51 protein-coding genes (1 of these 51 running past the window's edge) are annotated in these 57,671 nt (G+C 39.3%); 31 read left to right on the top strand and 20 right to left on the bottom strand.

Features of this window, described 5'->3' with window-relative positions; all coding sequences use genetic code 11:
- From polA to GQR54_RS13400, 3 genes are all read left to right on the top strand, one after another.
- Positions 1-1,434, top strand: partial view of a DNA polymerase I gene (gene polA, locus GQR54_RS13410; protein WP_166378238.1) — the 3' portion only. It extends 1,302 nt beyond the left edge of the window; 1,434 of the gene's 2,736 nt are visible here — the last part of the coding sequence; the start codon falls outside the window, past its left edge; it ends in the stop codon at positions 1,432-1,434.
- A gap of 490 nt (positions 1,435-1,924) precedes the next feature.
- A complete protein-coding gene (locus GQR54_RS13405) occupies positions 1,925-2,512 on the top strand; it encodes a YceI family protein (RefSeq protein WP_007582084.1) in 588 nt (195 codons plus the stop codon).
- Entirely contained in the window at positions 2,509-3,027 is a 519-nt protein-coding gene (locus GQR54_RS13400) for a DUF1285 domain-containing protein (RefSeq protein ID WP_166378236.1), read from the top strand. Before GQR54_RS13405 ends, GQR54_RS13400 begins: the two co-directional genes overlap by 4 nt.
- Positions 3,028-3,036: 9 nt before the next feature.
- On the opposite strand, the gene yihA is transcribed toward GQR54_RS13400, so the two are convergent.
- Positions 3,037-3,705, bottom strand: a complete 669-nt coding sequence (gene yihA, locus GQR54_RS13395; RefSeq protein ID WP_166378234.1) for a ribosome biogenesis GTP-binding protein YihA/YsxC — start codon at positions 3,703-3,705, stop codon at positions 3,037-3,039.
- Between the two features lie 281 nt (positions 3,706-3,986).
- Here yihA and GQR54_RS13390 point away from each other — a divergent pair, with 281 nt between their 5' ends.
- From GQR54_RS13390 to GQR54_RS13380, 3 genes are all read left to right on the top strand, one after another.
- Positions 3,987-4,619 carry a c-type cytochrome gene (locus GQR54_RS13390; protein ID WP_007582080.1) on the top strand — a complete coding sequence of 211 codons (633 nt, stop codon included), beginning with the start codon at positions 3,987-3,989 and terminating at the stop codon, positions 4,617-4,619.
- Between the two features lie 751 nt (positions 4,620-5,370).
- On the top strand, positions 5,371-5,967 hold the full coding sequence (yihI, locus tag GQR54_RS13385) for a Der GTPase-activating protein YihI (RefSeq protein ID WP_007582074.1): 597 nt from the start codon (positions 5,371-5,373) through the stop codon (positions 5,965-5,967).
- Positions 5,968-5,979: 12 nt separating this feature from the next.
- Positions 5,980-6,495 (top strand): DUF2489 domain-containing protein, encoded by a 516-nt coding sequence (locus GQR54_RS13380; RefSeq protein WP_010553820.1) that lies wholly within the window; start codon positions 5,980-5,982, stop codon positions 6,493-6,495.
- 93 nt (positions 6,496-6,588) lie between these two features.
- Here the strand turns inward: GQR54_RS13380 and hemN are convergent, their stop codons facing one another.
- Complete coding sequence (hemN, locus tag GQR54_RS13375) at positions 6,589-7,962, bottom strand: oxygen-independent coproporphyrinogen III oxidase (protein ID WP_166378232.1); 1,374 nt, start codon at positions 7,960-7,962, stop codon at positions 6,589-6,591.
- 124 nt (positions 7,963-8,086) lie between these two features.
- A complete protein-coding gene (gene yjgA / locus GQR54_RS13370) occupies positions 8,087-8,620 on the bottom strand; it encodes a ribosome biogenesis factor YjgA (protein WP_007582068.1) in 534 nt (177 codons plus the stop codon).
- Between the two features lie 144 nt (positions 8,621-8,764).
- Here yjgA and pmbA point away from each other — a divergent pair, with 144 nt between their 5' ends.
- The 3 genes from pmbA (at position 8,765) to GQR54_RS13355 (ending at position 12,995) form a co-directional block, all read left to right on the top strand.
- A complete protein-coding gene (gene pmbA, locus GQR54_RS13365) occupies positions 8,765-10,114 on the top strand; it encodes a metalloprotease PmbA (RefSeq protein ID WP_007582066.1) in 1,350 nt (449 codons plus the stop codon).
- Between the two features lie 72 nt (positions 10,115-10,186).
- On the top strand, positions 10,187-10,666 hold the full coding sequence (locus GQR54_RS13360) for a DUF721 domain-containing protein (RefSeq protein WP_166378230.1): 480 nt from the start codon (positions 10,187-10,189) through the stop codon (positions 10,664-10,666).
- A 253-nt stretch (positions 10,667-10,919) separates the two neighbouring features.
- Positions 10,920-12,995: a M13 family metallopeptidase gene (locus tag GQR54_RS13355; RefSeq protein ID WP_166378228.1), complete on the top strand. Its 2,076-nt coding sequence runs from the start codon at positions 10,920-10,922 to the stop codon at positions 12,993-12,995.
- 36 nt (positions 12,996-13,031) lie between these two features.
- Here the strand turns inward: GQR54_RS13355 and GQR54_RS13350 are convergent, their stop codons facing one another.
- The 3 genes from GQR54_RS13350 to secA all read right to left on the bottom strand — a co-directional run bounded on the left by GQR54_RS13350 (position 13,032) and on the right by secA (position 17,336).
- The gene (locus tag GQR54_RS13350; protein ID WP_166378226.1) at positions 13,032-14,132 is read right to left on the bottom strand and encodes a phosphotransferase; all 1,101 of its coding nucleotides are present in this window, start codon (positions 14,130-14,132) and stop codon (positions 13,032-13,034) included.
- A 22-nt stretch (positions 14,133-14,154) separates the two neighbouring features.
- The gene (gene mutT / locus GQR54_RS13345) at positions 14,155-14,553 is read right to left on the bottom strand and encodes an 8-oxo-dGTP diphosphatase MutT (protein ID WP_007582062.1); all 399 of its coding nucleotides are present in this window, start codon (positions 14,551-14,553) and stop codon (positions 14,155-14,157) included.
- A 68-nt stretch (positions 14,554-14,621) separates the two neighbouring features.
- The gene (gene secA / locus GQR54_RS13340; RefSeq protein WP_007582061.1) at positions 14,622-17,336 is read right to left on the bottom strand and encodes a preprotein translocase subunit SecA; all 2,715 of its coding nucleotides are present in this window, start codon (positions 17,334-17,336) and stop codon (positions 14,622-14,624) included.
- A gap of 566 nt (positions 17,337-17,902) precedes the next feature.
- Between secA and GQR54_RS13335 the strand changes: the two genes are divergently transcribed.
- Positions 17,903-18,673, top strand: coding sequence for an NADP-binding protein (locus tag GQR54_RS13335; protein ID WP_166378224.1), 771 nt, complete (start codon positions 17,903-17,905; stop codon positions 18,671-18,673).
- Here GQR54_RS13335 and hutH read toward each other — a convergent pair.
- The 3 genes from hutH to hutC all read right to left on the bottom strand — a co-directional run bounded on the left by hutH (position 18,670) and on the right by hutC (position 22,655).
- A complete protein-coding gene (hutH, locus tag GQR54_RS13330; protein WP_166378222.1) occupies positions 18,670-20,205 on the bottom strand; it encodes a histidine ammonia-lyase in 1,536 nt (511 codons plus the stop codon). The genes GQR54_RS13335 and hutH overlap by 4 nt on opposite strands.
- A 2-nt stretch (positions 20,206-20,207) precedes the next feature.
- The gene (hutU, locus tag GQR54_RS13325) at positions 20,208-21,881 is read right to left on the bottom strand and encodes a urocanate hydratase (RefSeq protein ID WP_166378220.1); all 1,674 of its coding nucleotides are present in this window, start codon (positions 21,879-21,881) and stop codon (positions 20,208-20,210) included.
- Positions 21,882-21,947: 66 nt separating this feature from the next.
- Entirely contained in the window at positions 21,948-22,655 is a 708-nt protein-coding gene (gene hutC / locus GQR54_RS13320) for a histidine utilization repressor (protein ID WP_007582045.1), read from the bottom strand.
- A gap of 119 nt (positions 22,656-22,774) precedes the next feature.
- Between hutC and hutI the strand changes: the two genes are divergently transcribed.
- Both hutI and GQR54_RS13310 read left to right on the top strand, forming a co-directional pair.
- A complete protein-coding gene (gene hutI, locus GQR54_RS13315; protein ID WP_024594426.1) occupies positions 22,775-24,022 on the top strand; it encodes an imidazolonepropionase in 1,248 nt (415 codons plus the stop codon).
- A gap of 120 nt (positions 24,023-24,142) precedes the next feature.
- Positions 24,143-25,807: a GGDEF domain-containing phosphodiesterase gene (locus GQR54_RS13310; protein WP_166378262.1), complete on the top strand. Its 1,665-nt coding sequence runs from the start codon at positions 24,143-24,145 to the stop codon at positions 25,805-25,807.
- Here the strand turns inward: GQR54_RS13310 and GQR54_RS13305 are convergent.
- Positions 25,804-26,853, bottom strand: a complete 1,050-nt coding sequence (locus tag GQR54_RS13305) for a formimidoylglutamase (protein WP_166378218.1) — start codon at positions 26,851-26,853, stop codon at positions 25,804-25,806. The genes GQR54_RS13310 and GQR54_RS13305 overlap by 4 nt on opposite strands.
- Before the next feature lies 1 nt (position 26,854).
- Positions 26,855-27,352, bottom strand: coding sequence for a ribonuclease E activity regulator RraA (rraA, locus tag GQR54_RS13300; RefSeq protein ID WP_002959955.1), 498 nt, complete (start codon positions 27,350-27,352; stop codon positions 26,855-26,857).
- A gap of 205 nt (positions 27,353-27,557) precedes the next feature.
- On the opposite strand from rraA, the gene GQR54_RS13295 reads away from it, so the two are divergent.
- The 3 genes from GQR54_RS13295 to GQR54_RS13285 all read left to right on the top strand — a co-directional run bounded on the left by GQR54_RS13295 (position 27,558) and on the right by GQR54_RS13285 (position 31,140).
- The gene (locus tag GQR54_RS13295) at positions 27,558-28,097 is read left to right on the top strand and encodes a phosphatase PAP2 family protein (RefSeq protein WP_166378216.1); all 540 of its coding nucleotides are present in this window, start codon (positions 27,558-27,560) and stop codon (positions 28,095-28,097) included.
- A complete protein-coding gene (locus GQR54_RS13290; protein ID WP_166378214.1) occupies positions 28,094-29,125 on the top strand; it encodes an MJ1255/VC2487 family glycosyltransferase in 1,032 nt (343 codons plus the stop codon). Before GQR54_RS13295 ends, GQR54_RS13290 begins: the two co-directional genes overlap by 4 nt.
- Before the next feature lie 128 nt (positions 29,126-29,253).
- Positions 29,254-31,140 carry a HAMP domain-containing methyl-accepting chemotaxis protein gene (locus GQR54_RS13285; RefSeq protein WP_166378212.1) on the top strand — a complete coding sequence of 629 codons (1,887 nt, stop codon included), beginning with the start codon at positions 29,254-29,256 and terminating at the stop codon, positions 31,138-31,140.
- A 25-nt stretch (positions 31,141-31,165) separates the two neighbouring features.
- On the opposite strand, the gene GQR54_RS13280 is transcribed toward GQR54_RS13285, so the two are convergent.
- The 5 genes from GQR54_RS13280 to priA all read right to left on the bottom strand — a co-directional run bounded on the left by GQR54_RS13280 (position 31,166) and on the right by priA (position 36,272).
- The gene (locus GQR54_RS13280; protein WP_166378210.1) at positions 31,166-31,540 is read right to left on the bottom strand and encodes a gamma-butyrobetaine hydroxylase-like domain-containing protein; all 375 of its coding nucleotides are present in this window, start codon (positions 31,538-31,540) and stop codon (positions 31,166-31,168) included.
- A 59-nt stretch (positions 31,541-31,599) separates the two neighbouring features.
- Positions 31,600-32,928 (bottom strand): HslU--HslV peptidase ATPase subunit, encoded by a 1,329-nt coding sequence (hslU, locus tag GQR54_RS13275; RefSeq protein ID WP_166378208.1) that lies wholly within the window; start codon positions 32,926-32,928, stop codon positions 31,600-31,602.
- 11 nt (positions 32,929-32,939) lie between these two features.
- On the bottom strand, positions 32,940-33,458 hold the full coding sequence (gene hslV, locus GQR54_RS13270; RefSeq protein ID WP_002958366.1) for an ATP-dependent protease subunit HslV: 519 nt from the start codon (positions 33,456-33,458) through the stop codon (positions 32,940-32,942).
- A gap of 79 nt (positions 33,459-33,537) precedes the next feature.
- Positions 33,538-34,065 carry an SPOR domain-containing protein gene (locus GQR54_RS13265; protein WP_007582031.1) on the bottom strand — a complete coding sequence of 176 codons (528 nt, stop codon included), beginning with the start codon at positions 34,063-34,065 and terminating at the stop codon, positions 33,538-33,540.
- 20 nt (positions 34,066-34,085) lie between these two features.
- Entirely contained in the window at positions 34,086-36,272 is a 2,187-nt protein-coding gene (priA, locus tag GQR54_RS13260; RefSeq protein ID WP_166378206.1) for a primosomal protein N', read from the bottom strand.
- Positions 36,273-36,502: 230 nt separating this feature from the next.
- Between priA and rpmE the strand changes: the two genes are divergently transcribed.
- Complete coding sequence (rpmE, locus tag GQR54_RS13255; RefSeq protein ID WP_007582029.1) at positions 36,503-36,718, top strand: 50S ribosomal protein L31; 216 nt, start codon at positions 36,503-36,505, stop codon at positions 36,716-36,718.
- 687 nt (positions 36,719-37,405) lie between these two features.
- Positions 37,406-38,647 carry a malic enzyme-like NAD(P)-binding protein gene (locus GQR54_RS13250; RefSeq protein ID WP_007582028.1) on the top strand — a complete coding sequence of 414 codons (1,242 nt, stop codon included), beginning with the start codon at positions 37,406-37,408 and terminating at the stop codon, positions 38,645-38,647.
- Positions 38,648-38,729: 82 nt separating this feature from the next.
- On the opposite strand, the gene metJ is transcribed toward GQR54_RS13250, so the two are convergent.
- Positions 38,730-39,050, bottom strand: a complete 321-nt coding sequence (metJ, locus tag GQR54_RS13245; protein ID WP_007586263.1) for a met regulon transcriptional regulator MetJ — start codon at positions 39,048-39,050, stop codon at positions 38,730-38,732.
- A 289-nt stretch (positions 39,051-39,339) separates the two neighbouring features.
- On the opposite strand from metJ, the gene metB reads away from it, so the two are divergent.
- Positions 39,340-40,587 (top strand): cystathionine gamma-synthase, encoded by a 1,248-nt coding sequence (gene metB / locus GQR54_RS13240; RefSeq protein ID WP_166378204.1) that lies wholly within the window; start codon positions 39,340-39,342, stop codon positions 40,585-40,587.
- Positions 40,588-40,592: 5 nt separating this feature from the next.
- Entirely contained in the window at positions 40,593-42,938 is a 2,346-nt protein-coding gene (gene metL / locus GQR54_RS13235) for a bifunctional aspartate kinase/homoserine dehydrogenase II (protein ID WP_166378202.1), read from the top strand.
- 64 nt (positions 42,939-43,002) lie between these two features.
- Here metL and GQR54_RS13230 read toward each other — a convergent pair whose 3' ends face one another.
- On the bottom strand, positions 43,003-45,495 hold the full coding sequence (locus GQR54_RS13230; RefSeq protein ID WP_166378200.1) for a PBP1A family penicillin-binding protein: 2,493 nt from the start codon (positions 45,493-45,495) through the stop codon (positions 43,003-43,005).
- Between the two features lie 130 nt (positions 45,496-45,625).
- On the opposite strand from GQR54_RS13230, the gene GQR54_RS13225 reads away from it, so the two are divergent.
- From GQR54_RS13225 to GQR54_RS13185, 9 genes are all read left to right on the top strand, one after another.
- Positions 45,626-46,705 carry a pilus assembly protein PilM gene (locus GQR54_RS13225; RefSeq protein WP_166378198.1) on the top strand — a complete coding sequence of 360 codons (1,080 nt, stop codon included), beginning with the start codon at positions 45,626-45,628 and terminating at the stop codon, positions 46,703-46,705.
- The gene (locus tag GQR54_RS13220) at positions 46,693-47,265 is read left to right on the top strand and encodes a PilN domain-containing protein (protein WP_166378196.1); all 573 of its coding nucleotides are present in this window, start codon (positions 46,693-46,695) and stop codon (positions 47,263-47,265) included. The genes GQR54_RS13225 and GQR54_RS13220 overlap by 13 nt, the downstream gene beginning before the upstream one ends.
- Positions 47,255-47,860, top strand: a complete 606-nt coding sequence (locus GQR54_RS13215; RefSeq protein WP_166378194.1) for a type 4a pilus biogenesis protein PilO — start codon at positions 47,255-47,257, stop codon at positions 47,858-47,860. Before GQR54_RS13220 ends, GQR54_RS13215 begins: the two co-directional genes overlap by 11 nt.
- Complete coding sequence (locus GQR54_RS13210) at positions 47,857-48,396, top strand: pilus assembly protein PilP (protein ID WP_166378192.1); 540 nt, start codon at positions 47,857-47,859, stop codon at positions 48,394-48,396. The genes GQR54_RS13215 and GQR54_RS13210 overlap by 4 nt, the downstream gene beginning before the upstream one ends.
- Entirely contained in the window at positions 48,383-50,482 is a 2,100-nt protein-coding gene (locus GQR54_RS13205) for a type IV pilus secretin PilQ family protein (protein WP_166378190.1), read from the top strand. The genes GQR54_RS13210 and GQR54_RS13205 overlap by 14 nt, the downstream gene beginning before the upstream one ends.
- 184 nt (positions 50,483-50,666) lie before the next feature.
- On the top strand, positions 50,667-51,185 hold the full coding sequence (gene aroK, locus GQR54_RS13200) for a shikimate kinase AroK (RefSeq protein WP_004589350.1): 519 nt from the start codon (positions 50,667-50,669) through the stop codon (positions 51,183-51,185).
- Positions 51,186-51,212: 27 nt separating this feature from the next.
- Positions 51,213-52,283 (top strand): 3-dehydroquinate synthase, encoded by a 1,071-nt coding sequence (gene aroB, locus GQR54_RS13195; RefSeq protein ID WP_166378188.1) that lies wholly within the window; start codon positions 51,213-51,215, stop codon positions 52,281-52,283.
- The gene (locus tag GQR54_RS13190) at positions 52,284-53,636 is read left to right on the top strand and encodes an AAA family ATPase (RefSeq protein ID WP_166378186.1); all 1,353 of its coding nucleotides are present in this window, start codon (positions 52,284-52,286) and stop codon (positions 53,634-53,636) included.
- A 53-nt stretch (positions 53,637-53,689) separates the two neighbouring features.
- A complete protein-coding gene (locus GQR54_RS13185) occupies positions 53,690-54,547 on the top strand; it encodes a Dam family site-specific DNA-(adenine-N6)-methyltransferase (RefSeq protein ID WP_166378184.1) in 858 nt (285 codons plus the stop codon).
- Here GQR54_RS13185 and GQR54_RS13180 read toward each other — a convergent pair.
- The gene (locus GQR54_RS13180) at positions 54,504-54,689 is read right to left on the bottom strand and encodes a DUF2970 domain-containing protein (protein WP_081709141.1); all 186 of its coding nucleotides are present in this window, start codon (positions 54,687-54,689) and stop codon (positions 54,504-54,506) included. The two genes, GQR54_RS13185 and GQR54_RS13180, sit on opposite strands and share 44 nt — an antisense overlap.
- A gap of 3 nt (positions 54,690-54,692) precedes the next feature.
- A complete protein-coding gene (locus GQR54_RS13175; RefSeq protein ID WP_166378182.1) occupies positions 54,693-54,995 on the bottom strand; it encodes a hypothetical protein in 303 nt (100 codons plus the stop codon).
- Between the two features lie 161 nt (positions 54,996-55,156).
- Between GQR54_RS13175 and rpe the strand changes: the two genes are divergently transcribed.
- From rpe to trpS, 3 genes are read left to right on the top strand one after another with little or no spacing between them, the layout of a single operon-like run.
- The gene (rpe, locus tag GQR54_RS13170) at positions 55,157-55,840 is read left to right on the top strand and encodes a ribulose-phosphate 3-epimerase (protein WP_166378180.1); all 684 of its coding nucleotides are present in this window, start codon (positions 55,157-55,159) and stop codon (positions 55,838-55,840) included.
- Positions 55,840-56,505, top strand: coding sequence for a phosphoglycolate phosphatase (locus GQR54_RS13165; protein WP_166378178.1), 666 nt, complete (start codon positions 55,840-55,842; stop codon positions 56,503-56,505). Before rpe ends, GQR54_RS13165 begins: the two co-directional genes overlap by 1 nt.
- A 32-nt stretch (positions 56,506-56,537) precedes the next feature.
- Positions 56,538-57,542, top strand: a complete 1,005-nt coding sequence (gene trpS / locus GQR54_RS13160; protein ID WP_166378176.1) for a tryptophan--tRNA ligase — start codon at positions 56,538-56,540, stop codon at positions 57,540-57,542.
- Positions 57,543-57,671: the final 129 nt, after the last annotated feature.

Raw genomic sequence — 57,671 nt, 5'->3', positions numbered from 1 at the left:
GGCACGCGTCACGATATGGACTCGCTAGCACTTAAATACCTAGGTCATAAAAATATTAGCTTTGAAGATATTGCTGGCAAAGGTAAAAAGCAACTTACCTTTAACCAAATTGAACTTGAAAAAGCAGCACCTTACGCCGCTGAAGATGCCGATATTACTTTGCGTTTACACGAAGTGCTTTGGCCAAAAATAGCAGCTGATGAAAAACTAAAATCGGTATTTGAAGATATAGAAATGCCACTTATTAGTGTGATTTCTGATATTGAACGCACCGGTGTTGCGATAGATAGCAATATGCTTGGAGCGCATAGCATGCGTTTAGGCGAGCGTTTAATTGAGCTTGAAAAAGAAGCGTTTGAAATAGCAGGCGAACCATTTAACTTAAGTTCGCCAAAACAGCTACAAGTACTGTTGTTTGAAAAGCTTGGACTGCCTATTATTAAAAAAACGCCTAAAGGTGCACCTTCTACCGCAGAAGAAGTACTGCAAGAACTTGCTCATGATTATCCGCTACCTAAAGTAATTATAGAGCACCGAGGTTTATCAAAGCTTAAATCAACTTACACCGATAAATTACCATTAATGGTGAATGAGAAAACCCAGCGTGTACATACGTCTTATCATCAGGCAATTACAGCTACGGGGCGCTTGAGTTCAACTGATCCTAATTTACAAAATATTCCTATTCGTTCAGAAGAAGGACGTCGTATTCGTGAAGCGTTTATAGCCGCAGATGGTTATAAAATTGTTGCTGCCGATTACAGTCAAATTGAGCTGCGTATTATGGCGCATCTTTCACAAGACAAAGGTCTATTAAATGCATTTGCTAACGGCTTAGATGTACATAGTGCAACTGCCGCTGAAGTATTTGGTGTCGAGCTTGATGATGTAACTACCGATATGCGCCGTAAGGCGAAAGCAGTAAACTTTGGCTTAATTTACGGTATGTCGGCATTTGGTTTAGCACGTCAACTAGATGTGCCACGCCACGAAGCGCAGCATTACATAGATAAATACTTTGAGCGTTTTCCAGGTGTATTAGAGTACATGGAAACAACGCGCGAAAAAGCAGCTGAAAATGGCTACGTTGAAACAATATTTGGTCGTCGCCTACATTTACCAGAAATAAACGCACGTAATGGGGCGCGCAGAAAAGGAGCCGAACGTGCTGCTATAAACGCACCAATGCAAGGTACTGCCGCCGATATTATCAAAAAGGCAATGCTGAGCGTTAACCGCTGGGTACACGAACAAGCACCAAATACAATTAAGCTGCTTATGCAAGTGCACGATGAATTAGTATTTGAAATCAAAACAGACTGCGCACCACAGTACACAAAACACATCTGTGAACTGATGTCGCAAGCTGCTGCGCTAGATGTACCACTTATAGTTGAAGCTGATGAAGGTGACAACTGGGAACAAGCTCATTAATGCAATTTGAGCATTTTAATTAAAGCGCCTTTTGGCGCTTTTTTTATGTTTAATAAAAATGGCGAATAACAGCGATTCAATCAGGTATATGCAAGCTTTAGTTAAAATAAGGTTAATTTAAGCAACTATTTGTATTAAATAGTTATATGTTCGTCAATTCGAGCTGTTTTACAGGAATATGATTGTATTTTAATGCGTGCTTTTGTTAAAGTCCCGCCTGTCCTATCCTGTAGGACATCCTGTTGATGATGCATCTGAAAGGGTGCAACAAATTGATAGCTTCTCCCCAGTTTGCTATACCGGCCTACCAACTTGTTTGGTGGGCCGTTTTTTGTTTTACGCCTGAAAATCCTATCTAATTAATTCTTTATTGCGCTATACCAATTGTATTATTCATTCGTCATTTCGAGGTGGTTTGGGTACATCGCAGGTGATACCATCGAAGTGATATTATTTTTATTCTTTTCATTTTATTACTAAGGAGTGCGTTATGTTTAAAGCATTAGCTATTGCAGGTTTTTCTTTATCAAGTTTAGTTATTTCTAATGTTGCTCAGGCCAATTGGCAGCTAGTGAATGATAAAAGCCAACTAAGCTTTGTTTCAATTAAAAAAGATTCGATTGCTGAAGCTCACCATTTTACTAACCTTGAAGGTATGCTTTCTGATAAAGGCGAGTTTAGCGTTAATGTTGATTTAACATCAGCTGAAACTCTAATTCCTATTCGTAATGAGCGTTTAACGACATTTTTATTCGAAGCGGCTAAATTTCCAAATGCTGTTTTAACTGCAAATTTAACTAAAGAACTGAGCAATATTAAAAAGCCTGGTCAATATGTATTGAAGGGTATTAAAGCTGAGCTTGATTTTCACGGTAATAAAAAGCCATTGGCAATTGATGTACTCGTTAACAGCACGCAAAGTGGTGATTTAACGGTATCATCATTAACACCTATTATTATTAATAGTGATGATTTTGGTGTAACCGAAGGCGTTAAAAAGCTGCAAGAGCTAGCGGGCTTACCTTCAATTGCAACAGCAGTGCCTGTTACATTTGCAATTACACTTAAAAAACAGTGATTTCTTTAAGTGAGCTTAGCAAGCAATTAAGCGAGCCAAGCAAACCTTTTGATAGTTGGCAGCCTAATCATTGTGGTGAACTGCCAATTGTCATTAATCATGAGGGGAAATGGTTTTACGATGGCAGCGAAATAACACGCCCAGCCATGGTGAAGCTGTTTGCTTCTGTTCTATGTAAAGAAGGTGAGCAATTTTATTTAAAAACACCTGTCGAAAAAATAACAATAACGGTTGATGATGCGCCGTTTATTATTGTTGATTGGCGTTTTGAAAATACAGTGCAAGGGCAGGTGTTGTGTTGTATTGATAATTTAGCTAGGCAGTGGTTGGTGAACGCTCAGCAGCCTTTAGTTATAAAAGACTATAAAGGGTCAAAAGTACCTTATCTAAAGCTACCTTATGGCTGTAGTGCGCGTGTTGCGCGAAGCGTATATTATCAGTGGGCTGAAAAAGCCGAGTCTGATAAACTCGGCTATTTTATTAAATCTGCAGGAAAGCAGTTTTATTTATCGTAACGCCAGCGTTTAAGTCTCTGGGTTAGTTTCGTCTGTGATTGTTTCATCGGTAGGTGGTACAGCAATAACAGGACCTAAAAACCATTCATCTAGTTTTTTAGCTACTTCTGGTAAACCCGTGCCTTTTAATGATGAAAATGCATGAACTGTAATATCCCCATCAAGCGTGCTTAATTCACGACGAACTTGCAGTACTTGTGATTTACGAGGGCCTTGCTTTAATTTATCGGCTTTAGTTAATAGTGCCAATACTGGAATTTCACTACCAATAGCCCAATTAATTAAATCGCGGTCTAAATCTTTTAATGGATGACGAATATCCATTAAAATAACAATACCTTTTAGGCTTTGACGCTTTTGTAGGTATTCGCCTAGCGATTTTTGCCATTTCTTTTTCATTTCGATTGGTACTTTAGCAAAACCATAGCCTGGTAAATCGATAAGGCGCATATCGTCAACATCAGCTAAATCGAATGTATTGATTAGCTGAGTACGTCCAGGTGTTTTACTTGTACGTGCTAGCTTCTGATCGGTTAATGCATTTAATGCACTCGACTTACCTGCGTTGGAGCGACCGGCAAACGCAACTTCAATTCCCGTATCAGCAGGTAATTTAGTAATGTCGGGAGCGCTTGTTACGAAAGACGCAGTATTATATTTGATACGAGATTTGAGCACAGGCTCTCCTAAAACTTAAATAAATAACGTTGAGTAAACCAAATTCACTCAGGGCGCGTATTTTATACTATAAAGGATGTATTAAAAAGCGTATTTAACCACCTAAAAACAGCACCTATGGTACATTTAAAACATGTTAAAGCTTAATCTAAGTCAAAACCCTGTAAATTATAAGCTTAATATGTGTAGAAAACGTGCCAGAGAATTTATTATCGTGTAGAATATATGTATTACAACATCACGATTGTAGATGATACAGGGTCGGAAACAGAGAATTCACCATGAAAAAAATAGCACTATCTTTAACAATATTGCTTGGTGCGTTGTCAGCAAGCAACGCAACAGCATTTGATGGCGATGTAAACGCAGGTAAAGAAAAATCAGCAACGTGTGCGGCTTGTCACGGCCCAGACGGTAATGCGCCGGTTAATATTTACCCTAAAATTGCAGGTCAACATCCAGATTATATCCTTAAGCAACTTCAGGATTTAAAATTAGGTATGACGTCAGGCGGCAAAGAAGGGCGTATGGATCCAGTAATGAGCGCTATGGCTATGCCACTTAGCGAGCAAGACATGAAAGATCTAGCTGCTTATTTTTCTTCAATGAACATGACTGAAGGTGCTACACCTAAAGATGTTGTTGAAGTTGGCGAGATGCTTTTTAAAGCAGGCGATGCAGAACGTGGAATTCCATCATGTGCAGCATGTCATGGCCCACGTGGTAATGGCTCGTCACTTGCTAAGTTTCCAAAAATTTCTTTTCAGCATCCAGGATATATCAAGGCTCAACTTGAAAAATTCCGTGATGGTACTCGTCATAATGACTTAAATGGCATGATGGGCGATATTGCAAAAAAATTAACAGATAAAGACATCGAAGTACTTTCTCAGTATTTAGGTGGCTTACACTAAAGTCGTATTTATTTAGCAGTTAATAATAAATAAACTACAATGTGTTAAAAAAGCAGCCTAGGCTGCTTTTTTTGTGTCAAAAATTAACGATATCGTCCGTTTTAATGTAAGACATTGACCATGTCTGGTTGTAAGAAAAGTCTTATTTTTATTTTTTATTATTTATTAACTTATTGTAATTTATGTTTATTTTTATATCTCAATGTAATAAAGATAATAAAAGTTATATAAACCAGTTGTAACAAAATCATTAACGAGTAAATTAACCACTGTCGCAAAACAACAATAACAAAACGGAAATAACTATCAAGGAAAGTAACGCGGCATGACTACATAGCATAAGATTAGTGCTACTAAAGGAAATAATAAAAAAGTGTCAGGATGACCGAAAATAATAAAAAACTCATGGAAGTTTAATAATAAAAACAAAATGGAATGTAACAAGGAACGTAAAAATAATAACAATACGGACTGATAATAATAAAAATAATAAAGACTAAAAAAAGTCGAAGGGAGAAGTGTCCAGATAATGGCGCTCAGATTAGCAGGCGGTAGAGATGTTTTCTCTACCGCCTTTTTATTTGTCCTGTTACAATACCCACCGTTTAAAATTAGCGATTAATTAGCTAAGGCGCTTTTAAATGAGAGACCCAACCTCTAAGCGCAAACTGAATTCTTCTGGCTAGGCCAGCACTGCGATGCCCATTAATTTGCGCTTCGCTCAAAACCTCTTAAGTGAGATGATCAAGATATGAGTAGAACTAAAAAGTCACGCAAAAGCCCAGCAAACGGACCTGTTCGTTTAAGCCAAGATAAGCTTAAAGAAATGCGCGCATTAAAAGAGCAGCGAGTTAAAAAAACCAAAGGCGCTAAGCCAGGTTCTCGTAACGCGCCAGATTTACTAGATAGCGAAAGCCATAATGCTGGTCACGCGCCTAAAGATAAGCGTGTAGGCAGTAAAAAGCCTGTACCATTAATTGCAACTGCGCCTGAGCCTAAAGTTGAAATGAAACGCAACTTAAAGCCAACTATTGAGCTGAAAAAGGTAATCGAGCCTGAATTTACACCTGAACAAGAGCTAGAAGCACTTGAGAATGACGAGCGTTTACTTAAATTAGTAGAGCGTCATGAAGAAGGTGAAATGCTAACTGGTAAAGATGCTAAGTACTTTAATAGCCGTATTGCTCGCCATCAGGCGTTATGTGAAATTCTTGGTATTGAAGACGAGGATGAAGACGAATTTGAAGATGACCTTGAAGATGATATTGAAAGCAAAGGCAATTCTGATTTCGATCAATACTTATCTGACGATTTAGCCAACGAATGGTTAGATGAAGACGACAAATAGTAAGGATAAATAATGAGTACCGCGGTAATTTTAGCCTTACTTTTAGGCGCTGCTATAATAGTTGGTCTGGCATTTTATGCGGGTCAGTTGCTGTATAAGTTAAATGCGCAAAAAAAGTTAATTGCTAAAACGCAGGCTGAACAAAAGCAAAAGCTTGAGAAGTCGCGTTTAAAGCGAAATGCCAAACTAGCCGATAGTATTCATTTAATTGCGCGTGCAATGAATGAAGAGCAGTGTGAGTTTTCTGAAGGCTGTTTACGTATTTGGGTACTTATGTCTCAATATGGCTTTGAGAGCGAGCGTGATTTAACGACACAATATCCTGGCATTTATAAAATGTACCAGGTAGTTAAAGAAATGCCGACACACGATGCACGTAAAAAATATGCTAAAAAAGAGATTTTTAAGCTAGATAAGGCTCGTTGGCAAGCTGAAGAAACACTTAAAGATGAAGTTAAAGCCGATTGCGCTAAAATTATCATCGAGTTTAAAGCCGCTCCTGGCAGCGATAAAGTAGTTTTTAACTAGCTTTAGTTTTTCGAGTACTCAAAAAAAGCAGACCTTGGTCTGCTTTTTTTATGCGTAAAAATTTTCATACTAATTGCATTAAATTAGTATCAGTTAAATCACTCGTGAAAAACGCGTCGCATTTATTTGTTTTTGTAAATGAGCGTCAAAGCACATGCAAATAATACGAATGAATAAGTTGCCGCGTGGCGTTACGCTAATTTTATTATCATTTATAGTGACTAGTTCATCTTTTATAAGTGGCGTAAGCGCAATTAACGCATCCTCAAAGTAGTCATTAAATATAAGCGCATGCTTTTCGCTAAAGTCTTGTATATCTAATTCAAACTGGCAAATGAGCTGCTTAATTGCATCAGCACGAATTACATCATCATGCGTTAAGTGCATACCTTTATTAAGAGCACAGCCGATTTGTGTTTCGATGCTGTGGTAATAATGTTTTAATTCTTTTTGATTTTGTAAAATGGCAGTGCCAATTTGTGAAATTGATGACACGCCTAAGCCTAATAAATCACAATTTCCATGTGTTGTATAACCTTGAAAATTACGATGTAACTTGCCTTCATTTTGCGCAATAGCTAGTTCGTTATCGGTTTTTGCAAAGTGGTCCATACCAATAAATTGATAGCCTGCTTGCGTCATCTGCTCCAGCGTGTTTTTAAACATAGTGAGTTTATTATGTGCACTGGGTAAATCTGCATCTTTAATCTTACGCTGTGCGGCAAAGCGCTCTGGTAAATGCGCGTAGTTAAACACCGATACTCGGTCAGGGCTTAACTCAATAAGTTGCTCTATAGTTTGCTTAAAGCTCTCTGGCGTTTGCAGAGGAAGCCCGTAAATCATATCTGCATTAATAGATTGAAATCCCAGCTCGCGAGCTTGTGTAATTAATTGCTTGACCGTATCTGCATTTTGCGGGCGATTAACAGCAAGTTGCACGTCGTCGTTAAAGTCTTGAATCCCAAATGAGACACGGTTAAAGCCAAGTATTCTTAGATCAACAAGCATATTATCGGCAAGTGAGCGTGGGTCTATTTCAATGCCGCGCTCTGTTGTGCTTGTAAAATTAAAGTGCTGCTCTAAAAGCTTTATTAAACGGGTCATTTGTTTTGCGGTTAAAAAGGTGGGAGTACCGCCACCTAAATGTAATTGCTCAACCGTGTAGTTTTTAAATAAATGAGCTTGGGCAGTAATTTCTTTTGCTAAAAAGTCGAGATACGTATCGGCCTTAGATTGATGGCGGGTAATTATTTTATTACAGCCACAGTAGTAGCAAAGCTGGCTACAAAACGGGATATGAATATATAGAGAAAGTGAACGACTCGTTGACGATTCTACAGCGCTTAGTAGGTCTTGTTGTTGATACCCATCACGCAGTGATAGAGCGGTGGGATACGAGGTATAACGCGGGCCAGACACATTATATTTGTTTATTAGGGTTTGATCCCATTGTGGAAGTTTAATCATCACGCGCACCTAAGTATTTATTTAGGGGGTGATTATAAAAAAGTACGCAGTGAGGCGGTTTGATCTATAACAAAAAAGGTGCCGAAGCACCTTTTTTAATAAAATATCAATTAATGCGGTCTAATTAATACGTAACAGTATGGGCATCTTTGAGATATTGAAATAACTCTTTATAACCTTTACCCGGCTTTTCAGCTTTCGCTTCTTTCGCCGCATTACGAACCAATTGACGCATTTGCTGACGATCAAGAGACGGAAACTGTTCAATAGTCTCATTGATAAGGTCATCACCTTGTTCAATTAGGTCTGAACGTAATTGCTCAATTTTTTTGACCAATACTTCAGCTTGGTTATTTTTATTAAGCATTACATCGATAATCGCTCTAATAGCGTCAATGTTTTCTACAGTACGCAACGTTTTAGCGATGTAGTTTAAATGACGGCGGTACGCGTCACTTTTATTACTTATTTTATCAGCAACAACCATTGCCGCTTTTAAATCGTCATTTAATGGCAGGCGTTCGCGCTGTTTTTTACCCATTTTGGCAATTTCAGTACCTAACTGATGAAACTCTTGCGCTTCGCGCTTAAGCTCCGTTCTTGATACATATTCAATTTCTTCTTCAATTTCAGCAGGCTTGCCTTTTTTCTTTGCCATGGGGTGCTCTTAAATAAAAATAACTTTTGCCATTATACATGAATATGATACTTAGGAATATTAGCTGATGTGATGCATTGAGTGTGTTAGCATTTAAATATAAGAAATGCGTGCATTATGCCTCTAAGGCTCAGGACTTAATTTATGAAAAGCCAACAAAACGATCCAATTTATTCTCAAATATCGCAAGTTAAAGATGCGGTAGCAGAAGTACTCGAACATGCCAAAAAATTAGGCGCAACAGCTGCAGAAGCGGCTATGTCTAGCACGTCTGGTTTATCGGTTAGTACACGAATGGGTGAAGTAGAAACCATTGAGTTTAACCAAGACGGCGGCTTAGGCATTAGTGTATACGTTGGTAATAATAAAGGTTCGGCGTCAACCGCTGATTTAAATCCAAAAACATTGCGCATGGTAGTCGAAAAAGCGATTGATATAGCCAAATTTACATCGGATGACCCATTTAACGGCGTTGCTGATAAAGAGTTACTTGAATTTAATCCTAAAGATTTAGATTTATACCATCCTTGGGATGTAAGCCCTGAAGAAGGTATTGAGCTTTGTCATGCTGCTGAGCAAGCTGCATTAAACGCAGATGAGCGCATTGTTAACTCTGATGGTGCGAGTTTTTCATCTCACCAAGGATTACGTGTTTATGGTAACAGCCATGGTTTGATAACTGGCTTTCCACGCACTCGTCATAGCATTAGTACTATGGTAATAGGTCAAGATGGCGAGCAGATGCAACGCGACTCTGCTTATACTGTTGCCCGCGACCAAGCGGGTTTAAATGATGCAGCGGCAGTTGGGCTTGAAGCAGCAGCTGAAACATTGGCTAAATTAAATAGCCAAAAGTTAGGCACAATGAAAGTGCCTGTTATTTTTAGAGCCGATATTGCAAATTCATTATTTGGTCACTTAGTGTCGGCAATTGGTGGTGGTGCGCTTTATCGTAAATCAAGTTTTTTACTTGATAGCTTAGGCACACAAGTATTTAGTAATTGTGTGAATATTGCCGAGCGCCCACATATTTTAAAAGGGTTGGCGTCGTCACCGTTTGATAGCGAAGGTGTTAAAACATTCGATAGGGAAATTATTCAAGGCGGCGAGCTACAAACTTATTTATTAGCAAGTTATGCCGCGCGTAAAATGAATATGACCCCAACAGGGCATGCTGGCGGTATACATAACTGGCTTGTTGAGCAAACTCATAACGATTTAACTGCACTATTAAAAACGATGGGCACCGGCTTATTAGTTACAGAGCTAATGGGGCAGGGCGTAAATACCGTAACGGGTGATTACTCTCGTGGTGCTGCTGGTTTTTGGGTTGAAAATGGTGAAATCCAATATCCTGTAAGCGAAATTACCATTGCTGGTAATTTAAAAGATATGTTTAAAGGCATATCTGCTATTGGTGGTGACATCGAACGCCGTGGTGGTATTCAAACTGGCTCAGTATTAATAGAGCAAATGCAAATAGCCGGCGCGTAGTATTAATACGCAGTGTATACTTAGACCTAGAGTATTATCTCTGGGTCTAAGTGAGCTTTTACGAGGTGTAAAATGGCTAAAGATAGATATGCACCAAAACCGCTAACCGATATTATGGCGGGGTTAAATAATCGTTTATCGGCTTATGCAGGCAAAAGCCAAGCACTTGATACACAGCAAACACTACTTAAAGATTTTTTAGGTCCTAAGTTGGGTGATAAATGCCGAGTAAGTAATTACCGAGATGGCACGCTAATGATAGAGGCGGTATCTGCACCTATTGCGCTTAGGCTTAATTATTTAAAAATGGATATGCTTTCGCATTTTAGAGCCGCCGGAATGGCAGAGCTCGGGCAAATAAAAATCACAGCAAATCCGCAAGCAACTCAACGATTAAGTACTGCGAATAAGTCGGGTAGCCCTGCATTTACCAACTCTCGTAAAATGAGTGAGCAAACAGCTGATTACTTAAACGCGATAGCATCTTCGGCCCCTCCTTCTTTAAAAGAAAAGCTAGAGCGTTTAGCGCTTCACGGAAAAAGTAAAAGTTAGCCTTAACTACCCACCATATTGTTATTGGTGGGGCTAATTTGGCAGCTCACCGCATTCAAAATACTTTGTTACATATTCCATTTTATTGTTGGCCTAATGAGGTTTATGATACTGCGTAGGCTTTATATTGATTGAAGCTCTTTGATACCCATTCCATTAAGTAAAAGCGTGTAGGCAGTGCTATTTTTATTCCTGCTATATTCAAGAATTTAATGGAGTTGGTATTAAGTTCTAACTAACAAACGGAATCATTATGAATAAAGTAACAATGGCCGCTGCGAGCATTGCGCTTGCACTTGGTTTAGTAGGTTGTGGTGAAAAACAACAAGAAGCTAAAGTAACCGACGCTCCAGTAGTAACAGCACTCGCTGAAAAACCACTAGAGCTTGGTATTGAATTAGCCAATATGGATAGTTCAGTACGTGCACAAGACGATTTTTACTACCATGTAAACGGTGAGTGGCTAGCAAAAACTGAAATACCGGGTGATAAATCTAACTACGGTTCTTTTTCGCAGCTATATGATGAGTCGCAAAAAGCGATGAAAATAGCCCTTGAAAGTGCAGCCGCTAACAAAGCCGCTGCAAAAGGCAGCGATGAGTACAAAATCGGTGCATTTTATAAAAGTTACATGAATCAAGCTGCGCGTAATGAGCTAGGTATTACGCCATTGCAACCGTCATTAGATACAATTGATAGCGTTAAATCTAAAGCTGATTTAGTGGGTTTAATGGCTAAAATTCAAAAACAAGGCGGTACTTTACCGTTTGGTTGGTTTGTAAATAATGATGCTAAAAACTCAAGCGAGTATGCACTGTACTTATCTCAGTCTGGCCTTGGTTTACCAGATCGTGACTACTACCTAAAAGATGACGAAAAATTCACTAAAATTCGCGCTTCTTACGAGCAATACATCACTGACGTTTTGGCAAAATCAGGCGTTAAAAATGCAGCAGAAGCCGCTAAGAGTGTTATTGCATTTGAAAAAACATTAGCTGATGCACAGTGGAGCCGCGTGCAAAGCCGTGATGCAACTAAATCTTATAACAAGATGACAGTAGCAGATGCAAGCAAGTTGATGGGTGACCTTGATTTAGCTGCATTCTTTAAAGATGCTGGTGTGACTGCGAGTGACATTATTGTACGTCAACCAAGCTACTTAGAAGCACTTGCTACTATTTACAAAGACACTGATTTAGCAACGTGGAAAAACTACTTAAAATTCCATTTTGTAAGTGGTTATGCAGAGCTACTTAGCGAAGATTTAGTTAATCTTAATTTTGACTTTTACAGCACAACGCTTCGTGGCGTAGAAGAACAAGCACCTCTTTGGAAGCAAGCGGTTGATGCATCAAACAGTGTACTTGGTGAAATTTTAGGTAAGGTATACGTTAAAGATAACTTCCCGCCAGAAGCTAAAGCACGCATGGAAGAGTTAGTTGATAACGTAATTAAAGGTTACGGTGTTGCTATTGAAAACCTTGAGTGGATGAGCCCTGAAACAAAGCTTGCAGCGAAAGAAAAGCTAGACAAATTTACACCTAAAATTGGTTACCCAGATACGTGGAAAGACTACTCTGAGCTAGAGATTAACTCAGATGAGTTAGTAGGTAATTACATCCGTTATAGCGAATGGGCATACGCAGACATGATTGCTAAATTGGGTAAACCAGTTGATCGTTCTGAGTGGCACATGACTCCGCAAACAGTAAATGCGTATTACAACCCAGTAAACAACGAAATTGTATTCCCAGCCGCAATTTTACAACCACCATTCTTTAATTTAGAAGCGGATGATGCTGTAAACTACGGTGCAATTGGCGCAGTAATTGGTCACGAGCTTGGTCATGGTTTTGACGATCAAGGTGCTAAATACGACGGTGACGGTAACTTACGTAACTGGTGGAGTGAGACTGACCTTAAGCAATTTGAAGAGCGTACAGCAGCTTTAGTTGCACAGTATAACGAATATAAACCTTTTGAAGATGCAAGTGTTAATGGCGAGCTAACGCTTGGAGAAAACATTGGTGACTTAGGTGGCTTAACGGTTGCGCATAAAGCGTATATGCTGTCTTTAGGTGATAAAAAATCACCAGTGATTGATGGTTACACAGGCGATCAACGTTTCTTTATGGGTTGGTCACAAATTTGGCGTCGTAACTATCGCGATGAAGAGTTACGTAATCGTTTATTAACAGACCCTCATTCACCAAGTCACTACCGTGTAATCGGTATCTTGTCGAACATGCCTGAGTTTTACGAAGCGTTTGACGTAAAAGAAGGTGATAAAATGTATATCAAACCAGAAGATCGCGTAAAAATCTGGTAATTGCATTACTATAAATAACAAAAAACCAGTAAGTTTTTAGCTTACTGGTTTTTTTGTATCTTGAACTTGTTCATCGACTAAGCACTCATGCATCCACTGCTCGTTATTAAGTATGCTTTTATAAAGCGCGAGTTGGTTTTGTGCTCGCTCCAAATTATGCTCTGCATGAGCCACTTTAAAGTACACATCGTTATTTAAATAATCAGTTAAAAAGCGCACACTTAACATAAGCGGCATTATTTTAGCGCCTAGCAGCAGGCTTTCTTGTTCTTTTGTACTCATGCTACTTTTTAATGGCGTTACATAGCCTTTAACAATGGCTGAAAATATATCTTTTCGAATAACAACGTTACGTAAGTTTGTTGAATCCTCGGCTTCGGGGGAGCAGAAAGTGCGTACCATGTCGCCAAAATCATAAAGCCGAAATCCTGCCATACAGGTGTCTAAATCAATCACTGCTTTTGCTTTGTGAGTTGCACTACAAAACAGCATATTATTTATTTTTGTATCGTTATGACACACTCTAAGTGGTATCTGCTTAGCTATGCAATTAAGCTCGGTGATTAAATGTTGCTGCGATAAGCAATATTCTATTTCGTCAGCGCAGTGCTTTACTCTATTTACAGAGTTATTTGTGGTTGCGGTATTTAATTGCTCAAAGCGCATCGCTAAGTTATGAAAATCAGGGATTACAGTATGTAGTTGTTGTGTATCAAAATCTTGTAATGCATGAGCGAATACGCCAAAGGCGTAAGCCGCTTGCTCGCTCTGTTGCGCATTTTTAACAACATCTTCGCTGTAACTGTCACTAATATAGTTAAGGACGCGATAATACGCGTTATTAATTTTTATTAAGTGTTCGTTGTTTTGTGTGGCTATATGCCTAACTGTTTCAAGGGGATAGTTGCTTTGTAGTTGTTTGGTACTTAAATGCTGCTCAATTAGCTTTGCATTACTTACTAACTGAGCAGGGTACTTAAATACCTCAGTATTTAGTTTTTGCACAATAAACTGTTTATCAATACTTGTAAGTAGCCATGTACTATTTATATGGCCGCTACCAATCGCACTAACTTGAGTTAACTCAGGGGGCAGCGCTAACAGTTCGCTTAGCTTATTTTGTATTGAGATGTTCATTGTGCTCACTTATGCCCATTTATTAAGCGTATCGGGCTACTATTTTTTCGATAATTTCAGCATTTGCTTCAGGGAAATCATAATTTTCTAATTCACTAATTGCTACCCATTCACTAGGTTGCCCTTCAGCGCCATGTGCTTCACCGCTAAAGTTACTTACTACGTGTACATCTAATTTAACGCACTTATCGCCGTAGTCATGTTCAATCACCATAAGTTGACTAGAGCTGTGAATTGTTAATCCAACTTCTTCAATAAGCTCGCGTTTAAGTGCAACAAAAACACTTTCACCTGCTTCTACTTTGCCACCAGGAAATTCCCATAAACCGCCTTGATGTTGTTCATCTGCGCGTTTACAAATGAATATAGCGTTATTTTTCTTAATAACACCAACAGCTACATGTACAATTTCTATAGTCATTACTTTAAAACTCCATAAAAAAAAGCGACGCTAGCGCCGCTTTTTAATAAGCTAATAACAATATTGGGCTATTTTAATTTACCGCAACATTGTTTGAATTTTTGACCTGATTTACAAGGACAAGGGTCATTACGACCTACTTTTGGTTCTGTACGAGCCATTACAGTAGCTGTTTCTGGTGCTGGCGCTTCGCCACCTACTTGCTCAGCTTCTTCATGTTGGTATTCGCGAGGAGCATTTTCACTTTTACGGTGTTGCTCTTCTACTTTTTCAACATCTTCTTCTGCGCGTACTTGTACTTTACTTAGGATGCTTACAACATCTACTTTCAAGTTTTCAAGCATTTCAGAAAACAGCTCAAACGATTCACGCTTATACTCTTGCTTAGGATTCTTTTGCGCGTAACCACGTAAATGAATACCTTGACGTAAGTGATCCATAGCAGCAAGGTGATCTTTCCAATGCTGATCAAGACTTTGTAGCATAATCGCTTTTTCGAATTGACGTAAAACAGAGTCGCCAACTTGCTCTTCTTTTTGCTTGTACGACTGCTCAACCGCCTGCTCAATACGCTCACGAAGTTTTTCTTCGTATAGTTTATTGTCATCTGCTAACCATTGAGTGATTGGCAACTCAAGTAAGAAGTCTTGTTTTAAACGCTCTTCAAGGCCAGGAATATCCCACATTTCAGCAAGGCTTTGCGGTGCAATGTACTGATCAATTACACTAGCAAGAACATCACCACGAATTGCTGTGATAGTCTCTGAAATATCGCCTTCTTCAAGTAGCTCATTACGTTGAGAGTAAACAACGCGACGTTGATCGTTTGCTACATCATCGTACTCAAGCAATTGCTTACGAACATCAAAGTTACGTGCTTCTACTTTACGCTGTGCATTTTCAATCGCACGGTTTACCCATGGATGTTCAATTGCTTCACCGCGTTGCATACCTAGTTTACGCATCATGTTAGTCATGCGTTCACCAGCGAAGATACGCATTAGTGCATCGTCCATCGATAGGTAGAAACGGCTAGAACCGGCGTCACCTTGACGACCAGAACGACCACGTAATTGGTTATCTATACGACGAGATTCGTGACGTTCAGTACCAATGATATGTAAACCGCCAGCATCAATTACCGCATCATGACGAATTTTCCAAGCTGCTTTAATTTCAGCAATTTGCTCAGCAGTTGGGTTCTCAAGCTTTTCAACTTCACTGTTCCAGTTACCACCTAACACGATATCGGTACCACGACCGGCCATGTTGGTTGCAATTGTTACTGTACCTGGTAGGCCAGCATCTGACACGATATCTGCTTCTTGCGCGTGAAATTTGGCATTAAGTACGTTGTGCTTAATTTTTTCTTTGCGTAAAAACTGTGATAAATACTCAGAGCTTTCAATTGAAATAGTACCTACAAGTACCGGTTGTCCGCGGTCTTGACAGTCTTTAATGTCAATTAAAATTGCTTCGTATTTTTCTTCTTGCGTTAGGTAAACTAAGTCGGCGCGATCATCACGAACCATTGGCTTATTAGTTGGCATAACAACAGTATCTAGGCCGTAGATAGATTGAAACTCAAAAGCTTCAGTATCGGCAGTACCTGTCATACCAGCTAGTGTTTCGTATAAACGGAAGTAGTTTTGGAACGTAATAGATGCAAGTGTTTGGTTTTCGTTCTGAATATTTACACCTTCTTTAGCTTCAACAGCTTGGTGTAAACCTTCTGACCAACGACGACCTTCCATTGAACGACCAGTATGCTCATCGATAATGATTACTTCGTTTTCTTTTACTACGTAATCAACATCTTTTTGGTATAGCTTGTGAGCACGAAGGGCCGCATAAACGTGACTTAGTAGCGTAATGCTTGCTGCTGAGTAAAGCGAATCGCCTTCTTCAATTAAGCCGCGTTCAGTAAGTAGCTCTTCTACTTTAATTTGACCACGTTCTGTTAAATGAACTTGCTTAGACTTTTCATCAATAGTGTAATCGCCGTCGCCTTCAACACCTTCTTCGTCTTCTTTTTCTTGAAGTTCAAGTAAAGGAACGATGGTATTTATTTCAGTGTATAGCTCAGAGCTGTCCTCAGCTGGGCCTGAAATAATAAGCGGAGTACGCGCTTCATCAATTAAGATTGAATCCACTTCATCGACTACGGCATAAAATAATGGACGCTGAACACGTTCATCAATGCTAAAAGCCATATTATCGCGAAGATAGTCAAAACCAAATTCGTTATTTGTACCGTACGTAATGTCAGCAGTATAAGCTAGCTTCTTCTGCTGTGGCATCATACCCGGTACGTTACAGCCTACAGTAAGGCCTAAAAATTCAAATAACGCACGGTTGGTTTCAGCATCACGTTTAGCAAGGTAGTCATTCACAGTAATTACGTGAACACCTTTGCCTGTTAAGCCGTTTAAATAAGCTGGTAGGGTAGCTGTTAGTGTTTTACCTTCACCGGTACGCATTTCTGCAATGCGACCTTGATGTAAAACCATACCACCTAATAACTGCACGTCGAAATGACGCATGCCATTTACACGCTTTGACGCTTCACGTACCACAGCAAAAGCTTCAGGTAGGATATCGTCAAGGCCTTGTCCGTTATCGTAACGTTCTCTAAACTCAGCTGTTTTAGCTCTTAAATCTTCATCAGAAAGCGCTTCAAGTTGCGTTTCTAGCGCATTGATTAGCGCGACCGTCTTTCTTAAGTTTTTAATAGTGCGGTCATTGCGACTACCAAAAAGCTTGGTAAATAAATTAGATATCATGATAAAACCGTTACAATGTATTCTTTGTCAGCCGAGTATCGGCTAACCCATTTTTAACAATTGGTAATTAATATGTGCTTTTAAATAACACTTAGAACATATTAATTAGCAATATTGTATTAAACCGCTCAAAAAGCACTGTTTATTACGTGCGCTACTATACCAGACTCTGCCAAACAACAAACTATCTCAATAAAAAGATCTGTGTATAAAATCGAAAAATTTGATCTGGTTCGTAAAAATAACTTTGTATTACTCAATTACAGTAAAAATAGTAGCGAACTGTAAAGATATGGTGCTAAATAAATTAAAAACAAGGGGACATTCATGCTTAAATTTAACGCATGGATATGGATTCTAAACGCGCTATTTTTGCACCTAATCTATTTGATTAACCAACAACAATACTTCAAAGATGATTGGTTGGTTTTTGTATAATAATTATTTACATCAGTGCACATACGCTTTTGATTTAGTAGAGTAGTTATAATCATATCTAGTTTTAATTTGAATTAAAGTTAGAGGTTTACACTTGTTTTCCTTTTAAAGTAAAGGCTTAGGTGAAAATGACAAATAAAAGTAATAAATTAGTAGTGTTAGGTGCAGGTTGGTTAGGACATGCTTTATGCGTAAGTGCGCAAAAAGCTGATTGGCAAGTACAAGGAACGCATAGAACAGATATACACGAGTTTGATTTTGAGCGTCAGTTTACACTTGAAGATGGGCAATTAAGACATCAAGTTGATTTACAAAATGCTTATTGGGTATGTGCTATTCCACCACGTAGCAGGCACAGTGAAAGTAATTATCCTGAAACACTCACCGCAGCGCTTAAGCTCTCAAAGGAGTTAAATGCAAAGGGCTTTTTATTATGCTCATCAACCGGGGTGTACGATCAAGAGCCTGGTGTATATAGCGAAAGTTGCGATATTTCATGCACAAACAAGCGCCAAATAAAGCTCTATGAGGCAGAAGAGCAAGTACTTGAGCAAGACGGGAAAGTGCTGCGTTTAGCTGGATTACTAGGGCCTAATAGAGAACCGGGTCGTTTTGTGGCAGGCAAAGAGCTTAATACATCAAGTGAGCAAGTAGTAAATATGGTGCATCAACAAGATGTAATTAATGCTGTTTTTGCGGTGATAGAGCACTGGCAAGTAGGGCAAAATATTTATAATGTTGTTAATCCTGCGCACCCAACAAAAGCTGAATACTACGCAGTGAAGTGTGCAGAACATGGTGGCGAGTTACCACGCTTTACCAGTGATGATAAAGCTGAGCGCAAAGTTATTGGCTCAGCTATTGAAGCGCTAGGCTTTACTTACCAATATGGTATTTAATATGCTGAAGGCAGGGGACTGCTCTCTATGAAGTCGCATAGCTTACCTTCACTTAGTAATGTATTAGCAGCTTCGATATCGGGAGCAAAGTAGCGGTCTTTATCATAATAACTTACATGCTCGCGTAATAACGCTTTAGCGCTTTGCACTTTATGTGATGGTTCAAGCGGCTTTCTAAATTCTAGCCCTTGAACCGATGCTAACCATTCTATTGCCAAAACACCTTGGGTATTATTGGCCATTTCATCTAAGCGCCTTGCTGCAAAGGTTGCCATAGAAACATGATCTTCTTGATTTGCAGATGTAGGCAAGCTATCGACCGAAGCCGGATGTGCTAATGATTTGTTTTCTGACGCAAGCGCTGCTGCGGTAACTTGGGCAATCATAAATCCTGAATTTACACCGCCGTTTTCAACTAAAAATGGCGGTAATTTGGATAGGTTTGAATCGATAAGTAATGCAATTCGCCTTTCTGCTAATGCACCAATTTCGGCAATTGCGATAGCTAAGTTATCGGCGGCCATAGCAACGGGCTCTGCATGAAAGTTACCTCCCGATATTATGTCGCCTACATCGGCAAAAACTAGCGGATTATCGGTTACACCGTTTGACTCGCATAACAATACTTCTGCGGCTTGACGTATCTGAGTTAGGCAAGCACCTAGCACTTGAGGTTGGCAGCGAAGGCAGTATGGGTCTTGTACTTTTTCACAATTGACGTGGGAGTTACTAATTTGAGAGTGCGTATCGAGTAGCTCTCTAAATACTTGAGCGGTGTCTATTTGTCCGCGCTGACCACGAATATCATGAATACGTGCATCAAATGGCGCGCGACTACCCATTGCAGCTTCTATGCTTATCGAGCCGATAACGCAGCTTTGTGCATATAAGTTCTCGCTTCTAAATAGGCCTTGTAGTGCAAACGCAGTCGACGCTTGTGTACCATTTAATAATGCTAAGCCTTCTTTAGCTGCAAGGGTAAGAGGTTCAAGCCCCGCTATTTTTAACCCTTGTGCTGCACTAATTATTTTTCCCTTATGTCGCATTTGACCTTCAGCTAATAAAGGTAGGCACATATGCGCAAGAGGGGCTAAATCCCCCGATGCCCCCACAGAGCCCTTTTTAGGCACGCACGGATATACTTCGCTACTAAGCAGCTGCATAAAAAATTGGATTACTTGCAGGCGAATACCCGAGTAGCCGCGCGAAAGCGAGTTTACTTTTAAGGTGATCATTAACCTTACTGTGCTGTCATCCATGTATTCGCCAATGCCCGCAGCGTGTGAAAGCACAATGGAGCGCTGTAATAATTCAAGTTCGTCGTCGGCAATTTTGGTATTAGCTAATAACCCAAACCCGGTGTTAATCCCGTATACAGTGCGGTGCTCATTAATAACGTTTTGAACGGTTTGTGCGCTGGCTGCTATTTGTGATTCAGCATGCTTTACAAGGTTTAACTTTACCGGTGAATTATTAATTTTTCTCAGTGTGTTTAAATTAAGTGAGCCTGGTGTGAGAGTAAGTTCGAACATGATCATTCCTCGTTTAGCATAGGTAGGTCTAAATTTTGTTCTTTAGCGCAGTTCTTTGCTATGTCGTATCCAGCATCAGCATGGCGCATTACACCCGTTGCAGGGTCGTTCCAAAGTACGCGAGCAATACGCTCTTTAGCTTCATTTGTACCATCGGCAACAATAACCACACCTGAGTGTTGGCTAAAGCCCATACCTACACCGCCACCATGATGAAGAGACACCCAAGTAGCACCACTTGCCGTGTTAAGGAGTGCATTGAGTAATGGCCAGTCCGATACCGCATCTGAGCCATCTTTCATACTTTCTGTTTCGCGGTTAGGGCTGGCAACTGAGCCCGAGTCGAGGTGGTCACGACCAATAACGATAGGGGCTTTAAGTTCGCCATTTTTAACCATTTCATTAAAGGCCAGTGCAAGGCGTGCTCTATCTTTTAAACCTACCCAACAAATACGTGCAGGTAGCCCTTGAAATTGAATGCGTTCACGCGCCATATCAAGCCAGTTATGCAAATGTGCATCATCAGGAATAAGCTCTTTTACTTTAGCGTCGGTTTTATATATATCTTCAGGATCGCCCGATAATGCTACCCATCTAAATGGTCCAATACCTTCACAAAATAAAGGGCGAATATAGGCGGGTACAAATCCAGGAAAATCAAACGCGTTGGTAACACCTTCATCAAACGCCATTTGACGAATATTATTTCCGTAATCAGTAGTGGCGGCACCCGCTTTTTGCAGCGCCAGCATGGCTCTAACTTGGACTGCCATTGATTGTTTAGCCGCTTTTACTACCACTTTTGGATCTTGCTCACGCATTTTTGCTGCGTGCTCCATTGTCCAGTTTTGTGGTAAGTAACCATTTAATGGATCGTGAGCTGATGTTTGATCTGTGACTACATCAGGTGTAATACCTGTTTTAACCAGTGTACTAAATACATCGGCAGCGTTACCAAGTAAGCCAACTGATAGGGCTTCACCTTTTATGCACGCGTCGGTTATTAATTGCAGTGCGTGTTCAAGGTTCGTTGCTTTTACATCAACGTAGCCTGTTTTTATACGAAAATCGATACGGCTTTCATCACATTCAACAACTAGCGCACTAAACCCTGCCATTGTAGCGGCAAGTGGTTGAGCACCGCCCATACCACCAAGGCCACCCGTTAATACCCACTTGCCTTTAGCACTGCCTGAAAAATGTTGCTTTGCCATGGCTATAAAGGTCTCGTAAGTGCCTTGTACAATGCCTTGCGAGCCAATATAAATCCAAGAACCCGCTGTCATTTGTCCGTACATCATCAAGCCTTTTTTATCGAGCTCGTTAAAGTGCTCCCAATTCGCCCAGTGTGGAACAAGGTTTGAGTTGGCAATAAGTACACGAGGGGCATTACTGTGGGTTTTAAATACACCAACGGGTTTTCCTGATTGTACAAGCAGAGTTTCGTCGCTTTCGAGTCTATCGAGGGTTTCTATAATTTTGTCATAACTTGGCCAATCACGAGCTGCTCGGCCAATACCACCATATACAACAAGTGCATGAGGATGTTCTGCAACTTCAGGGTCTAAATTATTCATTAGCATGCGCTTAGCAGCTTCAGTTTGCCAGCTTTTAGCACTTATTTTATCGCCATGAGGTGCACGTATTACGCGACTTGTGTCGAGTCGGTTGTTCATGTTTTGCTCCTGTTGTATATACAAGGTGATTTGCTATAAAAAAAGCGCAGTAAGCGCCATTGTTTGTTATTTTTTAAATGTTAAGTGACCACCTAAGCGATATTTACTGCCTGGTGATACAAGGCGCGCAAAGCTTACAATACCGTTAATAGACCATGTGCGTCGAATAACTTGTAAGCATGGCTCTTCGTTATATAAATTTAACCATTGGCACATTTCGCTGTTTGGCATAATAGCCTCTACGGTATGCCTCGCTTGGGTAAGTGGTGCAACACTAGATAGATATTCATGAGGTGTAAGCGTGCTAAAGTCTTGTTGTAAGTAACCAGCCGCAAGTGCAGGGTTTACAAAACGCTCTTCTAGCTGCAAGGGGCTGTCGTTTTCGTTATGAACGAGTACACTTCGATATACAACACTGTCAATCTCAACACCAAGCGCAATGGCAATAGGTGCGACTGCATTTATTGATTCAAGTATGAGTACACTACAGGTGTAGTTGCCGTTACGCTCTTTTACTTCATCAGCAATGTTTTTTATTTCGAGTAACGATGACTGCGATTTAAATGTGGCTACAAATGTACCAAGCCCTTGGCTGCGGGTTAAAATACCTGCCTCGGTTAATTCGCTTAGTGCTCGGCGGGCTGTCATTCTGCTGACACTAAATTGACTACTTAGTTCGTTTTCAGAGGGAACACGTTGGTTTTCTTGCCACGTACCGCTGCGAATTTTATCAACAATGAATTGTTTTATTTGCGCAAATTTAGGTGTCGTCATTAAATTTATGGTTACATTAAAAATAAACTATATAAATAAGATGACACAATTACCTTGTATATACAAGATGGGTTGTTAGACTATATTTTCATCACTCTGGGCGTAAAAAGGGCTGTAAAATGCAAAGCACAACAAAAAATTATGAGTTAGAAGAAATCGACTTACTTTTAACTGATGCCAATATTGCCACTATGGATAGCAATATAAATGCCCCTTATGGCGCAATCGAAAATGCTGCTATAGCTATTAAAAATGGTGAAATTGCGTGGATTGGAGAGCAATCAACGTTGCCCAGTTTTGATGTGTTTGCAACGCCGACATTGAGTATAAAGGGGCAGTGGTTAACGCCGGGCTTAATAGATTGTCATACACATTTAGTGTTTGCAGGTTCAAGATCGCAAGAGTTTGAGCAGCGCTTGCAGGGTGTAAGTTATGAGCAAATTGCGGCACAAGGCGGTGGCATAGCAAGTACGGTTAAAGCGACGAGAGCAGCCGATCGAGAGCAATTATTTGTTGATGCAAAAGATCGCTTAAATACGTTGTTAAAAGAAGGTGTAACCACCGTTGAAATAAAGTCGGGCTATGGGCTAGATATTGAAAACGAGATAAAAATATTAGAAGTAGCTCGTTTATTAGGTGAGCATCATCCTATTGATATTAAAACTACTTTTTTAGGGGCGCATGCTCTACCGCCTGAATACAAAGGCCGTGCTGATGAATATATTGATTTGGTATGTACTGACATGCTTGATCAGGTAGTGGCTAATAATCTTGCTGATGCAGTCGATGTATTTTGTGAAAATGTAGGCTTTAGTCATTCGCAAACCAAACGTGTTTTCCAGGCGGCTAAAAAGCATAACCTCCCAGTAAAATGCCATGCTGAGCAGTTATCTAATCAACATGGTGCTGAGCTGGTGGCGCAGTTCAATGGCCTTTCGGCAGATCATATTGAGCATCTCGATGAAGAGGGTGTAAAAGCCATGGCAAACGCTGGGACGGTCGCGGTATTACTGCCCGGTGCATTTTATTTTTTAAGAGAAACTAAATTCCCACCTATTGAGTTACTTAATCAATATAAAGTACCTATAGCTATTGCGAGTGATTTTAATCCTGGCACTTCACCGCTGTGCTCAGTGCACTTGATGATGAACATGGCATGCACATTGTTTAGATTAACACCCGAGCAAGCATTGGCAGGTGTTACTCGCAATGCTGCTAAAGCACTAGGGTTAGACGACCGTGGTATTTTAAAGGTTGGTGCAAGAGCTGATATTGCGCATTGGCAAATAAGTCATCCATCACAATTAAGTTACCAATTTGGCGTAAATAAACTGTTAAATTTATGGATTTTGGGTAGAATTAACTAGTTTGTATTATTTTTGCCCACATATAATCTGGTTTAAACTTTTTTAGCGAATACGGATGCCGTTAATTTGAACATACTAACCGACAGTAACTTCCCAATATTTTTTAGTGGTGCACTATTGATGGCGATGATTGCCACTTTATTTGCCGTTAAAAATGCCAGTATTAAATTTAGCTATTTATGCACAGCAGCTGTTGGTTTGGCTATTTTGAGTACGGGCGCAGCTTGGCTTGTCATTTTACTTGCCTTTGGATTTTGCTTTCATTTATGGCAAGCCTTTGAGCGAAATAATTGGAGCATGATTATTACCAGCTCAATGGCTGGTCTTTTATTTGTTGTTCTATTTTCAGCTCATTTATTATTGGAAGTTCCGTTATTTTGGGTTGTGTTAGCAATATTATTATTAGCTATTGTTGGCTTTTTAAATGACGAAAGCGCTGAAATAGAAGTCGTGATAGAGCCAGAACCTACAGGTGATACATTTATAGAAGAGTCTCCGCTTTCGGTTTTTGCAGATAGAAAACAGTTACGCCAAGGTTACTATGCATGGTGCGACAACAAGCAAGTAAGTGCAGCGTTAATCGTTATTCGTCTTGAAGGATTTGAGCAAGTTAACCAGCATATAGGACGTGACTTTGGCGATATACTTTTAGCACAATCGGCTAATCGAATAAAAGAACTGCTTTCAAGTGACGAAATAGTGACTTTAGTTGGGCAAGAAAAGCTAGCCCACTTAGGGGGCCTTAACTTTGCATTTATTTGTAGTTTCGCGAATCAAAAACATTTACATGAGTTGGTTATTGAACAAATACTGGGTGCAACACTTAAGCCATTTAATGTTGCTAACTGCACTGTAGAGGTAAAAGCGAGGGCGAGTTATGTTGATTGTAATGAGCAAGACAATAACTTTGATAATTTAATATCGTACGCATACCTAGCACTCGATAGCCACCCAAATCGCAAGGTTGTGCCTTATCATCAACAAATGATGATTGAACTGCGAGAGCAACAAGCGCGACTAAAAGAATTAGCAAATATTGATTTTTCGAGCGAATTAGAACTCTATTTTCAACCTATAATTTGTAACGAAAACGGTCAAATTGAGTTTTTAGAATTACTACTGCGTTGGCAGCACCCTAAGCAAGGAATTTTATCTGCTAATCGTTTTATTGACGACATAAGAATAGCAGGGCTTGGTTACCCACTTGCTAAATTTGTAATGGAGAGAGCCGCTGAGCTTGCAATGGCGCTTAGAGTAGAAGGTATTTCCATACCGCTTAGCATTAATGTATTTGGCCCTGAAATGTTAAATGAAGAGTTTGTTGAATTTGTTGATGTTGTTATAAATGAACATCACTTAGAGGCGGGAGACTTGATTGTTGAATGCCCTTTACATATTTTTGCTGGTTTAGATGACAAAGGTCGAGGCATGATCGCAAGGCTTAATAACATAGGCTTAAAAGTATGTGTGGATGGACTTGGTGATAACCCGGTACTACTTTCTAAGTTACCAAGTTTAGCGGTTGAGTATATTAAGGTTTCACCTTCACTTACCGCTGACTTTAGTAATCAAAACAATATACGCAGTTTAGTTGGTGGAATGGTTGATATGCATAGCCAACAAAAAACAAAAGTAATTTTCGAAGGAGTAGAAACACTTGAGCAACTTAAGTTTGTAAAAAGCTTAAAAGGTTATGCTGCCCAAGGTTATTACTTTGGTCACCCGCTAAGTAGTATCGGTTTAATGAGCTGGCTAAAAGAGTGGCGATCGGTTCAACAACGTTAAGTGCTTTCTTTGGCTTGTAGGTAGCTATTTACAAGTGCACTAATCACTTGCCCTACATGGGCAGCTCCGGCCTCAACTCCGTTAGGATGCTGGTTAGGCGCTGCTTCACATAAGTGTAAGTACTTAGAGTGCCGGTGGCTTGCAGCTAAATGCACAAAGTGCTCAGTGTCACTCACACTAAATCCGCAATATGTATACGCACTAACTGGCATATAAGTAATACTATCTAAATCAACTTCAACACCCAGTGGTAAATCATTAAAATTACTTAGTGCATTTTCAATTGCCTGCGTTAGTGTAATTTTTCGCTTAACTTGTATAGATTGATAGCTATCAAACTTAAAGTTAGCTTCACTCATTGCATCTATAATTACTTGATTATTTTTTAATTCATGTAAGCCAATAACATGGTAATTACTTAGATGTTGCTCGTTATACGCGTAGCGAAAACCATTACCACTATGGCGACCTTCACATTCTCTAAAATCGGCATGAGGGTCAAAATTGATAGCATTAACAGGCGTGTTTTTTGACTTACTTAGCGCGCGAATAATACCTAAGCAATTATTGTGACCTCCGCCAATGACGATTGGCTCAAGCCCTGCTTTAAAAATAAGGCTTAATACTGATTCTACGCGTTCATCAAGTTGTTGGCATAAATCTCGTAATTGAGTTAACTGCTGGGCTTGCTGATTATTAAGTTGGTTGCTTTGCGCCATTAAATCATCAGTATTTACTTTACCCAATAAAAGTACTTTTTGAGTGGCAATAAATTGATTATGAGGTTGGTTTAAAAAACGTTTTAAAAAAGCAGACCATGCTTCGTTTGCACCGCCATTTCCTAAATTTGCTTTTGGGCCAATATCTTCGCAAATACCAAGAAGTACGTAGCGAATGCCAAATTGAGCTGCGTCAATAAGTGCTTGTTGCAGGTTTACTTGAGTGTCTAGCAAGGCCATTGATTGCCATGCTTTTTTTTCATTTACGCGGCTAGAGCAAAGTGCTCTAACCGCGCTTTCATCATATACTTTTAAATGGGAGGTCACGTTATACTTCTACAACTTCCAATTCTAATTCTTCTGCAGATAAAACAATGCCAGTACTATCAGCATAAATAAAGTCATCATCAAAAAATGATACACCGGCAAAGTTAACGCCTATAGCATCCTCGCCAGCACCTTCACTGTCAGCTGCAACAGGGATAGAAGCAATTGCTTGAATGCCTAAATCAAGTTCTTCAAGCTCATCAACGTGGCGTACTGCACCGTAAACAACAATACCATTCCAGTTATTTTCAAGTGCAAGTTCGGCCAATTCAATATCAATAAGTGCACGGCGAGTTGAGCCACCACCGTCAATAAGAAGCACTAAGTCTGTACCGTCTTGAGAAAGTAATTCGCGGATCAGTTCATTATTTTCAAAACATTTAACCGTTTTAATGCGGCCACCAAAGCTGTGTCGACCACCAAAGTTGATGAACATTGGCTCTAGCACGTCAACCACATCAGCAAAGTGGTCACATAAATCAGAAGTGCTGTAATCCATTATTTTATCCTCAAAAGGTACATTAATTTATACCTCAGTATACCCTCCTTATAAGCAATAACAACGACTTAATCGCAGTAAATTTAGACAAAACAAGCGCTAAATCATTAATCGCAATAATAGTGTCTTAAAAGCGTCACTCAATTGTTATTTACAACACATAAGCTAAATCGGTGTTCATATATTATGCAATGAGGGGGAAGTGATGGATAACAATAATATGTTTAAAAGGGCAGCTCTGCTAGATGAGCAATTATTTTTAACTCTGTTTAATTGCAACTCACCGAAGTGGTTTAAAACAATGGCGTTTGGATTATCAAAAAGCGGTGATGGTGGACTTTACATACTTGTGTGTTTGGCGGTGTGGTGGCTTAGTAATAATGAGCAGCAACAATTATTACCTGTAACGATATTAGTTGGTTTTGCTTTAGAAAGGCCCATTTACTTACTGGCCAAAAATAGATTTGCCCGCATCCGTCCATGCGACTGCTTAGTAACAAATGCTTACATAGTACCAAGTGATAAATTTAGTTTGCCCTCGGGCCACAGCGCTGCAGCGTTCTTAGTTGCGATTATACTAAGTCACTTTTTCCCTGAATATATATGGCTACTACTTAGTTGGGCTGCTGGTGTGGCTATTTCTCGTGTTGTATTAGGCGTACACTTTCCTGCTGATATTATTATAGGTGCTATTATTGGCAGTGTTTGTGGCTTATTCGCATTAGCGCTCTTGGTATCTGTATGAAAATATTGTATGGAGTGCAGGGTACCGGTAATGGTCATATAACGCGGGCTAGGGTTATGGCAAGCTGCTTTAATAAACTTGGTATTGATGTTGATTATGTGTTTTCAGGGCGAGCAAATAAAGATTACTTTGATATGCACGAATTCTCAGATTATAAAGCGTATCGGGGCTTATCGTTTAGTACTGAAAATGGACAAGTCAAAAATTTAAAAACACTTAAAAACATGCGGGTTTGTAAGCTGGTGAGTGATATAAAATCGCTTGATATAAAACAGTACGATTTTGTACTTAACGACTTTGAGCCAGTCACAGCATGGGCTGCAAAACGGGCCGATATACCCGTTATCGGTATTAGTCACCAAGCCGCATTTTTGTCAGAAAACGTACCTATATTTGGTCGTGGTGTACTTAGAAAATCGCTCATCAAGCTTTATGCACCAGCATCTACCTACTTAGGCGTACACTGGAAGCCATTTGCAAATAATATAATCCCGCCTTTTATTGCTCATCATAATCATGAGAATCCTGTTGCGGTACTAAATAAGGTATTGGTATATTTACCGTTTGAAAACTTAGATAGCGTTGTTGATTACTTAAAAGACTTTCCCGAAAAAGAATTTTATTGTTATCACCCAAATGCCTGCAATCAGTCTTTTGGACATATACATTTGCGAGTCCCCTCACGTTCTGGTTTTTTAAATGACTTAGCAAACACGAGTGGCGTTATTGGTAATGCTGGGTTTGAGCTTGCCAGTGAAGCGCTTAAGTTAGGTAAGAAGTTACTATTAAAGCCTTTAGATGGGCAGTTTGAGCAAACCGCAAATGCGCAAACTTTGTTTGTCATGGGCATGGCGCATGTTATGAGCTATTTAAACCCGCAAGCCCTTGATGACTGGAATAGCGCCCCGCAAAATAAGCAAATAAATTACCCTAGCGACCCAGCGCCATTAATTGATTGGTTGTTAAAAAAGCAGTGGCATAACACTCAATTACTTCATAATAATTTGTGGGAAAATGTGCATATCTAACTTCTACTTTAGAGAGCCTCTCATAACTCATAACTCATAACTCATAACTCATAATTCAATAAAAATAAAAAATGTATTACCTATTATTAAGTTATAATAATGTAGCGTATAAATTATAGGGAATTGGCATGCGGTTTTTAGAAAATTTAACAATTAAGCGACGTTTACAATTAAACTCAGTTGTAGTGGGTTTAGCTATGTTACTGCTTTTATTCGTGATCATGTATGAGTCGCGAACAACAATGGCTTTAAATAATACAGTGCAATTAGCCCAAGAGCTTAATATGCATGAATTAGAGCTTCGGAAGCATGAAAAAAACTTTTTATTTTATAAACAAGAAGATGCACTCACTACATTCGAGAAAGAATATAGCATATTGCTTCAAAAGTTAGATCAATTAGAAGCATCAATGAACCAACTTAGTATGGTTGAAGATATAAGCAAAGTAGAACAATTTGAAACGTTTTTGAAAGCCTATAAAAACGATTTTGATAATGTGGTTTTATTACAAAAAAAAATAGGATTAAACCCAAAAGATGCGTTATATGGCAAGCTTAGAAATGCAGTGCATCAAGTAGAAGAATTATTAAATACACAGAATGACTTTCAATTAATAACGTTAATGTTGCAGCTTAGACGCTCAGAAAAAGACTTTATGCTTCGTTTTGATACAAAGTACTTAGCGCGCTTTAATGATGACCTAGAAAGCTTACAATCAAAACTGGCGAACTCAACAGTAAACAATAATACAAAAAATGATTTAAATAACTTACTTTCAACGTATCAAAATGCATTTAAAACGTTAGTCGAAGCGCAGGTGGAACTTGGTTTGGATCTTGATTCAGGCGCATTAGGTGCAATGCGTTCAAGTGTTGATAAGAGCGATTCAGTCGTGACTCAGGTAGTAAAAAGTACGAAATTAAAAGTGCAAACAAGCGTATCGCAAGCAAAAACGTTAGCCGTTAGTATTTTTATAATTGCAGGTATTATTGTATTGGTATTAGTTTATTTTACTAGCCGTTCTATAATTATTCCAATTGAGCGCGTTTATCACACCATCAATAATATTCGCCGCAGTAATGATTTAAGGATCACGATCGAAGAAACAGGTAAAGATGAAATTACCATTATGAGTGCTGATTTTAACAGCTTAATTGGTGATTTTAATAACTTAATCAACGAAGTGAATGGCGCATTAAGTACGTTAAACATTGCAACAGAACATTTATCAAGAAGTACTACCGAAACAAGCTCTGGCATGCAAGAGCAATTAGAAGAGGCTGATATGGTTGCAACTGCAGCGACTGAAATGCAAGCAACTATCCAAGACATTTCACAAAATACAGAAGCAGCAGCAAAAAAAGCAGAATCTACTAATATAAGCGCGCAGCAAGGTCGTGCTGAAGTCGAAAACACAATTAAGCATATTAGAGGGTTATCGGACTCGTTAGATAATGCATCAACTGTTGTATCTCAGCTTGAGAAAGACGGTGAAACGATCGGATCTGTGCTTGATGTTATTCGCTCAATTGCAGATCAGACTAACTTACTCGCACTAAACGCAGCAATTGAAGCCGCTAGAGCTGGTGAGTATGGCAGAGGCTTTGCAGTTGTTGCTGATGAAGTGCGAACGCTTGCACAGCGCACACAGGAGTCAACAAGTGAAATTGAAAGTATAATAAATACACTACAACAGCGAACTCAGGAAGTTGTCAGTATTATGCTTGATTGTCGAACGCAAGGCGATGAAAGTGCATCACAGGCTACGAAAACTGGGGCGTTACTGGGTTCAATTACAGATGATGTAAAAACTATCATGGAAATGAGTACGCAAATTGCCGTAGCAATTGAGCAGCAAAGCCAAGTTGCTTCAGAGGTGAATAAAAACGTTGTTCGGATCCGTGATATTGCACAAACGGCATCAGGGAATGCTGAAAGTAATGCACAAACAAGCGTAGAAGTATCAGAGCAGGCGCGTGTTTTATTTACTGCTATCGATAAGTTTAAAGTGTAATACTGCTAAAAGTGACCAATAAAGTTTAAGGGATGAACTTTATTGGTACACTGTCTTTGCTTTGCTCGTGCTCAGCTACGCGTGCTGAATATTTATCGCTTAATGTTTCTTGCTGCGCTTGTAGTTTTTCAAAGTAACTCCAACTGAACAGTCCACTATTGTGACCATCATCGAAATCTAAACGCAGTGCATAATGCCCAACAGGAACTATGTTTTTTATACCGACTGATTGCTTATTTAAAACCAGTTTCATAGGGCCAGAGCCATGACCTTGTACTTCAGCAGAGGGGGAGTGAACGCGTAAAAATTCACAGCTAAATACTGCTTGGCTATCGTCGTCAAAGTAAACATCTAGGTTTTTACTCACTCTGTGGTAATGCACTTTTGTTACGTGTTTCATTTTTTATCTCATTAAAAAGCCCCCATGCGGAGGCTTTTAGTATAACGTTTATATTCGTTTTATAGAATAAAGCGACTTAAGTCTTCATCTTCAACAAGCGCACCTAGATGTTTCTCAACATAAGCGGCGTCTATGACAAGCGATGAACCTGCGTTTTCAGAAGCATCGTATGAAATTTCTTCCATCAATCTTTCCATCACAGTATGTAAGCGACGAGCACCGATGTTTTCGGTTTTCTCGTTAACTTGCCACGCAGCCTTAGCAATACGCTCAATAGCATCATCACTAAACTCAATCGTTACTTGCTCAGTTTTAAGGAGCTCTCGTTGTTGCTCAGTAAGCGATGCATGCGGCTCTGTAAGAATACGTTTAAAGTCATCAGCAGTTAGTGGTTCAAGTTCTACTCGAATCGGTAAACGACCTTGTAGCTCAGGGATCATGTCTGATGGTTTAGACATTTGGAACGCACCAGAGGCAATAAATAACATGTGGTCTGTTTTAACCATACCGTGTTTAGTGTTTACTGTTGAGCCTTCGATTAGCGGTAGTAAGTCGCGCTGAACACCTTCTCGGCTCACATCAGGGCCTGAAGAATCACCACGTTTACAAATTTTGTCTATTTCATCAATAAACACAATACCGTTTTGCTCTACTGCAAAAATAGCTTGTTCTTTTAGCTCTTCAGGGTTTACTAATTTAGCGGCTTCTTCTTCCGTTAATAGTTTGAAGGCTTCTTTGATTTTTAACTTACGTTTAGTGCGTTTATCGCCGCCCATATTTTGAAACATGCTTTGTAACTGGTTGGTCATATCTTCCATACCAGGAGGCGCCATAATTTCTACGTTTGATTGAGCTTGCGCTAAGTCAATCTCAATTTCTTTATCATCTAATTGGCCTTCACGTAATTTTTTACGAAATGCTTGGCGAGTAGATGAAGTATCGTCGCGTTGGCTTTCGCCATATTGATCTTTAGCAGGGGGTAAAAGTGCATCTAAAATACGCTCTTCTGCTGCTTCTTCGGCGCGATGTTTAAACTTTTTAGTTTGTTGCTCGCGAGTCATTTTAATTGAAACATCAACGAGGTCACGTATGATTGTATCTACTTCTTTACCAACATAACCAACTTCAGTGAACTTAGTCGCTTCTACTTTAATGAACGGTGCGTTAGCTAGTTTTGCTAAACGGCGGGCAATTTCTGTTTTACCTACGCCTGTTGGACCAATCATTAATATATTTTTTGGGGTTACTTCACTGCGTAAATCTTCATTTAATTGCATGCGGCGCCAGCGATTACGAAGCGCAATAGCGACTGCTTTTTTAGCTTTAGCCTGACCTATAATATGCTGATCTAGCTCGTGAACAATTTCTCTTGGGGTCATATCAGACATAATAGTTCCTATTATAATTCTTCGATTGTTTGGAAGTTATTAGTAAATACGCAGATGTTGCCTGCAATAGTTAAGCTTTTCTCTACTATTTCACGAGCGCTTAAATCTGTATTTTCTAAAAGGGCGGTTGCAGCTGATTGCGCAAAGTTACCACCACTACCAATTGCAATTAAATCGTTTTCTGGCTGAACTACATCACCATTACCGGTAATAATTAAAGAGGCTGTTTCGTCTGCTACGGCTAGCAGCGCTTCGAGTTTTCGAAGTGCACGGTCACTTCGCCAATCTTTAGCCATTTCTACAGCGGCTTTAGTTAGGTTACCTTGGTGCATTTCTAATTTGCTTTCAAAACGTTCGAAAAGAGTGAAGGCATCAGCAGTACCGCCGGCAAAACCAGCGATTACTTTGCCATTATAAAGACGTCGAACTTTGCGGGCGTTGCCCTTCATTACGGTGTTACCAAGTGAAACTTGGCCATCGCCGCCAATTACAACTTTGTCGCCGCGGCGAACACTTACGATTGTAGTCATGTTATTCCTCATCATCGAGCTGCAGAGGCAACTCGTAAAAAACGATTATGATGAGGTTATATGGGTGAATGGTTTATTTTCAAGTCCAGCCCCAAATTCCGCAGCCGACTATTTTTACACGTTTAAGTTTGTTTTTATCGCTTTCGGCTTGGCGTTTGGTTTTATAAGGGCCTAAACGTACTTTATACCAAGTACCATTGCTGCCTTCAGCCTGTTTTATCTCAGAAATGAGCCCTGCAAATGCGATTTTAGCTTTTAACGATTCAGCTTGTGCATGAGTTCTGAACGAACCGCATTGCATAACATAAGGACCTTTTTGCTCAAGTTCTTTTACTTCAACTTGAATCTCGTGGTTTCTAATTTCTTTAATAAATTCCGGTGTACGTGGAATAACAACTTCTACTTTTGCGGGTGCAGTGGGGTTAGCTTGTTTTTCGACAAGTTTTGGATCGGCATTACTTTTTATAAACCATAGTGTGTAGGCAAAACCGCCTACAAGTAAGATGGCTATAACGGCTAAAAGAATAGGAAATGGTTTTTTAGCGGGTGCGTTTTTTTTACTGTTTCTGCCTGCAGGCTTTTTATTAATATAATCGTGCTGTGCCATGGTGTTATTTTGGCCTTAACCTAAATCATGTCTATAGGGTCTACGTCTAAGCTCCAGCGTACTTTTTGTGCAAGTTTACTGGTACTTAAATAATCAACCATTTGCGCAAGGTACCGATGTAATATGCGACGATCTTGCGCTTGAATATGCAATTGAAAACGATACATACCTGCGACTCTTTCAAGTGGGGCAGGGATCGGACCGAGCAATTGTATACCAGATACCCCATTCACAGGAACCAAATCCGTCAAAAAATCGACTACTAGTTTAATACTATGTCCTTGTGCACGCACAATGGCCATATTTGTAATGGGCGGTAAGTCAGCATCATCGCGCTCACTCAGTGCAAAGCGGGCAAAGTCTTGGTAACCATTATTAACTAAGTCTTGCAAAAGAGGGTGTTCTGGAAAGTGTGTTTGTAATAACACTTGACCAGGCTCTCCTGAACGTCCAGCACGCCCCGCTACTTGGGTGACTAATTGCGCTAAATGTTCTGTTGCTCTAAAGTCGCATGAGTATAAGCCGCTATCTACATCTAAAATTATAACAAGGCTCACATCTGCAAAGTGATGGCCTTTGGCAAGCATTTGTGTGCCCACTAAAATGCGTGCGCCCCCTAGGTTTATTTCATCAAGTGCTTTTTCAAGGCTACCTTTACGGCGAGTTGAATCGCGGTCTATACGAGTAACGGGTGTATCAGGGAACTCGGTCGATAAAAACTCTTCAATTTGCTCTGTGCCTTTACCGTTAGGAAATATTTGCGTACTTCCACAGTCAGGGCATTGGTGAGGGACAGGGTACTGGTCGCCACAGTGATGACAGATCATTTGCCCAATCGCTTTATGAAATGTAGCGCTGGTACTGCATCGTTTACACTCGCTCAACCAACCGCACTCATGGCAAATAAGGGTGGGTGAGAAACCTCGGCGATTTAAAAATACCATAACTTGTTTACCGCGATTTAAGTGCTGACGCATAGTAGCAAGGCTTGCATGTGCAATACCTGCTTGGTCGGGCTGACCTTTCATATCGAGTAACTTAAACTGGTTGTCAGTCGCTGTTTGTGCACGCTCGGTTAAACTTAATAGCTGGTATTTGTTATTAATTGCTTTGTGTAGTGTTTCAAGCGCGGGTGTGGCGCTGCCTAATATAAGCGGAATTTTATGCTGAAAAGCTCTGTAAGCGGCTAAATCACGAGCATGGTAACGAAGGGTATCTTGCTGTTTAAATGACGAGTCGTGTTCTTCATCAACAACAATCATACCGAGTTTTAAAAATGGCAGAAAAATACTCGAACGTGTGCCAATAACTATCGCACAACTGCCTTTTTCGCAAAAACGCCATGTTTGTAAACGTTCGTTGTCGGTAAGTGCTGAGTGCCAAAGCATAATGGGTGTATCAGGAAAGCGGCGGCGAAAACGGTTTACGGTTTGTGGTGTTAGGCCGATTTCGGGCACGAGTACGAGGGCTTGCTCGCCACGTTTGAGTACTTCTTCTAGGCACTGTAAATACACTTCGGTTTTACCGCTGCCCGTTACGCCTTCTAATAAGAAGCAGCTAAAGCCAGTACTTTGATTTATAGCTGTGCAAGCAACCGCTTGTTCTTTATTAAGCACTGGTTTACTACCAACGGTTGGAGCAACACTTTGCCATTGGTTATCGTGCTCAATAGTTTGTGTTATGAGTTCTTTATCTATTAGGCTATCTATTGTTTTTTTACTAAAGCCCAGTGCTTTTAACTCAGTTAATGATGACTTACCTGATTGCGATAACTGCTTTAATAGGTTGAGCTGTGTTTTAGCTTTTAATGACGGTACTTTTGCACCTTTTTCTGTCAGGGCAACCATATTAATACTGGTTTTATCAGGCGATTCACCTTGGCGAAGTGCGCTAGGTAGCGCTATATGAATAGTTTCGCCTAATGGATAGCAATAATAGCGGGCAGTAAAGCTAAGGAGTTCTAAATGCTGGGCACTTAAAATAGGGGCGTCGTCTATTACCTCTATAATATTTTTAATTTTATTTAAAGGGATGTCGGTACTGCTTTTAATACCCAAAACAACCGCTACTTTTTTTTGATTACCAAAAGGTACCAAAACCCGTATGCCAGGTAGTAAAGGAGTTGATAAGCCACTGAGCTGTTCTTCTATTTTATAATCAAAGGTGCGTGGAAGCGGAACTTTAATAGCAACTTCAACAAAACTCATAACAACTCAACCCGTAAAATTAATGCTGTAATGTACTAAAAATAACGCTAAAAACCTACTAGCAATAGCGCTTGAGACAGAGATTGTTCACTTTTTTGGCAAAAATATAAATAAATACTTGTGTGGGGGGAGGTTGTTGGATAAAATCCGCCACCAACAAATTTGTTTTAACGACGTATGGTGCCAAACTCCGGGTTTGGAGAGCGATGCGGCCTTAACTAGAGGTTCCTATGAAAGAAGGTATTCACCCTAAGTACGAAGTAATTTCTGCAACATGTTCATGTGGAAATAAATTCGAAACTAGCTCAACTCTTTGTAAAGACATTCACTTAGACGTATGTTCTGCGTGTCACCCGTTTTACACTGGTAAGCAAAAAGTTTTAGACACTGGCGGACGTGTTGATCGCTTCAACAAGCGCTTCGGTGCACTTGCCAGCAAGAAGTAATTATTGCTGTTTAGTTAAAAAAAGCACCTTAGGGTGCTTTTTTTGTGTCTAAAATTTGTTATTTATTATCTTAAACCAACCTACATAAATCTTTGAGCAATTTAACGAATTAAATTGCACTATAACGTCGTTAAAAATTTTTATTTAGAACAACTAGATACAAAAATTTTTGCCTAGTTCTAGCGTAATTTTCTTAACGTTAAATAGACCCCATATATAAGCAGATTGGTATTATTTCGTTGATTTTAACTATCCCCTCCTTTTGCATAACTATTTCCTATTCTTATTCTGAGTATGCATAATCCTTTACAGACAAATCGATAGATATTCTCTATATTTTAAATAGTACAATTTTTAACTAGGTTGATAAAAGTAGCTAACGTGGGCTTATCTGTTTTTAAAGTAGGGTAGTAGGCTGTTATTCTAAGTTTATGCTGTTACTTTAAGTATACATTTTATAAGATTTTGATAGGTATAAAAGCACCTTAAAACTTACTTTTTAGGTGAATTTTTATTTATTAAATGTCGATATAATCCTGCAAAGTTACTGAAAAACCTCTTAAAATTAAAGGATATAGCATATAACAGGATAGACCTGATATTGCTTGGAATTTAAAAATAATAAGGGTATCGTACCCCAAGACTCCATCTCTCACTTTAACTTAAATTGCAGGATACAATCGCGTTATGTCTGACTTTCGTGAACAAGCACTACATTACCACTCACATCCCGTACCAGGTAAAATTAGCATTGAGCTTACAAAACCAGCTGAAACGGCTCATGATCTTGCACTTGCGTATAGCCCAGGTGTTGCCGAACCTGTACGTGAAATAGCTGCAGATCCTGCAAATGCTTATAAATATACTGGTAAAGGTAACATGGTTGCGGTTATTACTAATGGTACTGCAATTCTAGGCCTTGGTAATTTAGGTCCTTTAGCGTCTAAGCCTGTAATGGAAGGTAAAGCGTTATTGTTTAAACGTTTTGCAGGGCTTGATTCTATCGATATTGAAGTTAAGCACAAAACAACAGAAGACTTTATTAATACGGTTGCCAATATTGCCGACACATTCGGTGGCATTAACCTTGAAGATATTAAAGCACCAGAGTGTTTTGAAATTGAAAAAGCATTAATAGAGCGTTGTAGCATTCCTGTTTTTCATGACGATCAACACGGTACTGCCATTGTAACGGCTGCTGGTATGTTAAATGCGCTAGAAGTACAAGGTAAGTCAATTGAAGATGCAATTATTGTATGTTTAGGTGCAGGCGCTGCCGCTGTTGCGTGTATGGAGCTGTTAATTAAGTGTGGCGCACTGCGTGAACACATTTATATGCTTGACCGCAAAGGTGTTATTCATACCCGCCGCGATGACTTAAATGAATACAAACAGCTTTTTGCTAATAATACCGATAAGCGTACATTGCAAGATGTAATTGCAGATGCAGATGTATTTGTGGGTGTTTCTGGCCCTAACTTATTAGCGGCTGAAGATTTAAAGCTAATGGCTGCAAAACCAGTTGTGTTTGCATGTTCAAACCCAGATCCTGAGATTGATCCTGCTCTTGCGCACGGCGCACGCAACGATTTAATCATGGCAACAGGGCGCTCTGATTACCCTAACCAAGTTAATAATGTTTTATGTTTCCCGTTTATTTTCCGTGGTGCGCTTGATGTACGTGCAAGCGCTATTAACGATGAAATGAAAATTGCTGCAGTAGATGCTATTCGAAGTATTGCCAAAGAGCCAGTACCTGCAGAAGTTTTAAAAGCCGCTGGTGTAGATAAACTAGAATTTGGTGCGCAGTATATTATTCCAAAACCAATGGATCCACGTTTACTGCCGCGTATAGCAAGAGCTGTTGCACTTGCTGCTATTGAGTCAGGTGTTGCACAAATTGAGCTACCTGAAAACTATATGCAGTAAATCTATATAGTAGAGCTATGCAATAAAATTTAGACATAAAAAAACCTCAGTAATTACTGAGGTTTTTTTATCTTTGTAATATTTATTCTTCGTTTAAAACGGGTACTTCTAGACCCATTTCTTGCATTATTTTTTTAACTTCTTCTGGCACTTTTTCGGCGTTATCTTTACGTAAGTCATCATCATTTGGTAAAGGTTGGCCAGTAAAAGCATGCAAAAATGCCTCACATAGCAATTCACTATTTGTAGCATGGCGAAGGTTATTGATTTGACGACGTGTACGTTCGTCAGTTAATACCTTTAATACATTTAGCGGGATCGAAACGGTGATCTTTTTAACTTGCTCTGATTTTTTACCGTGTTCTGCGTATGGGTGAATATACTCACCATTCCATTTAGCCATAAGATGTATCGTTGCCTCAGATTATTAATTTCTCACACGGTATAAAAAGCGTGTAAATATGCGTGAAATTCTATCGATTTAAAAAAGATAGTCAAATAATAGATACCGATCTATCTTAATAAGCCTATTGTAGGTGTAAAGATAAGCACACTTTTATGAGCTAAAATGTGTTATTCGCAGAGGCCTCTTCTACTTTTAGCCATCTAGAGCTTTAAAATACTTTGACTTATCAAAACGGATAACTTACTCTTTTAGACGTCTAAACATCCAAATTAATCAGGTGACGAATATGAGCGAAAAAAACAAAGCGACCATTGCTGTACGTAACGGCGTTGATGCTGATAAACATCATGGTGCGGTGGTACCGCCAATTTATTTATCGACTACTTATTCGTTTGCCGACTTTGATACTAAGCGTGAGTATGATTATGGTCGTAGCGGTAATCCTAATCGTGATATTTTAGCTGAGACGCTTGCTAAGCTTGAAGGTGGCGCTCGTGGCATAATTTCAGCTACAGGCATGGCTGCCGTGCATTTAGCTACTCAGCTACTTAATAGTGACGATACGTTAGTAATTCCGCATGATTGTTATGGTGGCAGCTATCGTTTATTTACATCTTTACAAAAACGCGGGCTACTAAAGCTCGAAATATTAGATTTAACAAAAGAAGAAAGCCTTCAACAAATTTTAGTAATTAAACCTAAGCTTATTTGGATAGAAACCCCAAGTAACCCAGTACTTCGTTTAACAGATATTAAAGCGGTTACCGATGTGGCTAAGCAATGCGGAGCTTTGGTTGCCGCAGATAACACGTTTTTGTCGCCGGCTTTACAAAACCCTATTAAATTTGGTGTAGATATTGTGGTGCATTCAACCACTAAATACATTAACGGACACTCAGATGTAGTAGGCGGCGCTGTTATTGCCGCAACACAAGAGTTAGGCGATGAGCTTGCTTGGTGGGCTAATAACATTGGTATTACGGGTGCGCCTTTTGATAGCTATTTAACGCTTCGTGGTTTACGTACTTTAAATGTGCGCCTAAGGCAGCATCAAGAAAATGCACTGGCAATAGCTAAGTACCTTGAAAGCTCTGAATATGTAAGCCAAGTTTACTACCCAGGTCTTGAGTCACATCCTCAACATGAGCTGGCTAAAGCACAGCAACTTGGTTTTGGTGGCATGGTTAGTTTTGATATTAAAGGCGATATAAACGACGCTGCGGCATTTTTAACTAGCCTTAAAACGTTTAGTTTAGCTGAGTCATTAGGTGGCGTAGAGAGCTTAATTTGTCACCCTGCAACTATGACGCACGCAGGTATGGAGGCAACAGCACGTTTAGAGGCGGGTGTGGGCGATACGCTTATTCGTATTTCGGTAGGTATTGAAGATATACACGATTTAGTCGCTGATTTTGAACGAGTGTTTGAACTTGTAAAACCAGGGCAAAATAAAAATGTTGGCCGTGTAGGCAAAGGAGCAGGCACTCCTGGTGGTAACGTTAAATTAAGTGCAGCCCGTCCGGCGCTTTGGTGATTAATATGGTCAATTGTGTACATAAATTTGGTGGTTCAAGCTTAAGCTCTAGTGAGCGCTATCAAAGCGTAGCTAAAATAATTATTGGGCATACTCAGACGGGCGACTGTGTTGTGGTGTCTGCTGCAGGTAAAACTACAGATACACTTGTGTCGTTGTGGCAAAGTTATCAGCAGCAAGACACGCAAGCTGTCGCTGATATTTTACTGCAGTTAAATAACCATCAAAGTGATTTAATAGAGCAGCTATTAGAAGCCGATTTAAAACGAAGTGCACTTAAAACACTAAGTATCGAACTTAGCTATATTGCAGAACTTGCTCAAGCTGAGCAGCTAAAAGAGGCTGCATTACTTGCACATGGCGAACTGTGGTCAGCACGTTTACTCGCTACTTATTTACAGCAGCTAAATATTGAGGCATGCGCTCAAGATGCTCGCACTCTTTTTACCTTAAATAATGGTGAATTAATGCATGCACAAAATACGCAGCAATGTGGGCAGTTAATTTTTCCTGATAAAATAAATGTTGTTACTGGGTTTATTGCCGCAGATATCAAAGGCGAGACTGTAACACTTGGCCGAAATGGGAGTGACTACAGTGCAACACTACTTGCAAATTATTGCAATGCTAAGCAAGTATGTATTTGGACTGATACACAGGGGGTGTATAGCACTGATCCTCGCAAGGTACAAAAAGCGATTAAATACGGCAAAATTTGCCGTGGGCAGGCTAATTTATTAGCTCGTTTGGGTAACCCTGTATTACATGCAAAAACACTATCGCCTCTTAAAAACACAGATATTAAGCTAGCTGTTCGCAGTAGTTTTGACGTACAAGCAAGTCCAACAGATATAGTAAAAGAAGGTTCAGCGAAGAAAAAGCGCTTTATAACCACGTTGCAAAATGTTGACCTATTAATGGTTGAAGGATTAAGTGAAGGTGAGGTTGCAAGTGTTAGTCAGCTTATTCAGCATAGCCTTCATCACTTTAACCATAATGGTGAAGTGTATTTAGTAGTACCTGCAGCACAAACTTATCTGGTTATTAATTATTTTGCGGGTAGGGCAAATATTAGCGAGTCAAATTTAAACGGTTGTGCAATTGTAGCGCCTGAGCAAGACGTTAATACATTAAGCTTACAAGCATTAGATTTATTAAAACTCCACAGCATAAAACCTCGTTTTGTCCATCAAGATACTGGCTATGCTTTATTGCTTACCGATCAATTTATAGATAGTGATATACAAAGTGACTTACACGATAAGCTAATTAATAAAGGCCAAGAAATCGCAATTATAGTTGCGGGGCTTGGTAACGTTGGCGACGTTTTCATTAAACAGTTATCGGCACAATTTGAGCGTTTATCGGATGACTTTAGTATTAAATTAGTCGGTCTAATTCGCTCTAAAAAAATGCTGTTTAATGCAAGTGGTATTAATACACAGCAATGGAAAACTCAATGGCAGCATGAGGCAAATAGCTATCAATCTGCAGATTTACTGAATGCTATAAATGAGCTCGATTACGAGCATAAAATTGTAATTGATATTACCGCAAGTGAACAATTTAGCTTGTTATATCCAGACTTTGTAGATAGAAACTGTCATTTGATTAGTGCTAATAAATACGCTGGAACAGCACCGACTACTTGGTATAAAGCACTTCGTAGTAATATTACAGAACGTAATTTACATTGGCGATATAACACCAGTGTAGGCGCTGGCTTACCTATTAACTTTGCTTTGGCTGATTTGCAAAATAGTGGCGATAAAATAACACGTATAGAAGGTGTTTTCTCAGGCACGCTTTCGTGGCTATGCAGTAAATATGATGGAACAAGGCCATTTTCTGAGTTGCTACTGGAAGCTCAGAAAATGGGATTCACAGAGCCAGACCCTCGCGAAGATTTATCTGGGCGAGATATGCAGCGTAAGCTACTTATTTTAGCCCGAGAGCTAGGTGTTGAGCTTGAACTTGACGATATTAGCTTATCGGCATTGATGCCAGATGAGCTTGCGCTGGGAAGTTGGGATGACTTTTTAAATAAAAAAGCACAGCTAGACGCGTTCATCGAAGAGCATGCAGTGACAGCAAAGTCTAAAAATTCAGTACTTAGATATACGGGCTTGTTAGAAATCACACAAGGTGAAGTAATTGCTAAAGTGGGAATAGCGTATGTGCCTAATGGCGATGCGTTAGCAAACCTTACACCTGGCGATAATATTTTTGTAATTAATAGCAAATGGTATAGCGATAATGCATTAGTGATTCAAGGACCTGGGGCGGGTAGGGAAGTGACCGCTGCGGGTGTGCACTCTGATTTATATTGGCTTGTTCAAAACTTAAAATAAACCTTTGGTTTAAACAAAAACGGCAGCTTAAATAAGCTGCCGTTTTTGTATTACATACATATTACTAAAATAGCTCTTCTTCTGTTTTAGTGTCTTCTTCAAATATATCGCTAGGCTGAGATAGCACATACTTTGTAGGTGCGGTGCCTTTTTCAAAATATTCAAATCGACTCGTGTAGTCATTTTTATGGCTTAATAAACCAGTAGCTAAATCAATACGAATAGAAACAAGTCCCTCAGGCGGCTCAATTGGGGCTTCAGGCTTGCCTTCAAGTGCTGCTTTCATAAATTCAACCCATGCTGGCTGCGCGGTTTTAGCGCCAGATTCCGCACCTGATATTTGACTGCTATCTAGGTTGTTATTATATGTAGAGCGACCAAGAGCGTTGCCCGGATTATCAAAGCCAACCCAAACTGAGGTCATCACATTACTATTAAAACCGCTAAACCAGGTATCTACTGAGTCATTAGTTGTGCCTGTTTTACCCGAAATATCGCGACGATCTAGCGCTTGTGCTCGCCAAGCGGTTCCACTCCAACCTGTTTTATGAGCCCAGCTACCACCCCCCCAGATTGCACTATTCATAGCATCAGCAATTAAAAATGCATTTTGCTTAGAAATAATTCTTGGCGCACATTTTTTCGTTTGCTCCATTTCATCATCACTATTATGCATTGAGAGTGCATTATGTGTTGGCAAAGGCTCTTCGTCACAGGCAAGAGCAGGGTTTGCTTTAAACAATACATTGCCGTAAGCGTCTTGAATTTCTGAGATAAAGTAAGGTTCAATTAAATGACCGCCATTGGCAAATGTACTCATGCCTCTTGCAAGTTCAAGAGGAGTAATGGAAGCACTACCAAGTGCTAATGATTCACTGCGATTAATGTCAGCGTCTTTAAAACCAAATTTTAGTAAGTGATCAGCTGTACGTTGCAATCCAACACCACGTAGTAAGCGCACCGAAATAACGTTTTTAGACTGTGCTAAAGCACGGCGAATTCGAATAGGACCGTTGTAAACAGCAGGGCTGTTTTTAGGACGCCATGCTACGCCTTGGCTCTTATCCCATTGGTTTATAGGTGCATCATTTAATATAGACGCAAGCGTGTAACCTTTTTCAAGTGCTGCCGAATATATAAAAGGTTTTATATTAGAACCCACTTGACGCTTAGCTTGTATCGCTCGGTTGTATTGACTTTGCTCAAAGCTGTAACCCCCTACAATAGCTTTTATTCTACCGTCTTGTGGATCGAGGGATACAATAGCGCTTGATGCTTCTGGTATTTGGCTTAATAAGTAGCTGTTATCTTCGTTTTGACGTACCCATATTTGCATACCTGGCGTTAAAATATCAGTAGCTGCTTTTGGAGCAAAGCTTTGGCGGTAGCGAGTAATATACTTACGCGCCCATTTTAAACTATCCCAACTGAGAGTTGTTTGCTCACCGTTTTTAAGTAGTACTGTAGCTGTTTTATTATTAACACTGAGTACTGCTGCAACTTTTAAAGTGCCTAACTCATTTACGCTCTGTAATTTATTGAGTATTTGTTGCTCAGTTAAAGCTGGTTGTGTTTCAGGATTCCATAAAACATCAGTTGGACCTCTAAAACCATGACGCATATCGTAACTGTGTAAGTTATTTACAAGTGCGTTTTGCGCTGCTTTTTGAACCTTTGACTCTACTGAGGTAAAAATTTTAAAACCAGAGTTGTAAGCTTTATCTACCCCATACCGCGAAACCATTTCGGCACGCACCATTTCAGAGATATACGGTGCGTATAAGTTTATTTCTGCACCGTGAAAATAAGCTGTAATAGGTTGGCTAGTTGCTTCGTTATATTGCTCTTGTGTTATATAGTCTTCGGTCAGTAAGCGGCCTAAAACTACATTTCGGCGTGCTTTTGCACGCGTTGGGTTACGAATTGGGTTTAAAGCTGAAGGTGCTTTAGGTAAACCTGCAATCATCGCCATTTGTGCAAGTGTTAAATCTTTTAGCTCTTTACCGTAATAAACTTGCGCTGCTGCACCAATACCGAAAGCACGATTACCTAATTCTATTTTATTAAGATAAAGCTCTAAAATTTCGTCTTTTGTTAACACTCCTTCAATATGAAGCGCTATAAATATTTCTTTAACTTTACGAATATATGCTTTTTCGCGTGTCAAAAAGAAATTACGAGCGAGCTGCATAGTAATAGTACTTGCGCCTTGCTTTTTCTCGCCGGTAGATATTAGAACAAGGGCTGAGCGTACAATACCTATAGGATCTATGCCAATATGATCGTAAAATCGATTATCTTCCGTCGCTAAAAATGCATTGATGAGCATTTGAGGAATTTCATCAATAGTCACTGGAATACGGCGTTTTTCACCGAATTGATTGATCAAAAGCCCATCTTTAGTAAATACTTGCATAGGGGTTTGTAATTGCACGTCTTTTAAAACTTGCACACTGGGGATATCAGGTTTAACGTAATAATAAAGACTGACCAAAGTAATCAGACCAATTAACACACAAATGATAAAAAATTGTAAAGTTCGTTTTAATAAAATCACTTATATTTCCCTAAATGGACTCCCAATTGCGAGTTTTGACTGCTAGTATATATTGATTAAAAAATGAATAATATTTTTTCATATAAAAATTATAACTTGTTTATTATTAAAACAAAGGCCATGTTGAAACATGCTAAGTCAACTATTTCAAAAACCGTCCCCAATGATGGTAGGAATTGATATTGGATCGCACTCTATTAAAGCTGTGCTTTTACGTGAAATTGAAACAGGATTTCGGCTCGAAGCACTTGCAATTGAGCCGATGCCAAAAGGTGCAATGAGTGAGCGCACAATTCAAGATATTGAAGCGATAGGTAACGTAATTTCAAAATTAAGAAAAAAACTACCAAAGTCATTGAAATCTGCCGCAGTAGCTGTTTCTGGCCAAACAGTCATCACCAAAGTAATCTTCATGGATGTATCGTTAACTGATGCTGAACTTGAATCGCAAATTGAAATTGAAGCCGATAGTTTAATTCCATACCCCCTCGATGAAGTGAGCCTCGACTTTGAGAAGCTTTCAACTAATGAGGCCGATCCTAGTAAAATGAATGTTTTACTTTCTGCTGCTCGTACTGAAAGTGTCGAAGCGCGTGTAGGCGCTTTAGAGACCGCTAATTTAGAAGCTAAAATAGTTGATGTAGAAAGTTACGCATTAAGTCGTGCTATGGATGTTTACTATCAACAATTACCTAGCGACGCATTTAATAAATGTGTGGCTGTGGTTGATATTGGTGCAGTTTTAATGCTTGTGAGCGTTGTTCAAGCTGGGGAAACCATTTATACCCGAGACCAGGTTTTTGGTGGCGATCAATATACAAATAGTATTGTCGCTTACTATAATAAAGGTTTTGATGAAGCGGAAATTGGTAAAACGTCAGGTGATTTACCGCCAAACTACACCTTTGAAGTATTAGCCCCTTTTCAAACTTCGTTACTTCAACAAGTGCGACGTGCAGTGCAAATGTTTTTAACAACCAGTGGTAAAGAGCAAATCGACTATATTGTATTAACAGGTGGTACATCGATGATAAAAGGCATTGACCGATTACTCATTGAAGAACTCGGTATTCACTCTGTTGTTGCTGAACCTTTTGAGAATATGGAAATCTCCCCTAAAGTAGATCGCAACGTAATGCAGCGTCATAAAACGCAATTTGCAATTGCGACCGGGTTGGCATTGAGGAGCTTTTCAACATGCCACATATAAATTTACTACCTTGGCGTGAATTACAACGCGAAGAGTCCAAAAAGAAATTTGTGACCATACTCATTGGTGTCGTTATGGTTTGTTTAGCAAGTATGTACTTGTTGAGCTCGTTTTATGGTGCTTTAAAAGACGGCCAAAACTTAAAAAATAACTATTTAAGCTCAGAAATTAGCATGTTAGATAAAAAGATAAGTGAGATAAGGGGCTTGGATAGAAGAAAAGAAAGCTTACAGCAACGTATGAGACTCATTGAAGAATTACAAAGCAGCCGCAACCTTGGTACACAAATAATGGATGAAGTAGCCAAAATAGTGCCAGGTGGTGTTTATTTAACAAAATTAGAGCGCAGAGGCAGTCAAATACATGTGCTGGGGCGTAGTGAATCGAATAATCGTTTATCGACAATGCTACGCGAAGTACAAAGCTCATATTTACTAGAAAATCCTTCAATGCAGGGGATTGTTGCAGGCGATCAATCTTCGCGCTTGCTTAGTGACTTTAATATGGAGTTTTATGTAAAACCATTTGATAAAATTGGTGAGATTAGCAATGAGCCTTGATTTTAAAGCACTGAGTGAAATTGATTGGAATGAAATAGAGCTAGATAATATTGGCGATTGGCCAATTGTCGTTAAAGCAATTTGCTGTGCGTTTGTTGCCGGGCTTGTATTATTTTTCAGTTATAGCCTGTTAGTTTCTGATGAAATTGACAGTTACCATGGTGCAGTCGAGAAAGAAGTTGAGTTACGCACTACTTATCGTACTAAGTATGCAGTAGCAAGCAAGCTTGAAATCTATCGTCAACAAATGGTTGAAATGGAAGAGACGTTTTCACAGCTATTAAAACGTTTACCTACCTCTAACGAAACCCCTGGTTTACTTGATGATTTGTCATATGTTGGTACAACAAGTGGCCTGACTTTTTTAAAAATAGGTTGGTTGCCAGAAGTTGAGAAAGAATTTTATACCGAACTGCCGATTAAAATTGAAGTAATAGGTACTTATCATGAATTTGGTGAGTTTGTAGGTAAAGTAGCTCAGTTACCACGAATTGTAAGCTTACATGACTTTTCTATTTTATCATCAGGCGATAAACAGTTAACATTCAGTGTTGTTGCAAAGACATATCGTTATGAAGAGGGAGTGAAAAAATGAAACTCCTTCGCATAATGCCTATCGCAATGATGTTTTTTTTGGGTGGTTGTAATGATGATACGTCTGAGCAAAAAGAATTTATTGATCAGGTAAAAGCAAGCACAACACCAAAAGTTGAATCAATTCCTGAGCTGACAAAGTTTGAAATATTTGAGTATAGCGCTGGCCAGCTACGTAGTCCGTTTGTAGCACCTCAGCCTGAGATAATCCAAAATAAATTAACGCAAGTAAAAAACTGTTTGCACCCAGATCAAGAGCGTCGCCGCGAACCGTTAGAAAAATACCCGCTAGATAACTTAGCAATGAAAGGCACAATTGGTTCTAGTGGACAAATATGGGCATTAATAACAGCGGCAGATGACACTTTGCATCGCGTAACTGTAGGAAATTACCTTGGTAGTTATGATGGCAAAGTAAAAACAGTAAGTAACGACTATATAGAGTTAGTGGAATTAATTCCTGATGGGTCTGGCTGTTGGAAAGAGCGCCTGACTAAATTAGAAATGTTAGAGGCGGCAAAAAATGGCGCAAATTAATAATAAAAAAGGTAAAAATAGGATGCATAAGGATGTACTTTGGCTCCATTATATGTCACGAACATTATTAGCTGCTGTTGCTTTAATCACTATAAATACAGCTGTTGCAGGACCGCTACTTTATGATGTTCGTTATAACCCATTACTTAAAGGTGAAACTGAGTTACAACTTGTTTTTGATGAAGAGTTAACCCTTGAGCCAAAAGTTCAGGTGTTCAATAGTCCAGCTAGAATTGAAATGTTTTTCGATACCGCAGAGTTAGAGGTTGGTTTAAATGATGTTGCAGTTAATCAAGCAGGGATTAGTAATGTTACTAACGTTTTAACTGATAGCGGTTTAAAAGTAACGGTAAACTTAGATAGATTAAAAATTTATGAAACTGAGGTTCGCAACAACTTAGTATCTATACGCGTATCTGATAACCCATTTACAGAATCTGAAAATGTAGTGACGGACTCAGGTGATGCAAGCGGAAATTACATCAATCGAATCCAGTCAATTGATTTTAGACGTGGCGAAAAGGGCGAAGCGAAAGTACTCGTGTTCCTACAAGATACTCAAGCCGCGATAGAAGTGCACGAAAGCGGCGGGAAAATTTATGCTGACTTTCATCATACCGATATTTTAGATGATCTACTTTATGAATTGGATGTATTAGATTTTGGTACTGTTGTAAGTAATATCGAGACTTTTAAAGAAGATGGATTAAGTCGCGTAGTTATTGAACCAAATGCCCAGTTTACATTTACGTATCAGCAAATAGATAATATTTTAACGCTAGTAGTAGAAAAAGATGAAACACAAAACGCATACTTAGATGGTGGGATTGAGTATCAAGGTCGCCCTATGACCTTAAATTTTCAAGATATCTCTGTTCGTGCAGCTCTGCAAATTATTGCAGGCTATAATGACTTTAACTTAGTAACCAGTGATTCAGTAACAGGTAATATAACACTGCGTTTAGATGGCGTACCATGGGATCAAGCGCTCGACGTAGTACTGCGTATTAAAGGTCTAGATAAGCGAATGGATGGCTCTATTTTAATGGTAGCGCCTGCAGAAGAGCTCGCAGCACGTGAAGCCAAAGATTTAAAAGCGAAACAGCAAGTTGAAGACTTAGAGCCACTCTATAGTGAATACATTCGATTAAACTATGCTAAAGCCGAAAATTTTGCTGACTTATTAAAAACAGATACAAACAGTATTATAACTGCCCGTGGTAGTGTGTCGGTTGATCAGCGTACAAATACTTTATTGGTAAAAGATACTGTAAAGAGTATAGAAAACATTCGCCGGATGATAGAAACGCTCGATATTCCAGTACAGCAGGTTGTAATCGAATCTCGAATGGTAACTGTGCGCGATAATGTTACTGAAGACTTGGGCGTACGTTGGGGCTTTAGTGATCAAGGTAGTAGTATTGGCATTTCAGGCTCACTTGAAGGTGCAGAAGGTATTTATAACGCGACATCAACTTCAAATGCGCCAAGTATTTCAGATCGGTTAAACGTAAATCTACCTACATCAAATCCTGCGGCGAGTATTGGTTTGCATATAGCAAAGCTGGCCAACGGTACATTAATTGATTTAGAGTTAAGTGCGCTTGAAAAAGAGAACAAAGGTGAAATTATTGCTAGCCCGCGTATCATAGCGGCCAATCAGCAAAAAGCGCGAATAGAGCAAGGCACTGAAATCCCTTACACTGAGTCAGCTTCAAGTGGTGCTACTACTGTAAGCTTTAAAAAAGCGGTACTAAGCTTAGAGGTAACACCTCATATCACACCTGATAATAAAGTAATTCTAGACTTAATTATTACTCAAGATACACGTGGTGATACTGTACAAACGGGAACAGGTGAAGCGGTGTCTATAGATACCCAAGAGATTCAAACTCAAGTGCTAGTTGAGAATGGACAAACAGTAGTACTCGGTGGTATTTTCCAGCAACAGATCATTAATACTACAAGTAAAGTGCCAATTTTAGGTGACATTCCTTACGTAGGAAGGTTATTTAAAACCACAAGTGAGTTTAATGAAAAACGTGAATTACTTATTTTTGTGACACCAAAAATACAAATTGATTAAAATACAGTGGTTTTATGTTAACCAACGGGTGATTATTTAGATTAATTGCTCGTTATATGGCTTTTTATGCTAATTGACTTGAAATGCCCCTGCAATTACTGAGATAATCCCCTCCTTAATTTTGGGGCCAGGTCGTTAGGCGGGGTTTTATTTCAAATTTTAGAGTTTGTTTGTACTAAAAGATATGGCTGAGAAACGTAATATATTTTTAGTTGGCCCCATGGGGGCTGGCAAAAGCACAATTGGTCGTCACATCGCTGACCAATTACACCTTGAATTTGTTGATTCTGATCAAGAAATCGAACGCCGCACAGGTGCAGATATTGCATGGGTATTCGATCTTGAAGGTGAAGAAGGCTTTAGACTTCGAGAAGAGTCTGTTATTGGCGATTTAACCGAAATGCAAGGTATTGTACTTGCTACCGGTGGTGGTTCAGTAATGAGCAAAGAAGTTCGAAACAAGCTTTCGGCTCGAGGTATCGTTGTATACCTAGAGACACCTATAGAGAAGCAAGTTGCACGCACGCAACGCGACAAGCGTCGCCCATTACTGCAAACTGAAGAAGCACCTCGTAACGTACTAGAGCGCTTAGCAGAAGAACGCGAGCCACTATACAAAGAAGTTGCTGATTTTGTTGTACGTACCGATGAGCAAAGCGCTAAAGTTGTTGCTAACCAAATCATCGAGAAATTAGATTTTTAAAAACCAATAATAAAGGAATAGCCAAGCATGCTTAAATTAACTGTTAATTTGGACGAGCGAAGTTATCCTATTTATATTGGGCAATCTGCACTTCAAGATAATGGCCGCCTGGTTCACCACATTGGTGATTGTCGGCCTATCATCATTACTAATGACACAATAGCGCCTTTATATTTGCAAAGGTTACTTGTTTCATTAGCTGATCTAAATCCGCTATCTTTTATTATTCCTGACGGTGAACAATATAAATCACTTGAATGGTTTGAAAACATATCAGCATTTTTACTACAAAATAACTGTGGCCGAGATACGTGTTTAATTGCGTTAGGTGGCGGTGTTGTAGGAGACCTAACTGGTTTTGTAGCGGCTTGTTATCAGCGCGGCGTACCGTTTATTCAAATACCAACGACAGTGCTTTCACAGGTTGATTCATCGGTAGGTGGAAAAACGGCAGTAAATCATCCGTTAGGTAAAAATATGATAGGGGCATTTTATCAGCCTCAAGCGGTTTTTATTGATACGCAAACATTACACACTCTACCTGCACGAGAGTTTGCAGCAGGTATGGCTGAGGTAATTAAGTATGGTTTGATTTACGATACCGAATTATTTGCATATTTAGAGCGAAATGTAGCTAATTTGCAGCAACTAGATGAAGCATGCTTACAGCATATTATTTTTAGGTGTTGTGAAATAAAAGCGCTTATAGTTGCTCAAGATGAAAAAGAACATGGCTTACGAGCTTTGTTAAACTTAGGCCATACATTTGCCCATGCAATTGAGGCGCAGATGGGGTATGGCGTTTGGTTGCATGGCGAAGCTGTTGCAACAGGAATGGTATTAGCAGCTAAACTTGCGAAAACACGCCAAGATTTAAGTGCAGATGAAGTTGAGCGAATTATCAAGCTGCTTGAGCTGTATAATTTACCAACAGAAACTCCAAAGCAAATGACAAGCGAGCAGTTTTTAACGCATATGCGTAAAGACAAAAAGAATAAAAAAGGGACTATCCGCTTTATTCTACCTACCCAATTTGGTCAGTGTGCGTTAGTTGATGATGTATCTGATGACCAAGTTAGAGACTTAATCGAGCAATAAATGCAGTCACAAATTTTACCAAGCCGTGCGGCTTTGGTGGATAGAATCGCACTGCAATTTGAGTACGGGCAAAACTTAATTGTTTTACTTGGCACTTCTGGGCTAGGTAAAAGCTATATGCTCGAAACCTTCATAACAGATAAATATAACGACTTTAATAAAGCATTTGTACAAGTCAGTGCAAAAATGAGCGACGCTCAGCTAATGAGTGACTTATTAGAGCAAAGCTTTAACTCCCCCCTGATTGACCATAACTTAAGTTTACCTGAAAATTATTATCAACTGCTTGATAAACAGCCATGCGGACCTTGTTTATGGGTACTTGATGGTGGTAGGCAATTATCTGAAGAGATGTTAATTGAGCTTGAGTTGCTTTCAAAAAACAGCCCAAATACGCTATATATTATAATAGCTTCACAGTCTAAATTAGCTTTAAATAACGCTGTTGAAATTTACTTGGAACCGCTAACGCTTCGAGAAAGCAAGATGTTATTACAGTGGTACTTTACAGATTTACCTTATGACGAGGACCCTGTATTTAGCACTTTTTTAGCTGAGGCCCACGGTAATCCCAGTTTACTGCTTGCTTGGCAACCTAGTGAGCATGTAGCCGATATTATCGTTAAAGACAAAGTGTCTTGGCGGTTGCATTTGTTAATTTTAATGTTGCTGATTATGCTTTTAATTATTGGTCTGCTTTATAAGTCGGATATGACGCAGTGGTGGCAACAGTATTATCAGCAAGAAGAGGCAAAAATAGTAAATACAGCAATATCTGTAGAGCAAGTAAATGATCCGGTTATAAAGCAAAGTGATTCAATAATTGGCTTAAATAAACCTGAAGTAGTTGAGCCAGATATTAAGCCAGGGCGCGAGCACACTAACGACGTACCTGCGATCATGCAAAGCCTTACCGAATCTGCCAACACCGTTAGCGTACTAGACAATGATATTGATGATAGCGCTAAAAACAAAAACGGTGTATCAAGTTATGTTAAATCTAAAGCTCTAAAAGTAAAGAAAGTAGATACAGCAGAGCAAACTCAGATTAGCCAAGATAATATATGGTACATGCAGCAAACAGATACAAATAGTGTTATTCAATTATTAGCCGTAACTCAGCAGGAAGTTAGTGATAATTTTATTGCTCAATTTAATCTACAACAGCAAACTCATACTTACCAAACAAAGCGAAATAATAAAATATGGTGGGTTGTTACATTTGGCAGCTTTGAAAGTATAAACGAAGCAAAATCAGCAATGGATACTTTATCTGCTGAGGTTAAAAAAAATAAACCTTTCTATAAAAAAATTAGTAAAATAAAGCAAGAAATAGCACTCGTTGATCAGTAAAACACACTGCTTTAGTGTAAAATCGCGCAACACCAGATTGAAGTAAAGAGCCAATGCAGCAAAAGAGTAGAGCCTTCCTTAAATGGGCCGGCGGAAAATACAGCCTAGTTGAAAATATTAATGCGCGATTAAATCAAGCTAGCAAGCATGCTGATACGTTGGTTGAACCTTTTGTTGGTGCAGGCTCTGTGTTTTTAAATAGTGACTTTAAACACTATATTCTCAACGATATAAATGCAGACTTAATTAACTTATACAAAGAGCTAAAAAGCTCTCCAGATGAGCTGATTAGTGACGCTAAAAAGTTATTTGTGGATTTTAATAATCACGCAGATGCGTATTACGAATATCGTGTGCAGTTTAATCAAAGTCGTGATGTATATGAACGTTCAATATTGTTTTTATACATGAACCGCCATGGTTACAACGGACTCTGTAGGTATAATTTAAAAGGTATTTTTAATGTGCCTTTTGGTAAATATAAAAAGCCTTACTTTCCTGAAAAAGAAATGTATTTTTTTGCTGAAAAAGCACAAAAAGCAACCTTCACCTGTTTAGATTACGATGACGTTTTTAAATTAGTGCCTAACAATGCAGTTATTTATTGCGACCCACCTTATGTACCATTAAGTAAAACCGCTTCTTTTACGTCTTACGCTAAAGGGGGGTTTAATTTAGATGATCAGGCTAATTTGGCTAATCTGGCTGAGAAGGCTGCATTTGAAAATAACACACCTGTTCTTATTTCAAACCACGATACTGTGTGGACCCGAAAGATTTATAGCCAAGCATCACTTGACCAAATTCAAGTAAAGCGCACTATTAGCCCCAAAGGCGGCTCTAGAAATAAAGTTGATGAGTTGATGGCTATGTATTTAGCACCCAAGCAACCACTGCGTAAATTGCGATAACAAAAGCAATAAATAGTACAATTGCAATTAGAATGATAGAGATAGGGGAGTGTTGTTTAAAATCGACTTGGCGTTTATTTTCAGACTGAACACCAAAAAATGCTGCTAGCACACTTTGCAACGCACTAAAAAATTGCAGCATTATTTAAAATAAAGGTTTTAAAGATGGAGTGTTTTTAGAATCATCAGGGCTAGTAAGTAGCTCTAGTAAATCGAGGTAATGAAACTGAGCACTACGGCTATCGCCAGTTAACCACGAAAACCACGATGACTCTTCTTCAGCTTTAATACACGTGATTGTAGTTAATGTGTTTTGAGCACTTACCACTTGTGTATTATGGCAATTACCCACTGAGCTTAATTCTTGCTCAGAGCTTGAACCAAAGCTAAACGCCCCGATAAGCAGTACTGCCGACGCAATTAATATCCCAGTTTTAAAAGCACGCATGATGAAATCCAATAATTTGTTACTTTTTTAATCATAGCAAATATTGATTAAATATCAAACTTAAAGTTACCTGAAATAGGGGCTATTACGCCATATTACTTGGGTAACATCTTCAATTAAGTTACATTAACGCAATACACTATTTATTGATGGAGTTAATCATGTTTAACCCAGAGCAAAAATATTTAATAGCCCCTTCTATATTGTCCGCTGATTTTGCAAAACTAGGCGAAGATGTTGATAAAGTTCTCGAAGCGGGTGCTGACGTGGTCCACTTTGATGTAATGGATAATCACTATGTACCTAATCTCACAATCGGTCCTATGGTGTGTAAAGCTCTAAGAGATTACGGCATTACAGCACCTATTGACGTACATTTAATGGTTAAGCCTGTAGATAGCCTTATTCCATTGTTTGCAGAGGCTGGCGCATCAATTATTACTTTTCATCCAGAAGCCAGTGAGCACGTCGATCGTACAATACAGTTAATTAAAGATCATGGCTGTAAAGCAGGCTTAGTGTTCAATCCTGCAACAAGCCTAAGTTATTTAGACCATGTTATTGATAAGCTCGATACCATTTTACTAATGTCGGTAAACCCAGGGTTTGGCGGGCAAAGTTTTATTCCTCATACCCTCGAAAAGCTACGCCAAGCTAAACAGCGAATCGTTGAATCGGGTCGTGATATCCGCTTAGAGGTTGATGGTGGTATTAAAGTCGATAACATTGCAGCAGCAGCACAAGCTGGAGCTGACATGTTTGTAGCTGGCTCTGCTATTTTTAATCAGCCAGATTACAAAGTTGTGATTGATCAAATGCGTAAACAGCTTGGAAGTGTTAAGTAATGAAGTACGATGTCGCCTTATTTGATTTAGATGGTACCTTGGTTGATAGCGTTTACGACTTGTATATTGCTATTAATTTAACCTTGAGCAGTCTTGCTTTCCCTATTGTTAGCCAGCGCTTGGTTGAAAGCTGGGTCGGTAATGGGGTTGAAGTCCTCGTTAAACGCGCTTTGAGTGGCGATATGCAAGTGAGTGAACATCTAGATGAGTCACTTAGTAGTAAAGCAATATTACAGTTTTATAAGCACTATGAACAACAAGTTGGTGAGTATAGTGTTTTGTACCAACATGTAGAAACCGGGCTTGCAGCACTTCGTGGTATGCCTAAAGCACTAATCACTAATAAGTCTCGAATATTTACAGAAAAACTACTTGATAAGCTGGCACTAACGAGTCATTTTGATGTGATTGTATGCGGTGACGACATGGCAAAAAAACCATCGTCAGAGCCATTGCTATTTGCTTGCAAAAAACTTAATGCGGAGCCTAATAAAGCAATAATGATAGGTGATTCTAAAAGCGATATACTTGCAGCTAAAGCCGCTAATATAGACGTAATTGCACTTAGTTATGGCTATAACCAAGGTGAAAACCTTGAGGGTTATAATCCACAGTACCTATGTGATAACTTCTTAGATATAATACCTGTTCTAACGCAGCGTTAAATATTATTAATTAAGCTAAATAAAGGAAAATCATGAGTAAACCAGTAGTATTAAGTGGCATGCAGCCAACCGGTGGTATGACAATAGGCAACTATGTTGGCGCTATTAACCAGTGGGTTAAGCTACAGGAAGAATGTGATAGCTACTTTATGCTTGCAGATTTGCATGCGATTACTGTACGCCAAGACCCTGAATTACTTCGCGCTCGCGTACTGGATGGAGTTGCGTTATATACAGCATGTGGTATCAATCCGGAAAAATCTGCATTATTTGTACAATCTCAAGTGCCTGAGCATGCTCAACTTGGTTGGGTTTTAAACTGTTATGCGCAAATGGGTGAGCTTAATCGTATGACGCAGTTTAAAGATAAGTCAGCAACACATGCCAATAATATTAATGTGGGGTTATTTGCTTATCCAGCTTTGCAAGCGGCTGATATTTTATTATATCAAGCAGATAAAGTGCCAGTAGGGGATGATCAAAAACAACATCTTGAATTAACGCGCGATATTGCTACACGATTTAATAATGTATATGGCGACATTTTTACGCTACCAGAGCCGTACATTCCTGAGTTTGGCGCTCGCGTAATGAGCTTGCAAGATCCACTTAAAAAAATGTCTAAGTCTGACGAAAACCCAAATGGTTTTATAATGATGCTAGACGAGCCTAAAAAGATTGAGAAAAAACTTAAAAAAGCAGTAACAGATTCAGATGAGCAAGCGCGCATCTATTTTGATCGCACAGAAAAACCAGGCGTATCAAACTTGCTTACTTTATTGAGTGTTGCAACTAAGCGCTCAATTGAAGACTTAGTGCCAGAGTATGAAGACAAAATGTATGGTCACTTGAAGAAAGACACTGCCGATGCAGTAGTAAGTATGTTAGAGCCAATTCAAGCACGTTTTAAAGAGATCAGAGAAGATCAAAACCTACTTAATAGCATAATGAAATCAGGTGCTGAAAAAGCCAGTGTACGTGCTGAGAAGACACTGAAGTCGGTATACGACGCACTTGGGTTTATACCTCGCGGTTAAATTATATATAAATTTAAACACAAAAAATGCCGCTTTACTAAGCTAACACCATTCAGTTAAGCATGCTTTGACTTAATGGTGTACCGAGTTTTTGAAATTCGAACGGTCCTACTTTTGGGCCGTTTTCTT

Origin of the sequence: Pseudoalteromonas sp. Z9A4 (assembly GCF_011378845.1) — a bacterium.
Classification (GTDB): domain Bacteria; phylum Pseudomonadota; class Gammaproteobacteria; order Enterobacterales; family Alteromonadaceae; genus Pseudoalteromonas; species Pseudoalteromonas arctica.
This window is presented reverse-complemented; position numbering and strand designations above follow the sequence as displayed.

Excerpts from the sequence above, each read along its gene's own strand:
- priA (WP_166378206.1), bottom strand. The coding sequence starts at position 36,272 with ATGAGTTTTGTTGAAGTTGCTATTAAAGTTCCGCTTCCACGCACCTTT.
- metJ (WP_007586263.1), bottom strand. The coding sequence starts at position 39,050 with ATGGCTAAATGGAATGGTGAGTATATTCACCCATACGCAGAACACGGT.
- aroB (WP_166378188.1), top strand. The coding sequence starts at position 51,213 with ATGCTTAAATTAACTGTTAATTTGGACGAGCGAAGTTATCCTATTTAT.
- GQR54_RS13310 (WP_166378262.1), top strand. The coding sequence starts at position 24,143 with ATGGCGATGATTGCCACTTTATTTGCCGTTAAAAATGCCAGTATTAAA.
- aroK (WP_004589350.1), top strand. The coding sequence starts at position 50,667 with ATGGCTGAGAAACGTAATATATTTTTAGTTGGCCCCATGGGGGCTGGC.
- trpS (WP_166378176.1), top strand. The coding sequence starts at position 56,538 with ATGAGTAAACCAGTAGTATTAAGTGGCATGCAGCCAACCGGTGGTATG.
- hutI (WP_024594426.1), top strand. The coding sequence starts at position 22,775 with ATGCAAAGCACAACAAAAAATTATGAGTTAGAAGAAATCGACTTACTT.
- GQR54_RS13190 (WP_166378186.1), top strand. The coding sequence starts at position 52,284 with ATGCAGTCACAAATTTTACCAAGCCGTGCGGCTTTGGTGGATAGAATC.
- hutH (WP_166378222.1), bottom strand. The coding sequence starts at position 20,205 with ATGTTCGAACTTACTCTCACACCAGGCTCACTTAATTTAAACACACTG.
- pmbA (WP_007582066.1), top strand. The coding sequence starts at position 8,765 with ATGAAAAGCCAACAAAACGATCCAATTTATTCTCAAATATCGCAAGTT.
- rpmE (WP_007582029.1), top strand. The coding sequence starts at position 36,503 with ATGAAAGAAGGTATTCACCCTAAGTACGAAGTAATTTCTGCAACATGT.
- yihI (WP_007582074.1), top strand. The coding sequence starts at position 5,371 with ATGAGTAGAACTAAAAAGTCACGCAAAAGCCCAGCAAACGGACCTGTT.
- metB (WP_166378204.1), top strand. The coding sequence starts at position 39,340 with ATGAGCGAAAAAAACAAAGCGACCATTGCTGTACGTAACGGCGTTGAT.
- GQR54_RS13280 (WP_166378210.1), bottom strand. The coding sequence starts at position 31,540 with ATGAAACACGTAACAAAAGTGCATTACCACAGAGTGAGTAAAAACCTA.
- GQR54_RS13175 (WP_166378182.1), bottom strand. The coding sequence starts at position 54,995 with ATGCGTGCTTTTAAAACTGGGATATTAATTGCGTCGGCAGTACTGCTT.
- GQR54_RS13360 (WP_166378230.1), top strand. The coding sequence starts at position 10,187 with ATGGCTAAAGATAGATATGCACCAAAACCGCTAACCGATATTATGGCG.
- GQR54_RS13250 (WP_007582028.1), top strand. The coding sequence starts at position 37,406 with ATGTCTGACTTTCGTGAACAAGCACTACATTACCACTCACATCCCGTA.
- GQR54_RS13355 (WP_166378228.1), top strand. The coding sequence starts at position 10,920 with ATGAATAAAGTAACAATGGCCGCTGCGAGCATTGCGCTTGCACTTGGT.
- secA (WP_007582061.1), bottom strand. The coding sequence starts at position 17,336 with ATGATATCTAATTTATTTACCAAGCTTTTTGGTAGTCGCAATGACCGC.
- rraA (WP_002959955.1), bottom strand. The coding sequence starts at position 27,352 with ATGGATTACAGCACTTCTGATTTATGTGACCACTTTGCTGATGTGGTT.
- GQR54_RS13265 (WP_007582031.1), bottom strand. The coding sequence starts at position 34,065 with ATGGCACAGCACGATTATATTAATAAAAAGCCTGCAGGCAGAAACAGT.
- mutT (WP_007582062.1), bottom strand. The coding sequence starts at position 14,553 with ATGACTATAGAAATTGTACATGTAGCTGTTGGTGTTATTAAGAAAAAT.
- GQR54_RS13180 (WP_081709141.1), bottom strand. The coding sequence starts at position 54,689 with ATGCTGCAATTTTTTAGTGCGTTGCAAAGTGTGCTAGCAGCATTTTTT.
- hslV (WP_002958366.1), bottom strand. The coding sequence starts at position 33,458 with ATGACTACAATCGTAAGTGTTCGCCGCGGCGACAAAGTTGTAATTGGC.
- hemN (WP_166378232.1), bottom strand. The coding sequence starts at position 7,962 with ATGATTAAACTTCCACAATGGGATCAAACCCTAATAAACAAATATAAT.
- GQR54_RS13205 (WP_166378190.1), top strand. The coding sequence starts at position 48,383 with ATGGCGCAAATTAATAATAAAAAAGGTAAAAATAGGATGCATAAGGAT.
- GQR54_RS13380 (WP_010553820.1), top strand. The coding sequence starts at position 5,980 with ATGAGTACCGCGGTAATTTTAGCCTTACTTTTAGGCGCTGCTATAATA.
- hutU (WP_166378220.1), bottom strand. The coding sequence starts at position 21,881 with ATGAACAACCGACTCGACACAAGTCGCGTAATACGTGCACCTCATGGC.
- GQR54_RS13215 (WP_166378194.1), top strand. The coding sequence starts at position 47,255 with ATGAGCCTTGATTTTAAAGCACTGAGTGAAATTGATTGGAATGAAATA.
- GQR54_RS13165 (WP_166378178.1), top strand. The coding sequence starts at position 55,840 with ATGAAGTACGATGTCGCCTTATTTGATTTAGATGGTACCTTGGTTGAT.
- rpe (WP_166378180.1), top strand. The coding sequence starts at position 55,157 with ATGTTTAACCCAGAGCAAAAATATTTAATAGCCCCTTCTATATTGTCC.
- GQR54_RS13295 (WP_166378216.1), top strand. The coding sequence starts at position 27,558 with ATGGATAACAATAATATGTTTAAAAGGGCAGCTCTGCTAGATGAGCAA.
- metL (WP_166378202.1), top strand. The coding sequence starts at position 40,593 with ATGGTCAATTGTGTACATAAATTTGGTGGTTCAAGCTTAAGCTCTAGT.
- GQR54_RS13220 (WP_166378196.1), top strand. The coding sequence starts at position 46,693 with ATGCCACATATAAATTTACTACCTTGGCGTGAATTACAACGCGAAGAG.
- GQR54_RS13225 (WP_166378198.1), top strand. The coding sequence starts at position 45,626 with ATGCTAAGTCAACTATTTCAAAAACCGTCCCCAATGATGGTAGGAATT.
- GQR54_RS13350 (WP_166378226.1), bottom strand. The coding sequence starts at position 14,132 with ATGAACATCTCAATACAAAATAAGCTAAGCGAACTGTTAGCGCTGCCC.
- hutC (WP_007582045.1), bottom strand. The coding sequence starts at position 22,655 with ATGACGACACCTAAATTTGCGCAAATAAAACAATTCATTGTTGATAAA.
- GQR54_RS13290 (WP_166378214.1), top strand. The coding sequence starts at position 28,094 with ATGAAAATATTGTATGGAGTGCAGGGTACCGGTAATGGTCATATAACG.
- hslU (WP_166378208.1), bottom strand. The coding sequence starts at position 32,928 with ATGTCTGATATGACCCCAAGAGAAATTGTTCACGAGCTAGATCAGCAT.
- GQR54_RS13185 (WP_166378184.1), top strand. The coding sequence starts at position 53,690 with ATGCAGCAAAAGAGTAGAGCCTTCCTTAAATGGGCCGGCGGAAAATAC.
- yjgA (WP_007582068.1), bottom strand. The coding sequence starts at position 8,620 with ATGGCAAAGAAAAAAGGCAAGCCTGCTGAAATTGAAGAAGAAATTGAA.
- GQR54_RS13335 (WP_166378224.1), top strand. The coding sequence starts at position 17,903 with ATGACAAATAAAAGTAATAAATTAGTAGTGTTAGGTGCAGGTTGGTTA.
- GQR54_RS13405 (WP_007582084.1), top strand. The coding sequence starts at position 1,925 with ATGTTTAAAGCATTAGCTATTGCAGGTTTTTCTTTATCAAGTTTAGTT.
- GQR54_RS13210 (WP_166378192.1), top strand. The coding sequence starts at position 47,857 with ATGAAACTCCTTCGCATAATGCCTATCGCAATGATGTTTTTTTTGGGT.
- GQR54_RS13390 (WP_007582080.1), top strand. The coding sequence starts at position 3,987 with ATGAAAAAAATAGCACTATCTTTAACAATATTGCTTGGTGCGTTGTCA.
- GQR54_RS13285 (WP_166378212.1), top strand. The coding sequence starts at position 29,254 with ATGCGGTTTTTAGAAAATTTAACAATTAAGCGACGTTTACAATTAAAC.